The sequence below is a fragment of the Kitasatospora sp. NBC_00315 genome (assembly GCF_041435095.1).
Classification (GTDB): domain Bacteria; phylum Actinomycetota; class Actinomycetes; order Streptomycetales; family Streptomycetaceae; genus Kitasatospora.
Genome location: NZ_CP108025.1, coordinates 4,766,291 through 4,822,661 on the forward strand (window position 1 = coordinate 4,766,291; position 56,371 = coordinate 4,822,661).

54 protein-coding genes (2 of these 54 cut by a window edge) are annotated in these 56,371 nt (G+C 74.1%); 31 read left to right on the forward strand and 23 right to left on the reverse strand.

The genetic code is table 11. The annotated features are described in order from the left end of the window. From OG823_RS19590 to OG823_RS19625, 8 genes are all read right to left on the reverse strand, one after another. Positions 1-246, reverse strand: the start of a protein-coding gene (locus tag OG823_RS19590) for a type III pantothenate kinase (protein ID WP_371480893.1). It extends 546 nt beyond the left edge of the window; 246 of the gene's 792 nt are visible here — the first part of the coding sequence; the start codon lies at positions 244-246; the stop codon falls past the left edge of the window. 39 nt (positions 247-285) lie between these two features. Further along, on the reverse strand, positions 286-1,257 hold the full coding sequence (nadC, locus tag OG823_RS19595) for a carboxylating nicotinate-nucleotide diphosphorylase (RefSeq protein WP_371480894.1): 972 nt from the start codon (positions 1,255-1,257) through the stop codon (positions 286-288). Positions 1,258-1,260: 3 nt separating this feature from the next. Beyond that, the gene (locus OG823_RS19600; RefSeq protein ID WP_371480895.1) at positions 1,261-2,937 is read right to left on the reverse strand and encodes an L-aspartate oxidase; all 1,677 of its coding nucleotides are present in this window, start codon (positions 2,935-2,937) and stop codon (positions 1,261-1,263) included. 17 nt (positions 2,938-2,954) lie between these two features. Beyond that, positions 2,955-3,404, reverse strand: coding sequence for an aspartate 1-decarboxylase (gene panD / locus OG823_RS19605; RefSeq protein ID WP_371484542.1), 450 nt, complete (start codon positions 3,402-3,404; stop codon positions 2,955-2,957). A 125-nt stretch (positions 3,405-3,529) separates the two neighbouring features. Further along, positions 3,530-4,438, reverse strand: a complete 909-nt coding sequence (panC, locus tag OG823_RS19610; RefSeq protein ID WP_371480896.1) for a pantoate--beta-alanine ligase — start codon at positions 4,436-4,438, stop codon at positions 3,530-3,532. After that, positions 4,438-5,376, reverse strand: coding sequence for a Rossmann-like and DUF2520 domain-containing protein (locus OG823_RS19615; protein WP_371480897.1), 939 nt, complete (start codon positions 5,374-5,376; stop codon positions 4,438-4,440). The genes panC and OG823_RS19615 overlap by 1 nt, the downstream gene beginning before the upstream one ends. Positions 5,377-5,468: 92 nt before the next feature. Next, positions 5,469-6,158: a response regulator gene (locus OG823_RS19620; RefSeq protein WP_371480898.1), complete on the reverse strand. Its 690-nt coding sequence runs from the start codon at positions 6,156-6,158 to the stop codon at positions 5,469-5,471. Positions 6,159-6,224: 66 nt separating this feature from the next. Next, complete coding sequence (locus OG823_RS19625; protein WP_371480899.1) at positions 6,225-7,442, reverse strand: sensor histidine kinase; 1,218 nt, start codon at positions 7,440-7,442, stop codon at positions 6,225-6,227. Positions 7,443-7,558: 116 nt separating this feature from the next. Here OG823_RS19625 and OG823_RS19630 point away from each other — a divergent pair, with 116 nt between their 5' ends. Together OG823_RS19630 and OG823_RS19635 are read left to right on the forward strand one after the other, a co-directional pair. Continuing rightward, on the forward strand, positions 7,559-8,572 hold the full coding sequence (locus OG823_RS19630) for an SAM-dependent methyltransferase (RefSeq protein ID WP_371480900.1): 1,014 nt from the start codon (positions 7,559-7,561) through the stop codon (positions 8,570-8,572). Continuing rightward, entirely contained in the window at positions 8,569-9,732 is a 1,164-nt protein-coding gene (locus OG823_RS19635) for an NADH-quinone oxidoreductase subunit D (protein WP_371480901.1), read from the forward strand. The genes OG823_RS19630 and OG823_RS19635 overlap by 4 nt, the downstream gene beginning before the upstream one ends. 44 nt (positions 9,733-9,776) lie before the next feature. Here the strand turns inward: OG823_RS19635 and OG823_RS19640 are convergent, their stop codons facing one another. Beyond that, the gene (locus tag OG823_RS19640; protein WP_371484544.1) at positions 9,777-10,604 is read right to left on the reverse strand and encodes a hypothetical protein; all 828 of its coding nucleotides are present in this window, start codon (positions 10,602-10,604) and stop codon (positions 9,777-9,779) included. A gap of 332 nt (positions 10,605-10,936) precedes the next feature. On the opposite strand from OG823_RS19640, the gene OG823_RS19645 reads away from it, so the two are divergent. From OG823_RS19645 to OG823_RS19680, 8 genes are all read left to right on the forward strand, one after another. Then, positions 10,937-11,359: a WXG100 family type VII secretion target gene (locus tag OG823_RS19645; RefSeq protein ID WP_371480902.1), complete on the forward strand. Its 423-nt coding sequence runs from the start codon at positions 10,937-10,939 to the stop codon at positions 11,357-11,359. A gap of 60 nt (positions 11,360-11,419) precedes the next feature. Beyond that, a complete protein-coding gene (locus tag OG823_RS19650) occupies positions 11,420-14,467 on the forward strand; it encodes a toxin glutamine deamidase domain-containing protein (protein WP_371480903.1) in 3,048 nt (1,015 codons plus the stop codon). Continuing rightward, positions 14,464-15,786, forward strand: a complete 1,323-nt coding sequence (locus tag OG823_RS19655) for an SUKH-4 family immunity protein (RefSeq protein ID WP_371480904.1) — start codon at positions 14,464-14,466, stop codon at positions 15,784-15,786. Before OG823_RS19650 ends, OG823_RS19655 begins: the two co-directional genes overlap by 4 nt. A gap of 159 nt (positions 15,787-15,945) precedes the next feature. Beyond that, complete coding sequence (locus OG823_RS19660; RefSeq protein ID WP_371480905.1) at positions 15,946-16,908, forward strand: Ppx/GppA family phosphatase; 963 nt, start codon at positions 15,946-15,948, stop codon at positions 16,906-16,908. A gap of 623 nt (positions 16,909-17,531) precedes the next feature. Further along, positions 17,532-18,335: a sugar phosphate isomerase/epimerase family protein gene (locus OG823_RS19665; protein WP_371484546.1), complete on the forward strand. Its 804-nt coding sequence runs from the start codon at positions 17,532-17,534 to the stop codon at positions 18,333-18,335. A 19-nt stretch (positions 18,336-18,354) separates the two neighbouring features. Then, positions 18,355-19,119 carry a class I SAM-dependent methyltransferase gene (locus OG823_RS19670; RefSeq protein ID WP_371480906.1) on the forward strand — a complete coding sequence of 255 codons (765 nt, stop codon included), beginning with the start codon at positions 18,355-18,357 and terminating at the stop codon, positions 19,117-19,119. Positions 19,120-19,272: 153 nt separating this feature from the next. Then, complete coding sequence (gene ilvD, locus OG823_RS19675; protein WP_371480907.1) at positions 19,273-21,117, forward strand: dihydroxy-acid dehydratase; 1,845 nt, start codon at positions 19,273-19,275, stop codon at positions 21,115-21,117. An 81-nt stretch (positions 21,118-21,198) separates the two neighbouring features. Next, positions 21,199-21,729, forward strand: coding sequence for a hypothetical protein (locus OG823_RS19680; protein ID WP_371480908.1), 531 nt, complete (start codon positions 21,199-21,201; stop codon positions 21,727-21,729). A gap of 18 nt (positions 21,730-21,747) precedes the next feature. On the opposite strand, the gene OG823_RS19685 is transcribed toward OG823_RS19680, so the two are convergent. Together OG823_RS19685 and OG823_RS19690 are read right to left on the reverse strand one after the other, a co-directional pair. Continuing rightward, on the reverse strand, positions 21,748-23,070 hold the full coding sequence (locus OG823_RS19685) for a hypothetical protein (protein WP_371480909.1): 1,323 nt from the start codon (positions 23,068-23,070) through the stop codon (positions 21,748-21,750). A gap of 81 nt (positions 23,071-23,151) precedes the next feature. Further along, the gene (locus tag OG823_RS19690) at positions 23,152-23,601 is read right to left on the reverse strand and encodes a hypothetical protein (protein WP_371480910.1); all 450 of its coding nucleotides are present in this window, start codon (positions 23,599-23,601) and stop codon (positions 23,152-23,154) included. A gap of 188 nt (positions 23,602-23,789) precedes the next feature. On the opposite strand from OG823_RS19690, the gene proC reads away from it, so the two are divergent. From proC to OG823_RS19730, 8 genes are all read left to right on the forward strand, one after another. After that, on the forward strand, positions 23,790-24,617 hold the full coding sequence (gene proC / locus OG823_RS19695; RefSeq protein ID WP_371480911.1) for a pyrroline-5-carboxylate reductase: 828 nt from the start codon (positions 23,790-23,792) through the stop codon (positions 24,615-24,617). 9 nt (positions 24,618-24,626) lie between these two features. Then, entirely contained in the window at positions 24,627-25,274 is a 648-nt protein-coding gene (locus OG823_RS19700; protein ID WP_371480912.1) for an HAD family hydrolase, read from the forward strand. Between the two features lie 199 nt (positions 25,275-25,473). Further along, on the forward strand, positions 25,474-26,670 hold the full coding sequence (locus OG823_RS19705; protein ID WP_371480913.1) for an MFS transporter: 1,197 nt from the start codon (positions 25,474-25,476) through the stop codon (positions 26,668-26,670). A gap of 57 nt (positions 26,671-26,727) precedes the next feature. Continuing rightward, positions 26,728-27,924, forward strand: coding sequence for an acetoin utilization protein AcuC (locus OG823_RS19710; protein WP_371480914.1), 1,197 nt, complete (start codon positions 26,728-26,730; stop codon positions 27,922-27,924). Positions 27,925-28,393: 469 nt separating this feature from the next. Further along, on the forward strand, positions 28,394-28,603 hold the full coding sequence (locus OG823_RS19715) for a helix-turn-helix domain-containing protein (protein WP_063351305.1): 210 nt from the start codon (positions 28,394-28,396) through the stop codon (positions 28,601-28,603). Positions 28,604-28,792: 189 nt separating this feature from the next. Continuing rightward, positions 28,793-28,891: a 30S ribosomal protein bS22 gene (locus OG823_RS19720; protein WP_003948845.1), complete on the forward strand. Its 99-nt coding sequence runs from the start codon at positions 28,793-28,795 to the stop codon at positions 28,889-28,891. A 265-nt stretch (positions 28,892-29,156) separates the two neighbouring features. Beyond that, complete coding sequence (locus tag OG823_RS19725) at positions 29,157-30,278, forward strand: NAD-dependent epimerase/dehydratase family protein (protein WP_371480915.1); 1,122 nt, start codon at positions 29,157-29,159, stop codon at positions 30,276-30,278. A gap of 7 nt (positions 30,279-30,285) precedes the next feature. Further along, positions 30,286-31,293, forward strand: a complete 1,008-nt coding sequence (locus OG823_RS19730) for a lysophospholipid acyltransferase family protein (RefSeq protein WP_371480916.1) — start codon at positions 30,286-30,288, stop codon at positions 31,291-31,293. A gap of 121 nt (positions 31,294-31,414) precedes the next feature. On the opposite strand, the gene OG823_RS19735 is transcribed toward OG823_RS19730, so the two are convergent. The 3 genes from OG823_RS19735 to OG823_RS19745 all read right to left on the reverse strand — a co-directional run bounded on the left by OG823_RS19735 (position 31,415) and on the right by OG823_RS19745 (position 35,325). After that, positions 31,415-32,638, reverse strand: a complete 1,224-nt coding sequence (locus tag OG823_RS19735) for a DUF5667 domain-containing protein (protein WP_371480917.1) — start codon at positions 32,636-32,638, stop codon at positions 31,415-31,417. 259 nt (positions 32,639-32,897) lie between these two features. Further along, positions 32,898-33,671 carry an ECF subfamily RNA polymerase sigma factor, BldN family gene (locus OG823_RS19740; protein WP_371484548.1) on the reverse strand — a complete coding sequence of 258 codons (774 nt, stop codon included), beginning with the start codon at positions 33,669-33,671 and terminating at the stop codon, positions 32,898-32,900. Positions 33,672-34,266: 595 nt separating this feature from the next. Next, the gene (locus tag OG823_RS19745; protein WP_371480918.1) at positions 34,267-35,325 is read right to left on the reverse strand and encodes an HAD family hydrolase; all 1,059 of its coding nucleotides are present in this window, start codon (positions 35,323-35,325) and stop codon (positions 34,267-34,269) included. A 203-nt stretch (positions 35,326-35,528) separates the two neighbouring features. Here OG823_RS19745 and OG823_RS19750 point away from each other — a divergent pair, with 203 nt between their 5' ends. The 7 genes from OG823_RS19750 to hemB all read left to right on the forward strand — a co-directional run bounded on the left by OG823_RS19750 (position 35,529) and on the right by hemB (position 43,018). After that, complete coding sequence (locus tag OG823_RS19750) at positions 35,529-35,807, forward strand: glutaredoxin family protein (protein ID WP_371480919.1); 279 nt, start codon at positions 35,529-35,531, stop codon at positions 35,805-35,807. 216 nt (positions 35,808-36,023) lie between these two features. Then, positions 36,024-36,761 carry an exonuclease domain-containing protein gene (locus OG823_RS19755; protein WP_371480920.1) on the forward strand — a complete coding sequence of 246 codons (738 nt, stop codon included), beginning with the start codon at positions 36,024-36,026 and terminating at the stop codon, positions 36,759-36,761. A gap of 101 nt (positions 36,762-36,862) precedes the next feature. Continuing rightward, positions 36,863-37,771, forward strand: a complete 909-nt coding sequence (locus OG823_RS19760) for a redox-sensing transcriptional repressor Rex (protein ID WP_371480921.1) — start codon at positions 36,863-36,865, stop codon at positions 37,769-37,771. 31 nt (positions 37,772-37,802) lie between these two features. After that, positions 37,803-39,227: a glutamyl-tRNA reductase gene (locus OG823_RS19765; RefSeq protein ID WP_371480922.1), complete on the forward strand. Its 1,425-nt coding sequence runs from the start codon at positions 37,803-37,805 to the stop codon at positions 39,225-39,227. A 41-nt stretch (positions 39,228-39,268) separates the two neighbouring features. After that, the gene (gene hemC / locus OG823_RS19770) at positions 39,269-40,279 is read left to right on the forward strand and encodes a hydroxymethylbilane synthase (protein ID WP_371480923.1); all 1,011 of its coding nucleotides are present in this window, start codon (positions 39,269-39,271) and stop codon (positions 40,277-40,279) included. Then, positions 40,276-41,970, forward strand: coding sequence for a uroporphyrinogen-III synthase (locus OG823_RS19775; RefSeq protein WP_371480924.1), 1,695 nt, complete (start codon positions 40,276-40,278; stop codon positions 41,968-41,970). The genes hemC and OG823_RS19775 overlap by 4 nt, the downstream gene beginning before the upstream one ends. A 67-nt stretch (positions 41,971-42,037) precedes the next feature. After that, the gene (gene hemB / locus OG823_RS19780) at positions 42,038-43,018 is read left to right on the forward strand and encodes a porphobilinogen synthase (protein ID WP_371480925.1); all 981 of its coding nucleotides are present in this window, start codon (positions 42,038-42,040) and stop codon (positions 43,016-43,018) included. A gap of 138 nt (positions 43,019-43,156) precedes the next feature. On the opposite strand, the gene OG823_RS19785 is transcribed toward hemB, so the two are convergent. The 3 genes from OG823_RS19785 to OG823_RS19795 all read right to left on the reverse strand — a co-directional run bounded on the left by OG823_RS19785 (position 43,157) and on the right by OG823_RS19795 (position 44,503). Beyond that, positions 43,157-43,414 (reverse strand): hypothetical protein, encoded by a 258-nt coding sequence (locus OG823_RS19785; protein WP_371480926.1) that lies wholly within the window; start codon positions 43,412-43,414, stop codon positions 43,157-43,159. 265 nt (positions 43,415-43,679) lie between these two features. After that, positions 43,680-44,027, reverse strand: a complete 348-nt coding sequence (locus OG823_RS19790; protein WP_371480927.1) for a rodlet layer protein — start codon at positions 44,025-44,027, stop codon at positions 43,680-43,682. A gap of 128 nt (positions 44,028-44,155) precedes the next feature. After that, on the reverse strand, positions 44,156-44,503 hold the full coding sequence (locus OG823_RS19795; RefSeq protein WP_371480928.1) for a rodlet layer protein: 348 nt from the start codon (positions 44,501-44,503) through the stop codon (positions 44,156-44,158). A gap of 348 nt (positions 44,504-44,851) precedes the next feature. Here OG823_RS19795 and OG823_RS19800 point away from each other — a divergent pair, with 348 nt between their 5' ends. Next, positions 44,852-45,514, forward strand: coding sequence for a hypothetical protein (locus tag OG823_RS19800; RefSeq protein ID WP_371480929.1), 663 nt, complete (start codon positions 44,852-44,854; stop codon positions 45,512-45,514). Between the two features lie 162 nt (positions 45,515-45,676). Here OG823_RS19800 and OG823_RS19805 read toward each other — a convergent pair whose 3' ends face one another. The 4 genes from OG823_RS19805 to OG823_RS19820 form a co-directional block, all read right to left on the reverse strand. Further along, positions 45,677-46,030, reverse strand: a complete 354-nt coding sequence (locus tag OG823_RS19805) for a hypothetical protein (RefSeq protein ID WP_371480930.1) — start codon at positions 46,028-46,030, stop codon at positions 45,677-45,679. A gap of 161 nt (positions 46,031-46,191) precedes the next feature. Continuing rightward, entirely contained in the window at positions 46,192-46,494 is a 303-nt protein-coding gene (locus tag OG823_RS19810) for a chaplin (RefSeq protein ID WP_371480931.1), read from the reverse strand. A 111-nt stretch (positions 46,495-46,605) separates the two neighbouring features. After that, complete coding sequence (locus tag OG823_RS19815) at positions 46,606-46,848, reverse strand: chaplin (RefSeq protein WP_371480932.1); 243 nt, start codon at positions 46,846-46,848, stop codon at positions 46,606-46,608. 353 nt (positions 46,849-47,201) lie between these two features. Continuing rightward, positions 47,202-47,453 carry a chaplin gene (locus OG823_RS19820; RefSeq protein WP_371480933.1) on the reverse strand — a complete coding sequence of 84 codons (252 nt, stop codon included), beginning with the start codon at positions 47,451-47,453 and terminating at the stop codon, positions 47,202-47,204. A gap of 222 nt (positions 47,454-47,675) precedes the next feature. On the opposite strand from OG823_RS19820, the gene OG823_RS19825 reads away from it, so the two are divergent. The 3 genes from OG823_RS19825 (at position 47,676) to OG823_RS19835 (ending at position 51,379) form a co-directional block, all read left to right on the forward strand. Continuing rightward, positions 47,676-47,915, forward strand: coding sequence for a chaplin (locus tag OG823_RS19825; protein WP_371480934.1), 240 nt, complete (start codon positions 47,676-47,678; stop codon positions 47,913-47,915). A gap of 326 nt (positions 47,916-48,241) precedes the next feature. Further along, positions 48,242-49,924 carry an RICIN domain-containing protein gene (locus OG823_RS19830; RefSeq protein ID WP_371480935.1) on the forward strand — a complete coding sequence of 561 codons (1,683 nt, stop codon included), beginning with the start codon at positions 48,242-48,244 and terminating at the stop codon, positions 49,922-49,924. A 192-nt stretch (positions 49,925-50,116) separates the two neighbouring features. Continuing rightward, positions 50,117-51,379 (forward strand): hypothetical protein, encoded by a 1,263-nt coding sequence (locus tag OG823_RS19835; RefSeq protein ID WP_371480936.1) that lies wholly within the window; start codon positions 50,117-50,119, stop codon positions 51,377-51,379. A gap of 128 nt (positions 51,380-51,507) precedes the next feature. On the opposite strand, the gene OG823_RS19840 is transcribed toward OG823_RS19835, so the two are convergent. Beyond that, positions 51,508-53,748, reverse strand: a complete 2,241-nt coding sequence (locus OG823_RS19840) for a transglycosylase domain-containing protein (RefSeq protein WP_371480937.1) — start codon at positions 53,746-53,748, stop codon at positions 51,508-51,510. A gap of 170 nt (positions 53,749-53,918) precedes the next feature. Beyond that, positions 53,919-54,542 carry a hypothetical protein gene (locus OG823_RS19845; protein ID WP_371480938.1) on the reverse strand — a complete coding sequence of 208 codons (624 nt, stop codon included), beginning with the start codon at positions 54,540-54,542 and terminating at the stop codon, positions 53,919-53,921. A 326-nt stretch (positions 54,543-54,868) separates the two neighbouring features. Between OG823_RS19845 and hemL the strand changes: the two genes are divergently transcribed. Both hemL and OG823_RS19855 read left to right on the forward strand, forming a co-directional pair. Then, positions 54,869-56,191 (forward strand): glutamate-1-semialdehyde 2,1-aminomutase, encoded by a 1,323-nt coding sequence (gene hemL, locus OG823_RS19850; protein ID WP_371480939.1) that lies wholly within the window; start codon positions 54,869-54,871, stop codon positions 56,189-56,191. 85 nt (positions 56,192-56,276) lie between these two features. Continuing rightward, positions 56,277-56,371, forward strand: the start of a protein-coding gene (locus OG823_RS19855) for a histidine phosphatase family protein (RefSeq protein WP_371484549.1). It continues 553 nt past the right edge of the window; 95 of the gene's 648 nt are visible here — the first part of the coding sequence; its start codon is at positions 56,277-56,279; the stop codon falls past the right edge of the window.

Below are 56,371 nucleotides of genomic sequence, written 5' to 3' on the forward strand. Positions count from 1 at the left end.
GTAGTAGCGGCGGGTCACGTCACGGAGCTCGTGGAGCACGGCGGGGACGGAGGAGCAGATCGCCAGACCCTCCACCTTGGCCTCCGACACCGCGGTGTGCGACCCCATCAGCCCCTGCATCAGCACCGCCAGTTCGTCCGCCGTGCGGCGCGGATCGGTCGAGATCCGCCAGTGCTCGACGATGTCCTCGCCGTCGAACAGGCCGAGTGTGGTCTGGGTGTTGCCGACGTCGATGGTGAGGAGCATGAGGTCCCGTAACGGCTAGAAGGGGTCTGGGACGGGGGATTACGGACGCAGGTCCAGGCCGATGTCGAGGATCGGCGAGGAGTGCGTCAGGGCGCCCACGGCCAGGTAGTCGACACCAGTCTCCGCGACCTCGCGCGCGGTGGCCAGGGTGAGTCCGCCGGAGGCCTCCAGCCTGGCGCGGCCGGCTACCAGGGCGACGGCCTCCTTCAGCTGCGGGACGCTGAAGTTGTCCAGCAGGATCAGGTCGGCGCCGGCCTCCAGCACCGGCGGGATCTGCTCCAGGGTGTCCACCTCGACCTCGACCGGCAGCTCCGGGTACGCGGCCCGCACGGCCCGGAACGCCTCGGCCACGCCGCCGGCGGCGACCACGTGGTTGTCCTTCACCAGCGCCGCGTCCGACAGCGCCATCCGGTGGTTGGCGCCGCCGCCGCAGCGCACCGCGTACTTCTGCAGCGCGCGCAGGCCCGGGTGGGTCTTGCGGGTGTCCCGCACGACCGCGCCGGTGCCCTCCAGGGCGTCGGCCCAGGCGCGGGTGGCGGTGGCGATGCCGGAGAGGTGGCAGAGCAGGTTGAGGGCGCTGCGCTCGGCGGTGAGCAGGTCGCGGGTGCGGCTCCGGACCGAGAGCAGCAGCTGCCCGGCCTCGACCCGGTCGCCGTCCTGGACGTGCCGCTCGACCTCGAACTCCTCCTCGCAGACCAGCGAGACCACGGCCTCGGCGATCCGCAGGCCGCTGACCACGCCGGCCTCGCGGGCGGTGAAGTCGGCGGTGGCGACGGCGTCGGCGGGCACGGTCGCCACCGAGGTGACGTCCTCGCCGCCGGCCAGGTCCTCGGCCAGCGCCAGCGTCGCGACGTCCTCGACCTCGACCGGGTCCAGGCCGGCCTCCTCCAGCAGCTCGGCGAGCTGCGGGTCCAGGCCGGTCTCGTAGCCGTCGCCGTCCCCGCAGGCGCAGCCGTCTCCGCAGCCGCCGCTCGCGTCGGCCAGCGGGAGTTCCTCGTGGGTGTGGGACATGACTTACCGCTCCTCGGGAGTACTGACGGGGGTGCCGCTCGCGGTGGCGAGGGTGGTGACCAGGTGGCGCCGCCACCGCGCGTCGTCCCGCTCGGGGAAGTCCTCGCGCCAGTGGCAGCCGCGGGTCTCCTCGCGCTGGGCGGCCGCCGCGACCATGGCGGAGGCGACCAGGTGGAGGTTGGCGGCCTCCCAGGTCTCCACCCGGGGGTCGGCCGGCTTCTCGTCGGCCAGCTGCGCGTACGCCTGCTCGCCGAGCGAGGCGAGGCCGGCGGCGGTCGCCGCCATGCTGGCGGCCGAGCGCAGTACGCCCGCGCCGGACGACATCAGCCGCTGGATCTCGGCCCGCGCCTCCGGCGCCGGCAGCGGCACGGCGCGCGCCGTCCGGGCGGCCGCGACGTCCACCGAGCGCTCCGGCAGCTCGCCGGCGGCGTGCCGGGCGGTGAGGTCGGCGGCGATCCGCTCGGCGAAGACCAGGCCCTCCAGCAGCGAGTTGGAGGCGAGCCGGTTGGCGCCGTGCACGCCGGTGCAGGCCACCTCGCCGCAGGCGTACAGGCCCGGCACGGTGGTGCGGCCGAGCAGGTCGGTGCGGACGCCGCCGGAGGCGTGGTGCGCGGCCGGGGCGACCGGGATCAGCTCGGTCACCGGGTCGATGCCGTGCGAGCGACAGGACGCCAGGATGGTCGGGAAGCGCTCCTCCCACATCGAGGCGCCGAAGTGCCGCCCGTCCAGGTACATGTGCTCGGCGCCCTTGAGCTGCATCTGCCGGGTGATCGCCTTGGCGACGATGTCGCGCGGGGCGAGTTCGTTCAGCTCGTGCCGGCCGACCATGAAGCGGTGCTCGTCGGCGTCGACCAGGTACGCGCCCTCGCCGCGGACCGCCTCCGAGACCAGCGGCTGCTGGCCCTGGGCCTCCGGGCCCAGCCAGAGCACGGTCGGGTGGAACTGGACGAACTCCAGGTCGGTGGCCTCGGCACCGGCGCGCAGCGCCAGCGCGACGCCGTCGCCGGTGGAGACCGCCGGGTTGGTGGAGGCCGAGAAGACCTGGCCCATGCCGCCGGTGGCGAGCACCACGGCGCGGGCCCGGATGGCGCCCACGCCGTCGCGCTGGCCCTCGCCCATCACGTGCAGGGTCAGGCCGGCCGCGTGGCCGTCCGGGTCGGTCAGCAGGTCCAGCACCAGGGCGTGCTCGATCAGCTCCAGGCCGGGGTCGCTGCGCACGGCCGAGACCAGGGCGCGCGATATCTCGGCCCCGGTGGCGTCGCCGCCGGCGTGTGCGATCCGGCGCCGGTGGTGGCCGCCCTCGCGGGTGAGCAGGATCTCGCCGTCGGTGTCCAGGTCGAAGGCGGCGCCGGTGGCGATCAGGTGCCGGACGGCCTCGGGGCCCTCGGTCACCAGCGTGCGGACGGCCTCCTCGTCGCAGAGGCCGGCGCCGGCCACCAGGGTGTCGTCCAGGTGCTGCTCGGGGGTGTCCCCCTCGCCCAGGGCGGCGGCGATGCCGCCCTGGGCCCAGCGGGTGGAGCCGTCGTCCAGCATCGCCTTGGTGACCACCATGGCGCGCAGGCCGGCCTTGCGGACGTTGAGGGCGACGGTGAGTCCGGCAACGCCCGAGCCGACCACCACGACGTCGGTGGTGGTCGTCCAGCCGGGGGCGGGGGCGGTGAGGCGATGTGAGGGTGACATGGCGTTCAAGGGCTCCTTCAGCGACCGGCCGTGGGGGCGGCGGTGTCCGGGTTACCGTACGCCCGATCGCCGCGGAGCAGCCCGCTGCCCTCGGGGGCCTCGGCGGCGTCCGTGCCGTAACCGGTGACCCGGTTGTCGGCGTCGACGAAGACCACGCTGGGCACGTAGCCCTTGGCCTCGGCGCTGTCCATCTGCCCGTAGGCGATCAGGATCACCAGGTCGCCGGGGTGGACGAGCCGGGCGGCGGCGCCGTTGATGCCGATGACGCCCGAGCCGCGCGGGCCCGCGATGGTGTAGGTCTCCAGGCGGGCGCCGTTGTTGATGTCGACGATGTGGACCAGCTCCCCGGGGAGCAGGTCGGCCGCGTCCAGAAGGTCCTCGTCCACCGTCACCGAGCCGACGTAGTGCAGGTCGGCCTGGGTGACGGTGGCCCGGTGGATCTTGGACTTGAGCATGGTGCGGAGCATTCGGGTCACGCCTCCAGGGGGTGTCCCCGGCCGCCGGGCCGGGGGAGAGTGCATGCCATCACTACGGCTGTGGGTGGGGGTCGTCCCGGCCGGACGGCGCCGGTCCGGGTCGTTTCCGACCGTGTTTAGCGGACGATGATGCGGACGTTGTCGATCAGGCGGGTGGGGCCCACCTTCGCGGCCACCGCCAGCACCGCCTCGCCCTGGAAGTCGTCCGCCGCTTCGGTGAAGTCGTCGGGGTCGATCAGGGCGAGGTAGTCAAGGGTGACACCCTCGGCGCCGTCGAGAACGGCCGAGGCCGCCTCGCGGACCGCCTCGGGCCCCCGCGCCGCCGCGTCGCGGCCGGCGAACAGGGCCCGGGAGAGCACGAGCGCCTGCTCGCGCTCGGGCTCGGAGAGGAAGCGGTTGCGGGAGGAGCGGGCCATGCCGTCCTCCTCGCGGACGGTCGGCACGCCGATCACCTCGACGTCGAAGTCCAGGTCGGCCACCATCCGCTGGACGATCGCCAGCTGCTGCGCGTCCTTCTCCCCGAAGAACGCGAAGTCCGGGTCGGTGATGTGCAGCAGCTTCGCCACCACGGTCAGCATCCCGTCGAAGTGGCCCGGGCGGGTGGCACCCTCGAAGCGCTCGCCCATCGGGCCGGCCGACAGCCGCACCTGCGGCTCGCCGTTCGGGTAGACCTCCTCGACCAGCGGCGCGAACACGACGTCCGCGCCGTGCTCCTCGGCCAGGCGGACGTCGGCGGCGAGCGTGCGCGGGTAGCGCTCCAGATCCTCGCCGGCGCCGAACTGCAGCGGGTTCACGAAGACCGTCACGGCCACCCGGCCGTCCGCCCCGACCTGCTTGCGGGCGGCCCGGATCAGCGCGGCGTGGCCCTCGTGCAGGGCGCCCATGGTCATCACGACCGCGTTGTCCACCGGCTCCTCGTCCGGCCAGAAGGCGGGCTCGAAGTCGGCGACGGTGTGGGTGAGCGCGACCTTGCGCACCTTCGTCGCCCTGAGCGGCTGCCCGCCGCGCTGGTTCTTGCCCGCCATCAGTTGCTCTCCTCGTTGAGTACGTCCAGCAGCGCCGCCGCCGACTCTTCCTTGAGCGATCCGCCCCGGACCGCCCGCTGCGCCGTGGCCCGGGCCATCGCGCGGTACGCCTGATCGATGTCGGGGGACACCGTACGCAACTGCGCCAGGTGACGGCGCAGCGTACCGGCGTCGCCCCGGGCCACCGGGCCGGTCAGGGCCGCGTCGCCGGCCCGCAGACTGTTGTCCAGGGCGGCGCCGAGCAGCGGGCCGAGCAGCCGGCCCGGTTCGGCGACCCCGGCGGTCCGCAGCAGCTCGACGGCCTGCGCGACCAGGGTGACCAGGTGGTTCGCGCCGTGCGCGAGGGCCGTGTGGTAGAGCGGGCGGACGCCCTCGGGCACCCACTCGGGCTCGCCGCCCATCTCCACCACCAGGGCCTCGGCGACCGGGCGCAGCTCCTCCGGGGCGGTGACGCCGAAGGGGCAGCCGGCCAGCCGGGCCAGGTCGACCGGGGTGCCGGTGAAGGTCATCGCGGGGTGCAGTGCCAGCGGCAGCGCGCCGGCCCGGGTGGCGGGATCGAGGATCGCCACCCCGTGCGCCCCGGAGGTGTGCACCAGCAGCTGCCCCGGGCGGACGGCGCCGGTCGCGGCCAGGCCCGCGACGAGGTCGGCCAGTGCGTCGTCCGGGACGGTCAGCAGCACGAGGTCGGCGGCGGCCAGCACCTGCGGCGGGGTCACCAGGCGCACGCCGGGCAGCTGGGCCTCGGCGCGCCGGCGCGACACGGCGGAGACGCCGGAGGCGGCGACCACCGTGTGGCCGGCCAGTTGCAGGGCGGCGCCCAGCGCGGGCCCGACCCGGCCGGTGCCGACCACGCCGACGGCCAGGCGGGCGGGGCGCTGCCCGGGGTCGGCGGGGGAGCCGAAGGGGTCGGGGAATCGAGACGATGCGGACGTGCTCACGGCTCGGTGTTCGTCCTTACTCTCCGTTCCGGTCCCCTGCGGGTACCGGACGTGGGGGTCAGTCTACGGCGACCGGCGGCCCCCGGGGGAGGTCAGTCGCCGGCGCCGGCCCGGACCAGCCCGGCCTCGTACGCGAGGACGACGGCCTGGACGCGGTCGCGCAGGCCCAGCTTGGCGAGGATGCGGCCGACGTGGGTCTTCACGGTGGCCTCGGAGAGCACCAGGCGGGCGGCGATCTCACTGTTGGACAGGCCCTGGGCGACCAGCAGGAACACCTCGCGCTCGCGTTCGGTCAGCGGGGCGAGGGTCGCGGCGCCGGGGGCGGCGCCCGGGGTGGGCAGCACCTCGGCGAAGCGGTCGATCATGCGGCGGGTGGTGGTCGGGGCGACCACCGCGTCGCCGGCGTGCACGGCCCGGATGGCGGCGACCAGTTCGGTCGGCGGGACGTCCTTCAGCAGGAACCCGCTGGCCCCGGCCTTGAGGGCGGCGAAGGCGTACTCGTCCAGGTCGAAGGTGGTCAGGATGAGGACGTGCGGCGCGCCGGGCACCGGGACCCCGTCGGCGGACAGGCAGATCTGCCGGGTCGCCTGCACGCCGTCCAGCCGGGGCATCCGGACGTCCATCAGGATCACGTCGACCTCGGCGTGCCGCAGCACCTCCAGGGCCTGGGCGCCGTCCCCCGCCTCGGCGGCGATCTCGATGTCACCCTGCGACTGCAGGATCATCCGGAAGCCGGTGCGCAGCAGCTCCTGGTCGTCGACGAGCATCACGCGGATGGTCATGGGTCTCCCTGTTGCTGGACGCCGCCGCGCCGAGGGTCCGACGGTCGATCGGGCTGTGATGGAACGCTACTTGAGGGCCGTGAGGGGCAGGACCGCCCGGATCCGGAAGCCGCCGCCCGGCCGTGGCCCGACGTCGAGGCTGCCGCTGACCATGCCGACCCGCTCCCGCATGCCGATCAGACCGTGCCCGAGGCCGTCCGTCCCACCGGTGGTGAGCTGTTCCTCGGTGGTGCCGCGTCCGTCGTCCTCGATCAGGACGGCCAGCTCGCGGTCGCCGAAGTCGACCGCGACCCTGGCCCGGGCGTCGGGGCCGCCGTGCTTGCGGACGTTGGTCAGCGCCTCCTGGACGATCCGGTAGACCGTCAGCTCGACGCCCCGGGGCAGGTCGCGGGCGTCGCCGGAGGCCGAGAAGTCGACCGGCAGGCCCGCGGTGCGGACCTGCTCCAGCAGATCCGGCAACTCCTCCACGCCCGGCTGCGGCACGTACTCGTCGGCGGTGTCGGCGGTCCGCAGCACCCCGAGCAGGCGACGCATCTCCACCAGCGCCTGACGGCCGGTGGAGGCGATGGTGCCGAGCGCCTCCTTCGCCTGCTGGGGCGAGTTGTCCAGGACGTACGCGGCGCCGTCGGCCTGGACGATCATCACCGACACGTTGTGCGCCACCACGTCGTGCAGCTCGCGGGCGATCCGGGCCCGCTCGGCGGCCACCGCGACCTTCGCCTGCGCGTCCCGCTCGCGCTCCAGCCGCGCGGCGCGGTCCTCCAGCTCGACCAGGTACGCCCGGCGGACCCGGGTGAGCCGGCCCCACGCCCAGCAGAGCACGAACGGGGTGGACATCAGCACGGCCAGCAACAGGCCCTGCAGCACGCTGTGCTGCGGCCCGGCCGGTTGGCCCTGGTCGTCCGCGGTGCCGGTCGGGAAGCGCCAGAGGGTGAGCGGGCCGGCCGCCAGCCCGGCGGTGAGCGCCAGGCGCGACGCCCACGTGGAGCCGAAGGCGGCGCCGGTGTACGCGAACACCAGGTAGCCGATGCTGGACGCCGCCGGGTCGACGCTCAGCGCCACCTGGCCGAGGCCGAGGACGACGGCCAGCGCGAGGGTGAGGTCCGGATTGCGCCGGCGGAACACCATCAGCAGGGGGACGGCCACCGCCAGCAGGTAGTGGACGGCCACCCGCCAGCCGTCCTCGTTGTGGTCGGGCAGCAGGGAGAGGCCGAGCACCAGCAGCGCCCAGGCGGAGTCGGCCACCATGGGGTGTCGGCGAAGCCAGGCGTTGAGTCGATGCACCTCTCCAGCCTAGGCAGTCGCAGGACGCCCCCAGGTCCGCCGGGAGAGCGATCCCGTCTACTCCCTAGGTCGGAGACGCCCGGGCGCATCCCGGTCGCCGGGTAGCGTCGACCCCCATGACGTGGATGCGATGGCGGCCCGCCATGGAACAGGCGCTGTACGGCACGGACGGCTTCTACCGCAGGCCCGAGGGGCCGGCCGGGCACTTCCGGACGTCCGTGCACGCCTCCGCCCGGTACGCGGGGGCGGTCGCCCGGCTGCTCGGGGAGGTGGACGAGGCGCTGGGGCACCCGCGGGAGCTGGCCTTCGTCGACGTCGGCGCCGGCCGGGGCGAGCTGCTGGCCGGCGTGCTGGCGGCGGTGCCGGACGCGCTGGCCGCGCGACTGCGCCCGTACGGGGTGGAGCTGGCGGCGCGGCCGCCGGGGCTGCCGGCCGGTGTGGTGTGGACGCAGACCGCGCCGGCCGGGGTGTGCGGACTGCTGTTCGCCAACGAGTGGCTGGACAACGTGCCGCTCGACGTCGCGGAGGTGGACGAGGACGGCGTGCTGCGCCACGTCGAGGTCGACACCGCGAGCGGGCACGAACGGCTGGCGGAGGCGGTCGGCGGCGCCGATGAGCAGTGGGCCCGCCGGTGGTGGCCCGCGGTGGAGCCGGGCGCCCGGGTGGAGCTGGGCGCCCCGCGGGACGCCGCCTGGGCGGGCGCGGTGGGCACGCTGGATCGGGGCCTGGCGGTGGCGGTGGACTACGCGCACAGCGCCGGCAGCCGCCCGCTGTTCGGCACCCTCGCCGGGTTCGGCTCCGGCCGCGAGGTGCGCCCGGTGCCGGACGGCCGCTGCGACGTGACGGCGCACGTCGCGCTGGACGCGGCGGCGGCCCCCGGCGTCCACAGCCTGTGGACGACGCAGCGCGAGGCCCTGCGGGCGCTCGGGGTGAGCGGCGCCCGGCCGCCGCTGGCGCTCGCGTCGAGCGATCCGGTGGCCTACCTGCGGGCCCTGGGCGGCGCCGGCGAGGCGGCCGAACTGACCGATCCGGGCGGCCTCGGCGGCTTCGGCTGGCTGGCGCAGGCCGTCCGCATCGCGGTACCGAGGAGCCTGGAGGGGCTCGGGGGATGGCAGACTCTGGTGCCATGAGGGAGACCACGGTCGGCATCGGCGCGGGTGCGGAGAACTTTTCGGGCGAGCGGGGCACCACGGACATGGTGCTCAACATCGGTCCGCAGCACCCGTCCACGCACGGCGTGCTGCGCCTGAAACTGGTGCTGGACGGCGAGCGGATCGTGGCCGCCGAGCCGGTGATCGGCTACATGCACCGGGGCGCGGAGAAGCTCTTCGAGGCCCGCGACTACCGCCAGATCGTCATGCTGGCCAACCGGCACGACTGGCTCTCGGCCTTCTCCAACGAGCTCGGTGTGGTGCTCGCGGTCGAGCGGATGCTCGGCATGGAGGTGCCCGAGCGGGCGGTCTGGATCCGCACCATGCTGGCCGAGCTGAACCGGGTGCTCAACCACCTGATGTTCCTCGGCTCGTACCCGCTGGAGCTGGGCGGGATCACCCCGGTCTTCCACGCCTTCCAGGGCCGCGAGGAGCTCCAGCACGTGCTGGAGGAGGCCTCCGGCGGCCGGATGCACTACATGTTCAACCGGGTCGGCGGCCTCAAGGAGGACCTGCCGGCGGGGTGGCTGGGCCGGGTCCGGGCGGCGGTGGCGGTCGTCCGCTCCCAGCTGCCGGTCTTCGAGGACCTCGTGCTCGGCAACGAGATCTTCCGGGCCCGGACCGCGGGCGTCGGCGTCCTGTCCCGGGAGCACGTGCACGCCTACGGGGTCAGCGGCCCGATCGCCCGGGCCAGTGGCGTGGACCTCGACCTGCGGCGGGACGAGCCGTACCTCGCCTACGGCGAGCTGCTGGACGTGCTGACGGTGGTCACCCGCGAGGAGGGCGACTGCCTGGCCCGCTTCGAGTGCCTGCTGGAGCAGACCGCCAACTCGCTGGACCTCGCCGACGCCTGCCTGGACAGGCTGGCGACGCTGGCCCCCGGACCGGTCAACCTGCGGCTGCCCAAGGTGCTCAAGGCACCCGAGGGGACCACCTACGCCTGGACCGAGAACCCGCTCGGCATCAACGGCTACTACCTGGTCTCGCGCGGCGACAAGACGCCCTGGCGGCTCAAGCTCCGCTCGGCCTCCTTCAACAACATCCAGGCGCTCATCGAGCTGCTGCCCGGGACGCTGGTCGCGGACATGGTGGCGATCCTGGGCTCGATGTTCTTCGTGGTCGGCGACATCGACAAGTAGCCGGGGGGCCGGCCGCACCCCGGGGCACGGCCGGCCCGGGCGCGCTAGCCGTTCCCCGGCGCGCCCTTCGGCTTCTTCGGCGCCCGCGGCGGGTCGGCCGGGTGGGGTGCCACCCTGCGGTCGCCCTTGGTGGCGATCCGCTCCTCGCACAGACCGGACAGCACCGCGTACGCGTCCGCGCCCATCAGCTCGGTCAGCTCGGGACGGTAGCCGACGTAGACCGGGTCGGGCCCGTTGTGCGCCTCCGGGCTCCCGGTGCACCACCAGTGCAGGTCGTGCCCGCCCGGGCCCCAGCCGCGGCGGTCGTACTCGCCGATGGTGACCTGGAGGTAGCGGGTGTCGTCCGGGCGGTCGATCCACTCGTACGTGCGGCGCACCGGCAGCTGCCAGCAGACGTCCGGCTTGGTCTCCAGCGGCTCCTTGCCCTCCTTGAGGGCCAGGGTGTGCAGCGCGCAGCCCTCACCGCCGGGGAAGCCGGGGCGGTTGAGGAAGACGCAGGCGCCGTCGACCCGGCGGGTCTGGCGGTCGCCGTCCTCGTCGAACATGGTGATGCCGCCGTCGATCCTGATCCGGCCCTTGGCGTCGGTGCCGTGCTCGAACAGCTCCCAGGTCTCGGGGGTGAGCCGGGCGGCATGGCCCGCCACCCGCTTCTCGTCGTCCTCGTCCGAGTAGTGCGCGCCCAGCGTGCAGCAGCCGTCGGACTCGCCGCGCCCGGGGCGGATGCCGTGGCAGCCCTTGCCGAAGATGCAGCTCCAGCGGGACGTCAGCCAGGTGAGGTCGCAGCGGAAGACCTGCTCCTCGTCGGCGGGGTCGGTGAACTCGACCCAGGCCCGCGGGAAGTCGAGCGGGACCTCGGGGCGCAGGCCGGGCATCGCGAGGTCGGTCACCTTCCGGCCGGCCTTCGGTTTCCCGGACTTGGCGGGTGATTGGTGCGGAGTGTTCTTCGAGGTCTCTGCTGCTGCCACTCGGCAAGGGTAGAGCCTCGGGCGGGCGTGGATCGGCCGATGAAGGTGGCTTTTACCCCGATTTCACCCTAAATCCACCGGAGCGGGCGGTTGCCCGACGTGAAGGCGGGGTGAAAAGGCGGTCCGCACCCTGCGGCGCCCGCGGCCCGGCAGCCTAGGATGGCGGCCGCCGGGGTCGTCCCGCCCGCCGCGCAGCACAGGCGCCGCCACGGGGCGCCTCCGCTAGGGGAGGTACGGGGATGAGTGGCAGCAGTTACGACAACGGTGGCGGTGGCCACCGGAGTTCGGGCGCGGGAGAGCAGTTCTCGGTCAAGCCGTGGGAGATGCACGGCGAGGGGCGGGAGTTCGAGACCATCTCCAACGACTTCGCCCGGGCCGCGCTGGCCCTGGAGCAGTCGCTGGGCGGGCTCGGCACGCCCTGGGGCACCGACGAGCCCGGCAGCGGGTTCGCCTCCGAGTACCAGGAGGCCCACCGGACGGTGCTCGGCGGCCTGAACGGCATCGCCGACGCGCTCGGGCGGATCGGCACCGGCCTGCACACGATGGCCGACTCGGTGGCCGACACCGACGCCGGGATCACGGCGGACTTCGGCCGGACCGCAACCCCCGGCGGCCCCGGCGCCGTCCGCTCCGGTGGGGCGCCCGCCGGAATGGCGCTCTGAGAGCGCAGTTCCCGCCCGTACGCCCGTACGGCGTGATGTCACCTTCGAAGGGGGAACCGCGTGTCCCGGAAGCTGCCCGAGGAACTCGTCCCGGTACTGGCCCAGCTCCACCAGGCCTGGCCGCTGGCGGACGAGGACGGGCTGCGCCAGGCAGCCGCCAAGTGGCGGGAGTTCGGCGCCGAGAGCGAGCGGCTCGGGCGGCGCGGTGGCGCGTCGGCGGGCCGGGTCACCGGTGAGAACTCGGGCCGGTCGGTGGACGCCTTCGCCGACCACTGGCGGACCTTCAGCGGCAGCGGCCGGGGCCATCTCGACGACGCCCAGCACGCCGCCGACCTGATGGCCGCCGCCTTCGACACGGCGGCGCGGGCCACCGACACCTGCAAGGCGGAGCTGGTCTCGACGCTGACCGCGCTGGCCGAGGAGCTGAAGAAGGCCGACGACCAGGCGGCCGCGGTCAAGGACGCGGCGGCGAAGGCCTCGGCGGCGGCGAGCACGCAGCCCGCCAAGGGGGTGTTCGGCGCGGTGGCGCAGACCGTCGGCGCGGCGGCCGCCGGCGTGCGGGCCGCCGCCGCGGACACCGTCGCCGCCGGCGTGCGGACGGTCGCCCTGGAGGCGGCGAAACTGAAGGTGGCCGGCCTGCTGGAGGAACTCGGCCGCGCGATGAAGGCCGCGATGGGGACGGCGCTCAAGGAGCCCGCCCTGACCGCGATGGAGCGGATCGCCGCGGTGCCGGGCGCCGGCGGGAGCTCCCCGGGCGGCGACATCCGGACGCTGGCCGAAGTGGCGAACGGGACGGGCGGCCTGCCCGTCGGGCTCGCCGCCGCCGGTGTGGTCGGCGCCGACGGCAGTGGCCTGACGATGGTCGTCGACGCCGAGGGCCGGCCCGTCATCGGCGAGGACGGCAAGCCGGTGGTCGGCGTCGACGGTCTGACGGTCAAGCTGGACGCGGCCGGTCAGCCGGAACTCGGCGCGGACGGCAACCCGGTGATCGTGCGCGCCGACGGCACCGAGGTGAAGGACACGGACGGCCTGAAGCTGGTCGTCGGCAAGGACGGCAAGCCGGTGGTCGCGGTCGAGGGCGTCACGGTCGGCCTCGACGAGAACGGCAGGCCGCAGCTGGGCCCGGACGGCCACCCCGTGCTGAACGGACCGGACGGCAGGCCGCTGGCCACCGGCGGCCCGCTCGGCGGCGCCCCCGGCGGCAGGCCGCCGCTCGGCACCGTCCTCAACGGCCTGCCGACGGACGGCCTGCTCACGGACGGGCCGGCGACGGACGGTGTTCTCGGGCCCCTGGGCGGCCACGGCAGGGGCCCCGGACCGGGCTCGGGCGAGCCCGTCGGCCTGCCCGGCGGCGGCCCGGCGGCGACCGGGCCGATCCAGATCCAGACCGGCCCGGTCGGCGTGCAGCTGGGCAGTGGTGGCGGTGGCGGTGGCGGTGGCCAGCAGGGCGGCTGGACCGGCGACGCGCCGGTGTCCCGGCCCGCGCCGGCCGGCTCCGGTCGCTCCGGCGGCTACGGCCCGGTCTCCGCGCCCGCCGGCGGCGGCTACGACTACACCCCCGGACCGGTCGCGTCGGGCGGGGGCGGCGGGCCGGCCTCGCTGCGCACCGACTCGGTGCTCGCACCGCCCTCGGTGGATTCGGCCTCCGCCTACGGCGCGGGCGGCGGATCCGGCGCGGGCTACTCGGGAGGTTCGGGCGGGGGCTACTCCGGCTCAGGCTACGACGGCGGTTCGGGAGGTGCTCCGGTCGGTGCCGCGAGTGGCGGGATCGGCGCGGGCGGAGGCTTCGGGGGCGGCCAGACCGGCGGTTCGGCCGGCGCCCCGGGCGGCGGGTACGGCGGCGGCGCCGTCCCGGTGAGCGGCGGGGGCGGCTTCGCCTCGGGCGGCGCGGTCGGCGGCGCCCCGGGTGGCGCGGGAGCCGGCGGCGTCGGGCCGGTCGGCGGCCAGGCATACGGCGCGGCCCCCGGTGCGCCCGGCGCCGGGGGCGTGGGTGGCGTCGGGGGCGCGAGCGCCGTCCCGGCGGCCGGGTCCCCGGGGTCCGGCGCGGTCGGCGGCGTCCAGCCGGGGCAGGACACCCGGCCCGGTGCCGGGGTGGGCGCCGGCTCCCGGCCGGGGGCCGTAGGCGCCCAGCCCGGCCCGGTCGGCGTCGCGCCGGTGCTCACCCCCGGACCCGGCCGCTCCGGCGGCGAGGGAGCCGGTTTCGGCGGCAACCGCCGCTTCGCCGAGCCGGTGGCCGGCGAGGGCGTCGGATCCTGGGCCACCCCGGTCGCCACCGCCCAGGTGATGGCGATGCACATCGCGCTGGGCCGCCGGGGCCACCCCGGTGAGGAGCCGGGCGCCCCGGCGGGGAGCCGGGGCATCGCGGACAGCCGGCCCTCCGGGCTGCCCGGCGGGCTCGGGCCGGTCGACCCGGAGCACCAGGCCGAGGTGGAGCGACGGGTGCCCCGGGGGCCCGACGGCCTTCCGGTCCGTCACCCCGACCCGGCCGCCGGAGGCTGGGCCGAGGTGGTCAACGACGGCGGGTACCGCGGGCCGGGCCGGGCCAACAACGGTCTGGAGATCGCGCTCTCGGCGGTCGACACCTACAGCGGCCGGCCCACCTGCGCGGCGCCCCGGATCCCCACCGAGGGCGACGCGGGCGAGCGGGGCGGACGCGACCGCGCCGAGCGCGAACTCGGCGCGCCCTTCCGCGACCTGGGCGACGGCGCCGGGACGTTCGAGCGGCTGGCGGGCGAGCTGCTGCCGGCCGGGCACGGCGCGCAGGCGGTGCTGCTCACCCTGGACGCGTACGGGCGCTCGCACGCCTGGAACGCCGTCAACCACCAGGGCGCGATCGTCTACCTGGACCACCAGAGCGGTTGCCGCGGCCCGGCCCCGCTGCACAGCGCGGACCACGGCCTGTGGGCGATCGCCCTCGATCCGGACGGCCGCGCGCTGGACCTCGCCGAGCACCGGGCCCGGCCGGCGTCCCCGGCGGTGCCCCCCGCCGACCCGGCCGCCGTACCCGCCGCGCCACCCGCCGTGGCCGCCGACCCGGCCGCCGTACCCGCTGTGGCCGCCGACCCGGTCGCGACCAAGACCCCCAGCGCCAGGAGCACCGACTCGTGACCACCCGAGCCCAGGCGATCGACGCCGCCCACCGCTGGATCAACGGCGAGCTCCCGGGGGCCTCGGCCGAGGCCCCCACCGGCGCCCGCAAGGTGCACAGCCACGAGTTCGACCTCGGCTGGGTGCTCTGGGCCGAGCCCGCGCCCGTCCAGGTGGATCCGCTGACCGGCGAGCGCCGGGCGCCGGAGGAGATCGGCGCGGCCTGCGCCGTGGTCGACCGGGTCGACGGCGAGCTGAGCGTGTGGCCGTCCGTGCCGGTGCCCGAGGTGATCCGGCTCTACCGCGACCGGCTGGGCGCCGGCTCCTACGACCCCGCGCTGCCACCGGCGACCGGCCGGGGGACCAGGGCCGAGCTGACCTACCTCGACGAGCTGGGCGAGCCGCGGATCCTGGCGATGCGCTCCGTGCCGGGCCTGCCGCACCCCGCGCTGCGGGCCTGGCGCCGACTCCAGGAGCAGGGCGTACGGGCCGAGGACGTCCTCGCCGTCCGGACCGACCTGCGGATCGGCGCGCTGCCCGGCGGCTACTGGGCCCATGCGCTGGCCGCCGAACTCCCCGCCGTGAGGGTCGGCTTCGAGCTGCCGTACGGCCCGCACTTCGACCACCGCGCGGCCGCCGTCCGGGCGCTGTCCGAGCCCGCCGCCGAACCGGGGCGGCCCGCCCCCGCCCGGCGCAACCGGGTGCCGTTCCCGAGGGCGGCGCCGCCGGCCCCGGCGGAGCGGGACCAGGAGCTGGCGGCCCGCCTGGAGCAGCAGTTCGGCCCGCACGGGGTGCTGCGCTTCGACCCCGCCGACGTCACCCGGGCCGACCTGCCGGAGGTGACGGCGACGGCGCTGCTGCAGGTCGGCGTGCCGGTGTCGGTCGAGGGATTCTTCGCGCTGCACCACCCGCGGCCCGACGGCATCGCGGACGGCACCCGCACCGGACCGGTGCTGCCCGTGGTGGCCGAGCACCTGGCCGAGCTGGGACGCGGCACCCGCACCACCGCCAGGGCCGCCCAGGAGCTGGTCTCGCAGCTGATGGTCGGCACCGACGGGTGGTCGCTGATCACCGTCGACACCGCCCGGGGCCAGGTCCGCGCGATCGACCCGGACTACGCCACCGCCCGGCACTGCAACGCCGATCTGACGGCCTTCGTCCGCTGCCTGTCGCTGTTCGCGGCCTGGCTGCCCGCCCTGCGCGGCCTGCAGCCGGACGCCGCCGGGCCGGCCGTCGCCGAACTCCAGTGGGGCCTGGCCGTGATCGACCGGACGGTCTTCGACGACCCGGAGAACTGGTGGGCCGTCCTGGTCGAGCAGCTGTGGGACGGCCTGCTCTGACGGCGGGCGCCACCCGCTCCGGCGTTCGACGGTCCGTCAGCCCCGGTCGTCCGGACGCCGTCCCGGCCCGCCTCGGGGGCTTCCTCCGCTCCCGGGCGGGCCGGGCAACATTCGCAGGCCAGGGCCGCTCGTCGGCGTCATCGCGTAGCGTGGACCGTTATGCGACTCGGTGTTCTAGACGTAGGTTCCAACACCGTCCACTTCCTCGTGGTGGACGCCCATCCAGGTGCCGCCCCGCTGCCCGCGTACTCCCACAAGGTGGAGCTGCGGCTCGCGGAGCTGCTGGACGACCAGGGCGCCATCGGCGAGGCCGGGGTGGACAGGCTGGTCGGCATGGTCGCCTCGTCGCTGCGGGTCGCCGAGGACAAGGGCGTGGTCGACGTCCTGCCGTTCGCCACCTCCGCCGTGCGCGAGGCCAGCAACGGTGAGGCGGTGCTGCGCCGGGTCGCCGAGGAGACCGGCGTCGAACTGCGGGTGCTCTCCGGCCAGGACGAGGCGCGGCTGACCTTCCTGGCCGTGCGGCGCTGGTTCGGCTGGTCCTCCGGCCGGCTGCTCAACCTCGACATCGGCGGCGGCTCGCTGGAGATCGGCTGCGGTCTGGACGAGCAGCCCGACGCGGCCTGTTCCCTGCCGCTGGGCGCCGGCCGGCTGACGGCCGGCTGGCTGCCGGGGGACGTCGCGGATCCGGAGGACCTGCGCCGGCTGAGACGCCACATCCGCGCCGAGATCGCCGCGGTGGCGGGGGAGATCTCCCGGCTCGGGCCGCCCGGCCACGCGGTGGCCACCTCCAAGACCTTCAAGCAGCTCGCCCGGATGACCGGCGCCGCCCCCGCCGACGCGGGCCAGTACGTCACCCGCCGGCTCACCCGCGCGGGCCTGTCGGCCTGGCTGCCGCGGCTCTGCGCGATGTCCGTCGCCGAGCGGGCCCAGATCCCCGGCGTCTCGCCCGGCCGCGCCAAACAGCTGCTGGCAGGGGCGTTGGTCGCGGACGCCGCGATGGACATCTTCGGCCTGGACGAGCTGGACATCTGCCCCTGGGCGCTGCGCGAGGGCATCATCCTGCGCCGGCTCGACACCCTGGACAGCCCCGCCGACCGCCGCCGCGCGGCTCTCACCGGCTGAGGCCGCCCGGGCGTCCGGTCCGTGACGTTCGTCGCCGTACGTCCCGTTCCGGGCCGCGTCCGCATACGCTGTCTCCCGTGGCGCAACCAGCGGACGAGGACGGGACGCAGGAGGGCCGCGCTGCCGGTGCGGGGCAGCCGCGGCCGGCCTCACCGCGCCGGGCCAGGGCGGGAACGGCCGCCCGGCGTACGGTCGAGGCCGCCTCCAGGACCGCGCGGACGGTGAAGTCCGTCACCACCGCGAAGGCGGCCGCCCGTGGCGTGACGCGCGCCGGCGAGGCCGTGCCGGCCGAGGGCGCGCCGTCCGGGGCCGGCCGGGGGACCGCCGCCGGAGGCCGCAAGCCCGCGACGAAGGCGGCCAGGGCGGCGAAGCGCGCCAGGGGCTCCGACGCCGCGACCCCGCCACCCGGGTCCGCCGGGTCCGCCGGGTCGGCGGAGGCAGCGAAGCCCGCGAAGCCCGCGCGGACCGCCGGGCCGGCGAGGTCTCCGCGCAGGCCCGCCCAGGACGTCGTCAAGCGCGCGGTGCGGACGGTCGGTGCGGCGAAGGCCGCGAAGAAGGCCGCCGCCCGGCCCGCCTCCCTGCTGCGCACCACCGACCGCCTGGTGCTGCCCCCGCACCCCGGCCTGCACATCCCCGACACGAAGGTCGCCCTCTCCACCGCCTCGGTGTACCCCGAGTCCACCGCCGTCGCCTTCGAACTGGCCGAGAAGCTCGGCTACGACGGGGTGGAGGTGATGGTCTGGAACGACCCGGTCAGCCAGGACATCGAGGCGCTGCGCCGTCTCTCCGACGCCCACCGGATGCCGATCCTGGCCGTCCACGCGCCCTGCCTGCTGATCACCCAGCGGGTCTGGACCACCGATCCCTGGACGAAGCTGGTCCGCGCCCGGTCGGCGGCCGAGAAGCTCGGCGCGAGCGCCGTCGTCGTGCACCCGCCCTTCCGCTGGCAGCGCCAGTACGCCCGCGAGTTCGTCGAGGGCATCGGGCGGATGGCCGGTGAGAGCGACGTCCGCTTCGCCGTCGAGAACATGTACCCCTGGCGCTACCGCGACCGCGAGATGCTCGCCTACGCCCCCGGCTGGGACGTCACGGAGGAGGAGTACCGGCACTTCACCATCGACCTCTCGCACGCCTCCACCTCCCGGATCGACGCGCTGGAGATGGTCCGGCGGATGGGCGACCGGCTCGCCCACATCCACCTGGCCGACGGCTCCGGCTCCGGCAAGGACGAGCACCTGATCCCCGGCCGGGGCGGCCAGCCCTGCGCGGAACTGCTGGAGCACCTGGCCAGGACCGGTTTCGACGGCCACGTCGTGCTGGAGGTCAACACCCGCCGCTCGGCGTCCCCCGCCGAACGCGAGGCCGACCTCGCCGAGGCACTCGCCTTCACCCGGCTGCACCTGGCCACCCCCGCGCGCGTACGCTGAGCGCACGGGAGGGAGAGACATGACCGATCTTCAGCAGGAGGCCCACGCCGCCTCGTTCGGCGCGGTCGCCGCCGAGTACGACGCGGCCCGGCCCTCGTACCCGGACGCGCTCTTCGAGGAGCTGGAGCGGCTCGCCGGCCGCCCGCTGCGCGGGGCCGAGGTGCTCGACGTCGGCGCGGGGACGGGGATCGCCACCCGCCTGCTGGCCGCCCGCGGGGCCCGGGTGACGGCGGTCGAGCCCAGCCCCGGCATGGCGGCCCGGCTGCGCGCCGTCAGCCCGGAGCTGCCGCTCGTCAAGGGCGTCGGCGACGAACTGCCGTTCCACGACGCCACCGCCGACCTGATCACCTACGCCCAGGCCTTCCACTGGACGGACCCGGCGCGCTCGGTCCCCGAGGCGATCCGGGTGCTGCGCCCCGGCGGCGCGCTCGCCACCTGGTGGAACGTCAAGGACCACACGGTCGACTGGGTCGGCGCGATGGGCGCGCGGCTGGCCGAGCTGCTCCCGGGGAACCCCGGGTACGGCGCGGTCGACGACATCGACGCCCTGCTGGAGCCGTACGGCCTGCGGACCGGCACCGCGCTGCTGCGCTGGGAGCGCCGGATCACCGTCGACCACCTGATCACCGACCTCACCTCGCGCTCGTACCTGGCGGTGCTGCCCCCCGAGCGGCGCGCCGAGGTGCTGGCCGTCGAGCGCGAGGCCCTGCTCGCCGAGTTCCCGGACGGGCTGCTCACCGAGCCGTACGTGCTGCGCCTCACCGTGGCCGTCACTCCCGGCTGACCGGCGACCGACCACCCACCGACCCGGGCTGACCGCATCGCGGACGTGGTGTCCGCGCGCTGGACCGGAGGCGTACGCTCGATAGCTACCAGCGGCCCTGCACCCTCCCACCAGCGCAGTCGGCCGCAGCAGCCTCCGAAGGAGTGGAGCACAGTGCCCGAGCTGAAGTCCCGTACGGTCACCCACGGTCGCAACATGGCAGGCGCCCGCGCGCTCCTTCGGGCCGCCGGTGTGGCCCGCGAGGACTTCGGCAAGCCGATCATCGCGGTGGCCAACTCCTTCACCGAGTTCGTGCCGGGCCACACCCACCTGCAGCCGGTCGGCCGGATCGTCTCCCAGGCCATCCAGGACGCCGGCGGCATCCCCCGCGAGTTCAACACCATCGCGGTGGACGACGGCATCGCCATGGGCCACGCGGGCATGCTGTACTCGCTCCCCTCGCGCGACCTGATCGCCGACTCGGTCGAGTACATGGTCAACGCGCACTGCGCGGACGCGCTGATCTGCATCTCCAACTGCGACAAGATCACTCCCGGCATGCTGATGGCCGCGCTGCGCCTCAACATCCCGACGGTCTTCGTCTCCGGCGGCCCGATGGAGGCCGGCCAGGCCGTCCTGGTCGACGGCACCGTCCGCAAGCTCGACCTGGTCAACGCGATCTCCGACGCCGTCAACGAGAACGTCTCGGACGCGGACATCGCGATCATCGAGGAGAACGCCTGTCCGACCTGCGGGTCGTGCTCGGGCATGTTCACCGCCAACTCGATGAACTGCCTCACCGAGGCGATCGGCCTCTCGCTGCCCGCCAACGGCTCGGTGCTGGCCACCCACACCGCCCGCAGGGCGCTGTACGAGGACGCCGGCCGCACCGTCGTCGACATCACCAAGCGCCACTACCACCAGGACGACTACTCCGTCCTGCCGCGCAACATCGCCACCCGCGCCGCGTTCGAGAACGCCATGGCGCTCGACATCGCGATGGGCGGCTCCACCAACACGATCCTGCACCTGCTCGCCGCGGCCCAGGAGGCCGAGGTGGACTTCGACATGCGGGCCATCGACGCCATCTCGCGCCGGGTGCCGTGCCTGTCCAAGGTCGCGCCCAACGGCAAGTACTACATGGAGGACGTCCACCGGGCCGGCGGCGTCCCCGCCATCCTCGGCGAGCTCTACCGGGGCGGGCTGCTCAACGAGGACGTGCACACCGTGCACTCCGGCTCGCTCGACGAGTGGCTGAAGGGCTGGGACATCCGCGGCGGCTCGCCCTCCCCGGAGGCCGTGGAGCTGTTCCACGCCGCCCCCGGCTGCGTCCGCTCCGCCACCGCCTTCTCGCAGTCCGAGCGCTGGGACACGCTGGACACCGACGCCGCGGACGGCTGCATCCGCAGCGTCGAGAACGCGTACTCCGTCGAGGGCGGACTCGCCGTGCTGTACGGCAACCTCGCCGAGGACGGCTGCATCGTGAAGACGGCCGGCGTCGACGAGTCGATCTGGACCTTCAGCGGGCCGGCCGTGGTGCTGGAGTCCCAGGAGGACGCGGTCGACGCGATCCTGACCAAGCGGGTCAAGGAGGGCGACGTCGTCGTCATCCGCTACGAGGGCCCCAAGGGCGGCCCCGGCATGCAGGAGATGCTCTACCCGACCTCGTTCCTCAAGGGCCGGGGCCTGGGCAAGGCCTGCGCGCTGATCACCGACGGCCGGTTCTCCGGCGGCACCTCCGGTCTGTCGATCGGCCACGCCTCGCCCGAGGCGGCGTCCGGCGGCACCATCGCGCTGGTCGAGGACGGCGACGTCATCGCCATCGACATCCCCGGCCGCACGGTCGAGCTGAAGGTCTCCTTCGAGGAGCTGCACGAGCGCCGCCTGAAGCTGGAGGCCGAGGGCGGCTACCGGCCGAAGAACCGCGACCGCCAGGTCAGCCAGGCCCTCAAGGCGTACGCCGCGATGGCCACCTCGGCCGACAAGGGCGCCGTCCGGGACGTCAGCAGGCTCGGCTGAGCGACCCGCCGTCCGCAGGAGCCGTCCCGGTCCCGGGGCGGCTCCTGCGTCGCTCCACCGGAACGGGTGATAATCGGGTCCGTGAACGCGGACCCCAGCACCAGTCCAGGCCCCGACGACGCTCCCGAACCGGAGGCGATCCGCTGGTTCGGCACCGGCTGGGTCGAGCACGGCCCCGGCTACCGGCTGCGCCGGGTGCTGGTGCCGGCCGGCGCCCTGCTGGCCGCCGCAGCCGCCGCCCTGGTGCTGCGCTACGGCGTCGAGGGCGTGCGGATGTCCGATGCCGGGGGCTTCGTCGACGGGCTGCTCGGCGCCGCCGTCGCGGTCTGCACCTGCCTGGCGGCCCTGCGCAACTGGAAGCTGCTGAGCGAGGGCAGGGAGGCGCTCACCGGCTGGATGGCCGAGGACAGGTCGCTCGGCGCGGTCTGGATCATCGGCGGGGTCGGCGCCCTGCTCGCGTACTTCGTCCGCAGCCTCGTCGAGGCGCCGGGGGAGGCCGTGAAGCGGGCCCGCCACGAGCAGGCCGTCGACCGCCACGAGCGGCGCCGGGCGGGCCGCAGCCGCCGGCCCGGCGCCGGCACGGCCGGCCGGCGCGCGGGGCGGCGGGGCTGACGCCCGTCGGCTGCCCGGTCAGCTGCGGCTGACCGTGCCGCACGCCGGAGCGGCGCTCGGATCCGGCGCCGGCAGCGGAGTGATCCGGTCGTAGGGATCCGTCCCCGGCACGTCGGGCGTCTCCAGGCCGGGCAGGGTCTCCGGCGCGAACTGGTCGAACTGCGGGTGGAAGAAGCCGTCGTAGACGAAGCAGGCGCTGTTGCCGGTGTCGCTCTTGAACTCGGAGAAGTTGAGCTTCTTCGGGTTCGCCCGGTAGCGGGCCGGGTTGTAGAAGCGGTAGGTGTCGGCCCGCCGCACGATCGTGCGGGCGGTCTGGGTGCCTCCCGCCGCGTCACCGGCCCGGGTGAGCGTCCAGCTCACCGGGTTCGCGGACTTCGGGCTCTCCGGAGCGGCCGGCCGGCCGCTCGCGGAGGGCTTCGACCCGGGCTGTTGCCGGCCGGCGTCCGGGCCGGGGCGCAACGCGTACACGAAGGTGACGTCGGTGTGGATCAGCACCCCCTTCTCGCCGTCGCCCTCCACGCTCATCCGGCTCTGGATCCGGACGTCGCCGATCGGGATCGCGTCGCGCGGGTCGAAGCGGCTGAACAGGTAGGTGGCGTCGTTCGCCTGGTCCGGGTGGTCCAGGGCCTTGACCGCACCGTCCTGCTCCTCCCGGTCGAGCAGGTCCAGGGCGGCCTGCGGGCGCCCGCCCGCGACCACCGCCGGATCCAGGTTCGCCGCCACCAGGAAGTCCTTCACCAGCTTGAGCTGCGCCGCGACCTGGTCCGCGTCGAAGACTCCGACCGCCTGCGCCGGCGGCAGCACGATCGCGTCCGCCCCGGCCGGCCAGCCCTCGGCCGGCGAGCCCGCCCACGGGTGGTCCACCGTCGGGGTCTGCGGTGCGAGCGTCGGCGGGGCGCTGTCGGGCTGCGCGGTCTCGGGGCCGACCGAGGGCGCCGAGACGGGCGCGCCCCCGCCCCCGCCGTGGTACCAGTCGCGCAGGCCGTCGATGTTGAGCGCGGCGAGCAGGACCGCGACGGTCAGCAGCACGAACAGCGGGGCGCGCCAGTCCCGGCGCCGGCGCCGGGGGTTGCCCCACGGGTCCACCGCCCGGGGCCGCCGGCCCAGCCGCAGCCGCCGTCGCGGCGCCGGTGCGGGGTCGAGAACGGTGCGGCGGGCGCCCGGGTCCACCGGCGGCTGGTGCTTCCACCGGGCGGAGAGCATCCGGGTCCGCCCGGCGGCCTCCTTGACGGTGGCGCCCTTGATGAAGTCCTCGTCCAGGACGAGGTTGTCGAACGGGTCCTCCCCGATCGGTGCGGACCCCTCGGCCGGGCGCGGATCCGGATCTTCGGCTATCGGCATCGCGTCAGTATGCCGACGGCCGTCGAGGGTCCGTCACCCGGGGGCGCACCGTGTGGTGAATCCGTGTGCGCTTCGGGTGGATCACCCCTTTTTGCGGGCCTCCTTGACCGATCCGACCACGCCCGCGACGGCCAGCAGGAGCCCGGCCGGCAGCAGCGAGAGGAGGAAGGCGCCGATCAGGCCCGCGTCCCCGAGGAGGGTCTGCGCGAGCGTGTTCAGCACCAGCAGGGCCCCCGCCGCCGGCATCGCCGACCGCCAGGGGTGTTCGGCGGCCCAGCGCCGGATCCGCCGGTCACCGGTCTCCCGGCTCAGCCGGCCGCCCACCGTGCCGACCAGGAAGAAGAAGAACAGCGCCCAGCCGGCCGGGCCGGCCAGCATGCTCAGCGACCACTGGCCGGTGACGACCTCGACCCCGAGCGCGGCCGCGCCCACCACCGCGCCGACCCCCGCGGCGGCCTTCCACGGGCCCGTCGTCGCCGAGGCGACGGCGAGCTGCTGGTTCTCACGTCGGGACAGATCTCCGTGTGCCATGTCTCCACGGTGCTCCGACGCCGGCGCGGAAGCCATAGGGGACATCCCCGAGTTTGCCCCGAGACCCGGTCGGGGGCCGGTCGGCGGCCGGCCCCGTGACCCGCGGGCCTGCCCACGGGTTGGACGCGCGGGCCGCCCGCCCCGGGGCCGGTGCGAGGATGGCCGCAGCACCGTACGAAGGAGCGGCCATGAGCAGCAGCGCAGTACGCGGACAGAAGATCGCCTTCCTCGGCACCGGAAAGATCGGTGAGGCCCTGCTCTCCGGTCTGCTGCGTGCGGGCAAGGATCCGGCGGACGTCCTGGTGACGGCCCGTCGCCCGGAGCGCGCCGCCGAACTCGTCGCCCGGTACGGCGTCGGCGTGGTCACCAACGCCGAGGCGGCCGAACTCGCCGACACCCTGATCCTCGCGGTGAAGCCGCAGGACATGGGCACCCTGCTGGAGGAGCTCGGCCCGCACGTCGGCACCGACCGGCTGGTCATCTCGGCGGCGGCCGGAATCCCCACCCGCTGGTTCGAGGCCCGCCTCGCGGTGGGCACCCCGGTGGTCCGGGTGATGCCCAACACGCCCGTACTGGTGGACGAGGGCATGTCCGTGATCTCGGGCGGCTCGCACGCCACCGAGGCGCACCTGGAGCGGGCCGAGGAGATCTTCCGTTCGGTCGGCAAGGCGCTGCGGCTGCCCGAGGCCCAGCAGGACGCGGCCACCGCGCTCTCGGGTTCGGGCCCGGCGTACTTCTACTTCCTGGTCGAGGCGATGACGGACGCGGGCATCCTGCTCGGCCTGCCCCGGCACGTCGCCCACGACCTGATCGTGCAGTCCGCGATCGGTGCCTCGGTCATGCTGCGCGACTCCGGCGAGCACCCGGTCAAGCTCCGCGAGGCGGTCACCTCGCCGGCCGGCACCACCATCGCCGCGATCCGCGAGCTGGAGAACCACGGAGTGCGCGCGGCGCTGCTCGGCGCCCTGGAGGCGGCCCGCGACCGCTCCCGCGAGCTGGCCTCGGGCGGCAAGTAGCCTGACCGGGTGAGCTACGACCTGGTGATCTTCGACAATGACGGTGTGCTCGTGGACAGCGAGCCGATCGCGAACCGGCTGCTGGCCGAGTACCTGACCGAACTGGGCTTCCCGACCACGGTCGAGGACTCCTACCGGGACTTCATGGGCACGGCCGCCCACCGGGTGCACGACGTGATCGGCGAGCGGCACGGCGCGACCCTGCCCGAGGGTTTCGACGAGCTGTTCCACGCCCGGGTCTTCGGGGCCTTCGAGACCGAACTCACCGCCGTCCGGGGCGCGGAGCAGCTGCTGAAGGACCTCCGGCAGCGCTCCGTGCCGTACTGCCTGGCGTCCTCCGCCCACCACGAGTGGATCCGCACCGCCCTCGGCCTGACCGGGCTGCGCGGGTACTTCGACGAGGACCGGATCTTCAGCGCCCAGGACGTCGGGGTCGGCAAGCCGGCTCCCGACCTCTTCCTGCACGCGGCCCGCACCCTGGGGGTCGACCCGAGCCGCTGCCTGGTGGTCGAGGACAGCGTCAACGGCGTCCTGGCGGCCCGCGCCGCCGGTATGGACGTGTACGGGCACACCGCGCTCACCGACCCGGCGAAGCTCGCCGCGGCCGGGGCCACCGGGCTGATCTCCGGGCTGTCCCAGGTCGGCGCCCTGCTCTGAGGCTGCCGCGGCGGGCGGGCGGCGCACCGCCGTCGCCCGCCCGCCGCGCCGCGCCACCTGCGGGGACACCACGCCGCCCGCGAGGAGAACGGGACGCCCGCGGGCCGCCGTGATCGCGGGCCCGGACCCCTCCCCAAAACCCGCCGCACCGCCTACGCTCTCGCCAACATCGACATACCGGTCAGTAGCGAGGACCCGCATGAGCACCGACGTACCGGACCGGCTGCGCCGGGCCCGCGCGGCCCTGGCCGTGAGCTTCCTCCTCCAGGGCGCCACCTTCGCGCTGCTGGTCACCTGCATCCCCGAGATCCAGGACCGGTACGGGCTCAGCGACGGCCTGCTGCCGGTGTTCCTCGCCGCCGTGCCGATCCTGGCGGGGGTCGGCTCGATCGCCTCGGAGGGGCTGGCCGAGCGGACCAGCGCCCGCGCCGTCCTGCGGGTCGTCCAGCCGCTGCTCTGTCTCACCCTGGCCGCCGTCGGCCTGGGCGGCACGCTCTGGCAGCTCGCCCTCGCACTCGGCGCGTTCGGCCTGCTGGTCGGCGCGCTGGACGCCAGCATGAACATGCTCGGGGTCGGCCTGCAGCTCCGCTACGGGCGCTCGATCATGCTCGGCTTCCACGCCGCCTTCAGCCTGGGCGGCATCCTCGGCGCGGCGGTCGCGGGCATCGGCTCGCACTACGGTCTCGGCCTGCCCGCCCTCTTCGGCGGCGCCGCCGCCGTGCTGATCCCGCTGGCCCTGCTGGCCGGCACCCGGTTCGCAGGGCGGGCCGAACTCGGCGACGCCGTCCGGGAGGCCGGCGAGGCCGCCGCCCGCTCGATCCCGTGGCGCCCGCTGCTGCCGCTCTGCCTGGCGATGGCGGTCGCCTACATCGCGGACGCCTCGGTCTCCAACTACAGCGTCAAGTACCTCGCCGACGGGCTGGGCAGCCCGAACGACGTGGCCAAGCTCTCCTACCTCGGCTACATGGTCGCGATGCTGCTCGGCCGCACCCTGGGGGACCGCGTGGTGCAGCGCTGGGGCGCCGTCCCGGTGGTCCGCCTCGGGGCGGCGCTGGCGGCCCTCGGCTTCGCCCTGGCCGCCGCCGCGCCCGGCGCCTGGGCGGGCATCGCCGCCTTCACCGTCCTCGGGTTCGGGATCTGCGCGATCATCCCGCAGGTCTTCGCGGCGGGCGGCCGCCTCTTCCCGGACGACTCGGACGCGGCGGTGGCCCGGCTCAACCTCTTCAACTACGTCGGCTTCCTGATCGGCTCCCCGCTGGTCGGTGCGATCGCCGACGCCAGTTCCTACCGCTGGGCGCTGCTCGCGCCGATGGTGCTGGTGCTGGCGGTGATCCCGCTGGCCGGCCACTTCGCACCGGCGCCGGTGGCCGTCCGGCCGTCGGTCGAGGTGCCCTGAGCGGGCCGGCGGACCCGTCGCGGCGGCCGCCGGGCCCCACCCACTACCGTGGAGGCCATGCCCGACGTCGAGCGTGACACCCCCTGCGGCCTGCACCTCTTCTGGGACGAGGCCGTCACGAGCTACGACTTCGGCCCCGGCCACCCGATGGACCCGACCCGCCTCGCGCTCACCATGCGCCTCGCGGAGTCGCTCGGGCTGGCCACCGGCCCGGGCGTCACCGTCCGGGCCGCGCCGGCGGCCGGGGACTCCACGCTCGGGCTGGTGCACACCCGGGAGTACGTCGCGGCGGTGAAGCACGCGGCGGCCCACCCCGGGGAGTGCGACCCCCGGCACGGTCTGGGCACCGACGACAACTGGTCCTTCCCGGCCCTGCACACGGCCTCCGCGCTGATCGCCGGGCAGTCGGTGGCGGCGGCCGAGGCGGTCTGGCGCGCCGAGACCCCGCACGCGGTGAACTTCGCCGGCGGGCTGCACCACGCGATGCCCGGCCAGGCGTCCGGCTTCTGCGTCTACAACGACGCCGCGCTCGCCGTCGCCCGGCTGCTCGAACTCGGCGCCGAGCGGGTCGCGTACGTGGACGTGGACGTGCACCACGGGGACGGCGTCCAGCAGGCGTTCTGGGACGACCCCCGGGTGCTCACCGTCTCCGTGCACGAGCACCCCGCCACGCTCTTCCCGCAGACCGGCTGGTCCAGTGAGACCGGCGGTCCGGGCGCCCCCGGCAGCGCCGCCAACCTGCCGGTGCCGGCCGGCACCGGCGACGCCGGCTGGCTGCGCGCCTTCCACGCGCTGGTGCCCGACCTGCTGGCGGCGTTCCGCCCGCAGGTGCTGGTGACCCAGCACGGCGCGGACACCCACGTCGAGGACCCGCTCGCCCACCTCGCCGTCAGCCTGGACGCCCAGCGGCACGTCGCCGAGCAGCTGCACGAGCTGGCCCACCGGCACGCCGACGGCCGCTGGATCGCCCTCGGCGGCGGCGGGTACGCGGTGGTGGACGTCGTCCCCCGGGCCTGGACCCACCTGGTGGCCACCGCCGCCGGCCGCCCGGTCGACCCGGCCACCGAGACCCCGCCGCAGTGGCGCGAGGAGGTCTACCGCCGGACCCGCCGGCAGGGCCCGCTGCGGATGACCGACGGCGCCGCCGCCGGCTGGCGCGACTTCGACGACGGGTACGACCCGGCCGACCGCCTCGACCAGGCGATCCTGGCCGCCCGCAAGGCGGTGTTCCCGCACCACGGCCTGCTGCCGTGACCCGGCCCGGGCGTGCGCCCGGGCCTGCGCACGGGGCGGCGCCCCGCGGGCGCGCACGGGCCGTGCGCCGGGGCGACTGCGCCGGGCCGTCGTTCGTGCGCGGTGCGTGCTTCCGTGCGCCCCTCCGCCGCGACCGGGCCGGCGCGGCGGACTCCTCCTGATCCGGCGGGCCCCGGCCCCCGTGCTCCACGACGGCCCCCGAGCGCCCGGATCGGGCACCGGAGTCAGCGAATCCGCACGCGGCAAGGCCCCTCCGTGTACCACCGGACGGCACGTCCGCGCGGCCCGGCTGCGACAGACCGCCGAGTGACTACGTACTGCAACGGGCGGATCTCGCACCGTACGAGCGGAGGGCTCCCCCCTCTTCCCACTGGTACCACCCTTAACTACTCTGGGGATACACGTGTGCCGGTGGAGTCACCGGAGGGGAAGCCGGTGCCTTGCACACGGGTAAGGGTCGGGTGAGGTCATGAGTTCCGGCGAACGCCCCCTGCAGGAGGTCGTCTTCCTGACCGTGGCGGAGGTTGCCTCGGTCATGCGGGTGTCCAAGATGACGGTGTACCGGTTGGTGCACAGCGGAGAACTGCCGGCCATCCGGGTCGGCCGTTCCTTCCGGGTCCCCCAGCAGGCGGTCCACGAGTACCTCAAGGAGTCCTACGTGCGGCTCGAGAGCGCGTAGCGCGCAACGGTGGGGGCGGGCCCGTAGCCAGCGGGTCCCGCGCCCGTTCGCCGCAGATTTCCCGCGAGTTTCCCGGCACTCGGGAGCACGATTACGGCGCAGGGCGTACGGAAGGTAGGCTAGGGCCTCCGTCAGTCGTATGGACTCCGTCTCACACGGACGAGAGTCTCAGTGAGCGAGGGTTGTTCCGTGGGCTCTGTCATCAAGAAGCGTCGCAAGCGTATGGCCAAGAAGAAGCACCGCAAGCTTCTCAAGCGCACTCGCGTTCAGCGTCGCAACAAGAAGTAAGCCCTACGGCTGCGCTCTGCGTGCCTGGTGCTTTCCTGCCCGTCCCGGCCTCGGCCGGGGCGGGCAGTGCCGTTTCCGGGGCGCTCCGGTGCCCGGGCCGGTGCCGACGCGCGGCAGGCGTCACCGCCCCGCGGCGGACCCTGCTTCGAGGCGGCGGCGATTGCGCGTGTGCCGGGACACTCGTCCGCAACGCGGGCGCGGTACGGTGCACGCAGGTAGGGCGGTGTGAGGCCGGACGCATCCGGCCGAGGAGGGTGCAGTCAGCGTGGGCAAGGTCGTGCTCGTCACCGGCGTGGCACGGCATCTCGGTGCCCGCTTCGTCGCGGAGATCCGTCGGCGTCCCGACGTCGACCTGGTGGTCGGCGTCGACGTGCAGCCACCCCGTGACCCGGTGGTCGATCCGCCCGGACGGGCGGCCGACCACCGCTTCGAGCGACTGGACCTGCGGCGTCCGGCGGTCGCCCGGGTGATCGCCGAGTACCAGGTCGACACGGTGGTGCATCTCAACGTCAGCGCGACCGGTCCGGGGCGGGCCGGCCGCAGCGCCGTCAAGGAGTCGAACGTCATCGGCACCATGCAGCTGCTGGGTGCCTGCCAGAAGGCGCCCGGGCTGCGCCGCCTGGTGGTGAAGTCGACCACCGGCGTGTACGGCTCCGCGCCCCGCGACCCCGCCGTCTTCGGCGAGCGGATGCAGCCCAAGAACCTGCCGAGCGGCGGCTTCGCCAAGGACGCGGCCGAGGTCGAGGGGTACGTCCGGGGGTTCGCCCGGCGCCGCCCGGACGTCGCGGTGAGCGTGCTGCGGTTCGCCAACATCGTCGGCCCGGTGGGTGACACCCCGCTCTGCGAGTACTTCGCGCTGCCGGTGCTGCCCACCGTGCTGGGCCACGACCCGCGGCTGCAGTTCGTCCACGAGGACGACGCGATCGAGGTGCTTTGCCGGGCCGCCGTGGAGCCGGTCAGGGGCACCAACAACGTCGGGACGTTCAACGTGGCGGGGGAGGGCGTCCTGCTGCTCTCGCAGTGCGCCCGCCGGCTCGGCCGGCCCACCGTGCCGATGCTCCAGCCGGTGATCGGCTGGGTCGCCGGGCTCGTGCGGCAGACCAGGCTCGCGGACTTCTCGCCGGAGCAGCTGCGGCTGCTGACGCACGGCCGGGTGGTCGACACCACCCAGTTGCGCGAAACCTTCGGGTACCAGCCGCGGTTCACCACGGCGGAGGCGTTCGGCGACTTCGCCGCCGCCCAGCGGACCGGTCTGCTGCCGCCCGAGCGCCTCACCGCCGTGACCGACCGGCTCGCCGGTCTGCTCGGGTCGCAGGACACGGCCGTGCCGTACCCGGCCCGATCCGGCCGGCCGACCCACCCGACACACCCGACCCACAGGAGCTGAACCCGCGATGAGTGCCGCGAGGGAGTACGTGACGGGCGAGGCCAAGGTCATCCCGATCGAGTCCGCGCCGAGCTGGAGCGAGGACACCGGGCCGGCGCTCGCCGACCGCCTCGCCGACGCCGTCGGCGGCGCGCTGGCGGGCCGGCTGGGCCCGGCCGCCACCCGGCTGTTCGGCAAGGGCTGGGAGGACCGGGCGGCGGGCGGCCTGTCCTTCCTGCGCCGCCGGATCACCGGTGACTACGAGGTCGACGAGTTCGGCTTCGACCGGGAGCTGACCGAGGCGGTGTTCCTCTCCCTGCTGCGGCCGCTCGCGGACAAGTACTTCCGGGTGGAGGTGCGCGGGATCGAGAACATCCCGGCCGAGGGCGGGGTGCTGATCGTCGCCAACCACTCGGGGACGATCCCGCTGGACGCGCTGATGACCCAGGTCGCGATCCACGACCACCACCCGCAGCGGCGCCACCTGCGGATGCTCGCCGCCGACCTGGTCTTCGTACTGCCCGGCGTCAACGAGGTGGCCCGCAAGGCCGGGCACACCCTGGCCTGCAACGAGGACGCCCAGGCGCTGCTGGAGCGCGGCGAGGTGGTGGGCGTCTGGCCGGAGGGCTTCAAGGGCATCGGCAAGCCGTTCGCCGACCGCTACAAGCTCCAGCGGTTCGGACGCGGCGGGTTCGTGGCGTCCGCGCTCCGGGCCCGGGTGCCGATCGTGCCCTGCTCGATCGTCGGGGCCGAGGAGACCTACCCGATGATCGGCAACGCCAAGACGCTGGCCCGGCTGCTGGGCCTGCCGTACGTACCGATCACGCCGACCTTTCCCTGGCTCGGGCCGCTGGGGGCGATCCCGCTGCCGACCAAGTGGACGATCCAGTTCGGCGAGCCGATCGCGACCGACAGCCACCCGCCGGAGGCGGCCGACGACCCGATGCTGGTCTTCGACCTGACCGACGAGGTCCGCGAGACCATCCAGCACACGCTCTACCAGCTGCTGGTGCAGCGCCGCTCGGTCTTCTTCTGAGCCCGGCTGCTCCCGGGACGGCTTCTCCCGGGACCGGCTTCTTGCGGGACCGGCTTCTCCCGGGACCGGAAACGGCCGTGGGCCCGGGCGATGCCCGGGCCCACGGCCGTGACGACGGGCGTCAGCCCAGCTTCAGGCCGGGCAGCAGGCCGGGGATCAGCGGCGGGATGTCGAGGCCCGGCTGGCTGCCGGCCCCCGCGCTCGGTGCCCCGGACGGCGCGGTCGTCGCCCCGCCCGCGGTGGCGTCCGCGCTCGGCGAGGGCTGGGCCCCGGCGATGCCGTTGGCCAGCCCGTCGACCAGGCCGCCGACCGCGGCCGGCGGGTTGCCCGGCGTGGCGCTCGGAGTGGTGCCGCCGCTCGCGCCGCCGCCGGCCGAGGGGGACCGGCCCGGAGCACCGGCCGGGCCGCCGCCGCTCGTGGCCGGGCCGGAGCCGGGGTCGCTCTCGGCGGCCGTGCTCTGCGTCCGGTCGCCGCTCGTCCCCGAGCCGGATCCGCCGCCCTGGCCGGGCTGCTGGGTCAGGCGCAGGGGCGCGACGTCCTCGCTTATGTCGTCGAACAGCCGGTCGACCCGGCCCGCCTCCTGGGTGAGCTGGACGGGCAGCCGGCCCTGGAGCTCCGTCCAGCGGCCGTCCTCGCCCGCGGCGAACCCGGCCAGCCTGCGCATCGGATCCAGCGAGCCGTTGCTGCGGTAGACCGAGCGCAGCAGGTCACGGCCCTTGATGGCCTCGGCGTGCATGTCGTCCAGCGCCCGGCGGACCTGCTCGACCGTGTCCGGGCTGAGCGCGGTCGGCGAACCGCCCCGCCCCATCAGGCCCTGGGCCTCGCCGAGCCGGTTGGAGGCCTGGTCCAGCAGCAGGGCGCCACGCTCGCTGTCGGAGCCCGCCAGATCCAGCTGAAGGCCCTCCAGGCCGCGCTTCATCCCGTACAGGCTGTCCCCGGGGAGGGCGCCCGCGCTCGCGGCGGCGACACCGGCGAAGCTGCCGACGGCGATGCCCGCGACCAGGCCGCCGATCGCGAACCGGCGGCTCCAGCGCCCGCGCGGTACGGCCCGGTGGGCCCGACCGCCGCGTTGCCTGGGAACCGTGAGGCCGGCCCCTCTGCCGCTGAAAGCCTGCTCGAACGCCGCCATCAGCTGAGCGCGTTGGACCGATCGGACCTCGTGGTCCAGCTCGGGACCCGGCATCGCGCCGAGCGAGTCGGCCATGCCGAGCAGACCGGCCATCGCGTCCCCGCGGCCGGCGGGTCCGTCGGTGGGCCGCGTACCGCCCCGGTGTTCTGCCTGGTGGGCCTCCAGCGCCTCGGCGAAGGCCTTCGCCCGCCGGTGCTCGAGCACGTTTGCCGTCACGGGCCGCACCTCCCTTCGTCGTTGTCGACACCCCGGCCGGCCGGACGGTTGCCTCGGCGGGCCAAAGCCACTCCATCGGGTGATAGGTCGCGATCCGGCTTGACCGTATGCCTGGTGGAGGCTTGCACCCTGGCCAACGAGTGGTGCGGGCCGTCGGTTACGCACGACTGATCATCGGACCGACCGTTCACCCGCACGTGTCGGCGGGGCAGCGTCGATGACGGCCCGTCGGATATCCGGCGGGGCGTCGTTCTGCCGCTCACCGAGCGTCGGGGGGCAGCAGTCGGGCCAGGGTCCGCACCGCGCGGTACTGCAGCGTCTTGATGGCGCCCTCGTTCTTTCCCATGATCCGGGCCGTCTCGGCGACCGAGAGCCCCTGCAGGAAGCGCAGCGTCACGCACTCCTGCTGCTGCGGGTTGAGCCGGCCGACCGCCTCCAGCAGCGCGGCGTTGGAGAGCCGCTCCAGCACCGAGTCCTCGGGGCTGCGCTCGCACTCGTTGGAGTCGAGCATCTCGCCGGTGGTGACCTCCAGCCGGAACCGGCTGGACTTGAAGTGGTCGGCCACCAGGTTGCGGGCGATGGTCACCAGCCAGGCGCCGAAGTCGCGCCCCTGCCAGGTGAAGGTGCCGATCCGGCGCAGGGCGCGCAGGAAGGTCTCGCTGGTGAGGTCCTCGGCGGTGGCCTTGCTGCCGACCCGGTAGTAGATGTAGCGGTACACGGTGTCCGCGTAGTGGTCGTACAGGCGCCCGAAGGCCTCGCTCTCGCCGGCCTGGGCCCGTTCGACCAGCTCCATGATCGGGTTGTGCTCGGTCTCGAAGCCGGGGCTCGGGGCCGTCCGCGCCCGGCCCCGCCCGCCGGCCGGGCGGGCCCGGGGGCCGGCCTCGGTGCCGCTCGCGCTCCCGGCCGGGCCGGCGCCCGCCGCGCCGCCGCTCGTGGTGCCGCTGGCGGCGGTGGAGCGCAGGGCGGCCCCGGGAGGGTGCGGGTGGCCGACGGCGAACGCGCCCCCGGCGGGCACCAGCCGCGGAGCCGGCAGGAGCTGGCTGTGCAGCAGCGTGCGCAGCAGTTCCAGGCCGGTGGAGATCTGCCGGTCGGAGGCCTGTCGGACCCGGGCGCTGCGGGAGCGCAGGGGCGCGGGCGACGGGCGGGTGGGAGCAGGCGCGTCGTTCCGGACGGGTGGGTACACGGGACTCCCAGAGGCAGAACTGTGGACGGATCACCTCCGCCTGCGCGGAGAGCACGACCCCGGCCCCGGTCACGAGGGGCGGACGGGGTGGCGTGCATCCAGGAGAGAATAACGCTTTGTGCAATGACAGCTACACCCTGTTGCCGAAGTGGTCGTTTGGGATCCGCTACCTATGCCAATCGGCCGGAAACTGATCGGACGTGTCGCCATTCGCTCGGCTCAACGTGATCGAACGGGAGCGCTCGGTGACCGGTTCGGCGGTGCGGCGCGCGGATTCCCCGCCTTCTGTCCCGGCAATCCCAGACTTTGCCGGTCTGTCGAACGATCGGATCCGGTCATCAGGTGGCAGGCCCGGACGGCGGGGCGGGAAAGCCGCCGCGCCACCGCCGGATTCGCTCGTACGAGGGCGCCGCGCGGGCGCCCGGATTGACGCCGTGGCCGCTGGTCAGGCGGTGTGCCGCCGGTGGATCGCGACGCCGGCCGCGGTCGCTCCGGCGGCCACCCCGAGCGCCGCCGCGGCCGGGATGCCCACCCGGGCGGCCTTGCGGCCGGTGCGGAAGTCGCGCACCCGCCACCCCATCGCCCGGGCGTGGCGGCGCAGCGCGCCGTCCGGGTTCACCACGTACGGGTGGCCGACCAGCGAGAGCATCGGGATGTCGTTGGACGAGTCGCTGTACGCGGCGCAGCGGTCGAGGTCGAGCCGCTCGCGGCGGGCCAGCGAGCGGACGGCGGCCGCCTTGGCGGGGCCGTGCAGCAGCTCGCCGACCAGGCGTCCGGTGTAGAGGCCGTCCCGCGCCTCGGCGACCGTCCCGAGCGCGCCGGTCATGCCGAGCCGGCGGGCGATGATCCGGGCCACCTCCTGCGGGGCCGCGGTGACCAGCCAGACCCGCTGGCCGGCGTCGAGGTGCATCTGGACCAGCGCGCGGGTGCCCGGCCAGATCTTCTCGGCGATGACGTCCTCGAAGATCTCCTCGCAGATCTCCTCCAGGTCGGCGGTGCGCTTGCCCGCCACCAGACCCAGCGCGGTGTGCTGGGCGTCGGCCATGTGCTCCGGGTCCTCGGTGCCGTGCAGCCGGAACCAGGCCTGCTGCCAGGCGAACCGGGCCACGTCCCGGTGGGTGAAGAAGTCGCGCCGGTAGAGGCCGATGCCCAGGTAGAAGACCGCGGCGCCGCGCAGGATGGTGTTGTCGCAGTCGAAGAAGGCGGCGGCGCGGGGGTCGTCCGGGTCGGGGGTGTGGTTGCCGGCCGGCGCCTTGGGGGCCTTGGCCCGCTTCCCGCCCGGCCCGCCCTCCGGCTCGTGCCCGGCGTCCTCGTCGTGCTCCGCCCGCCCGCCGTGCCCGGCCGCCGCGTCCGGGGCGCTCGTCCCGTCGGGCACGCTCGTCCCGTCCGGGGCGGGCTGCGCCCGCAACGCCGCCTCCGCCGCCGCGGCGGCGGCCTCGCCCGCCAGCGCGGTCCGCTCGGTCGGGGAACGCCTGGTGAGGGTGAGCCTTCGAAGCACGGCCATGGCACCGAGCATAGCCAGCGCCGGTGACCATGACCGTGACGTCGGCGTGCAGGAGCGGTTAACGGCCCGCGGCAACGCCGTGACCGTCCGCGCGGGGCGGGAGGCCGGGCCCGGAACGAAGGGGCCGGAAGGAAGGGGCCGACGGACGCGGAGCACGGGGTGACGGAGCCGGGGGAGCCGGAGCGCTGGAGCACAATGGCCGGGTGAGCCCACTGCTGCGACGTGACAAGACCCCGAACCCGGCGGACCGCACCGTGACCCTGGTCGGAAAGCCGGGGTGTCACCTCTGCGACGACGCCCGCGCGGTGATCGTCCGGGTGACCGCCGAGACCGGCGCCGCCTTCGAGGAGAAGGACATCACCCAGGACGAGGAGCTGTACCGCAAGTACTGGGAGCAGATCCCGGTGACCCTGATCGACGGCCGGCAGCACGACTTCTGGCGGGTCGACGAGCGGCGGCTCCGGACGGCCCTCGGCGCCTGACCGGGGGCGGGCCCGGGCCGGCCGATCACCCGCGGCGCCCGCGGGCCGGCACCCGGGGCGCCCCGGGAGCCCGCTCGCAGCCCGCTCGCGTCGCGCTCAGGTGTGTGAGTGTGGCGAAGAAAACTGCACAACGGCTGGGAATCCACCGCATGGTCGGCTTACGATCTAACCTCGTTTTCGCGCCACGGGGGCAGACCGCAGAGGAGTGCCGCCGCCATGCTTCCCGGCCGGATCCCAGGGCAGGCCGTCGCCGCCGAGGGGTTCGCCGTGGTCGACGTGGAGGCCACCGGGCGCAGCCCCTGGCGCCATCGCGTGGTCGAGGTCGCCGTCGTCCTGCTGGACCGGCAGCTGCGGACCGAGGCCGAGTTCGCGACCCTGCTCGACCCGGTCGGCCCGGTCGGCCCGACCCATGTGCACCGGATCGCCCAGACGGACGTGGCCGGCGCCCCGCGCTTTCGCGAGGTGGCCCCGTACCTGCTGGAGCTGTTGTCGGGGCGGGTGCTGGTCGGCCACCACGTGACCTGCGACCAGTCCTTCCTGGATCGCGAGTTCGCCCGGATCGGGGTGCCCTGGCCGGCGGTGCCGCTGCTCTGCACGATGCGCCTGGCCCGCGCCCACCTGCCGGGGGCCGGCGGCTTCGGCCTCGCCGCCTGCGCCGACGCGGCCGGGCTGGGCTGGTACCCGGCGCACACCGCGCTCGGCGACGCCCGCGCCACCGCCGACCTGCTGCGGCACTGCATACGCACCCGCTCCTGCCCGCCGGCCGCCTGGGCCGAGCCGTTGCGCGAGGCCGTCGGGGTGTCGTGGCCCCGGCTGCCCCGGGCCCGCTCGCAGCCGGACGGCGCCCCGCTCGGGCTGATCAGGCGGGAGGCTCCGGCCGGGCCCCGGCAGCCGGGCGGACGGCCCCCGGCCGTCGCGCCGACGGACTCCGGTGCTATGGGACACCCGGCGTGATGCGCATCACTGTGTACGGACAAATCGGACACCATCTTTGTGCACACGTTCACAAACGCATAGCCTGGCCACCTAAGCCCAGCTTCACCCACAGGAGCACCGTGGCAATCGGCCGATCACCACAGAGCAGTTCGCAGACGCCCGACCAGGGCGCCGCGCGCCGACCCTCGCGTGCCCGGGGCATCCCGGAGGCGACCGTCGCCCGACTCCCGCTGTATCTGCGGGCCCTCACCGCGCTCTCGGAGCGCTCCGTCCCCACCGTCTCCTCCGAGGAGCTGGCGGCCGCCGCGGGTGTGAACTCCGCGAAGCTGCGCAAGGACTTCTCCTACCTCGGCTCGTACGGCACCCGCGGGGTCGGTTACGACGTCGAGTACCTCGTCTACCAGATCTCCCGCGAGCTCGGCCTGACCCAGGACTGGCCGGTCGTGATCGTCGGGATCGGCAACCTCGGCCACGCGCTCGCCAACTACGGCGGCTTCGCCTCCCGCGGCTTCCGGGTCGCGGCCCTGCTGGACGCCGATCCGGCCGTGGTCGGCAGCAGCGCGGCCGGTCTGCCGGTGCGGCACATGGACGAGCTGGAGGAGATCGTGGAGACCCACGCGGTCTCCATCGGCGTCATCACCACGCCCCCCGGCGCCGCCCAGCTGGTCTGCGACCGGCTGGTCGAGGCGGGCGTCACCAGCATCCTGAACTTCGCGCCCACCGTGCTGACCGTCCCGGACGGCGTGGACGTGCGCAAGGTCGATCTGTCCATAGAGCTTCAGATCCTGGCCTTCCACGAGCAGCGCAAGGCGGGCGAGGAGCCGGACCGCGGCGAGTCCGTGCTCGACCGGGCCCCCGGTCCGGTCCGGGCCGCCGCCGCCAAGCTGCGCCGTGCGGCAGGCACCGCCAAGGCCCTGACGGACGCCAAGCCGGAGGCCGACCAGACCAAGGCCAAGGCCGTGAAGGCCGCCAAGCCGGCCAAGGGCACGGGCCCCGAGGGCGACCTCTCGGCGGTGATGCCGGCATGAGCGCGCGCGTTCACCGCGGTGGGAGGCCGGCATGAGCCTGCTCGTCGTAGGGCTGAGCCACCGCACCGCGCCCGTCGGGGTGCTGGAGCGCGCGGCGCTCACCGGTGACGTCCCCACCCGGCTGCTGCACGACGCCGCCGCGACGGCGACCGTCGCCGAGGCCGCGCTGGTCAACACCTGCAACCGGATCGAGCTCTACGCGGACGTGGACAAGTTCCACGCCGGCGTCGCCGAGCTCTCCCTCCTGCTCGCCCACCACACTGGCGTGGACCTGGAGGAGCTCACCTCCCATCTCTACGTCCACTACGAGGACCGCGCCGTCCACCACCTCTTCTCGGTGGCCTGCGGCCTGGACTCGATGGTGGTCGGCGAGGGCCAGATCCTCGGCCAGCTGCGCGACGCGCTCGCCCGCGCCCAGGAGGAGCACACCGCCGGGCGCGACCTCAACGAGCTCTTCCAGCAGGCCCTGCGGGTGGGCAAGCGGGCGCACAGCGAGACCGGCATCGACAAGGCCGGCCAGTCGCTGGTCACCTTCGGCCTGGAGCAGATCGCCGCCGGTGCCGGGGAGATCGCCGGCAAGCGGGCCCTGGTGGTCGGTGCGGGCTCGATGAGCTCGCTGGCCGCCGCCACGCTGGTGCGCGCGGGTGTGAGCGAACTGTTGATCGCCAATCGCACCCCCGAGCGGGCCGAGCGCCTGGTGGCCATCCTGGGCAGCGCGAACGCCCGGACGCTCGACCTGGCGAAGGTTCCCGAGGCACTGGCCGACGTCGACCTGGTGATCTCCTGCACCGGCGCGGCCGGCGTGGTGATCGGCGCCGACGACGTCGCGACCGCCGTCGCGGCCCGGGACGCCGCCTCGCCGCTCGCCTTCCTCGACCTGGCGATGCCGCGCGACGTCGACCACGCCGTGCACGCGCTGCCCGGCGCGCTGCTGGTCGACCTGGAGAGCCTCTCGCACGCCCACGCCGCCACCCCCGGCGCGGGCGACGTGGACGCCGTCGGCGGCATCGTCGCCGACGAGGTCGCCGCGTTCGGCGCCGCCCAGCGGGCCGCCCGGATCGCGCCCACCGTGGTCGCGCTGCGGGCGATGGCCTCCGAGGTGGTCCTCTCCGAGCTCGGGCGGCTGGACTCCCGGCTGCCCGACCTGGACGAGCGCTCCCGCGCCGAGATCACCCAGACCGTCCGCCGCGTGGTGGACAAGCTGCTGCACGCGCCCACCGTGCGGGTGAAGCAGCTCGCCGCCGAGCCCGGCGGCGCCTCGTACGCGGACGCCCTGCGCGAGCTGTTCGACCTCGACCCGGCGGCCGTCCACGCGGTCTCGGGCACGCCGGGCGCCCAGAAGTCGGCTGCCCAGCAGCCGGTCGTCACCAAGACGGGCCCGCAGAAGCCGGGCCCGCAGACCCCGGGCCCGGCCCGGCCCGCCAACGGCACCCTCGCGGGCGAGGTCGCCAGATGAACCGTCAGCCATCCCACGAGTACCACCGGGACGATCACCTCATGAATGGTCAACCGCTCCACGACCAGGCCCCGCCGTCCGCCGTGCCGCTGCGGCTCGGCACCCGCCGCAGCGCACTCGCCATGGCGCAGTCGGGCATGGTCGCCCGCGAGGTGGGCCGGCTCACCGGACGCGCCGTCGAACTGGTGGAGATCACCACCTACGGCGACACCTCCCGCGAGGCCCTGGCGCAGATCGGAGGCACCGGTGTCTTCGTCTCCGCCCTGCGCGACGCGCTGCTGGAGGGCCGGATCGACTTCGCCGTGCACTCCCTGAAGGACCTTCCCACCGCGGCCCCCGAGGGCCTGCTGCTGGCCGCCGTCCCCGAGCGCGAGGACGTCCGCGACGCCCTCGTCGCCCGCGAGGGCCTGGGCCTGCAGGAACTGCTGGAGAAGCTGGCCGGCGCCGGCCGCACCGCGCGGATAGGCACCGGGTCGCCGCGTCGGGCGGCCCAGCTCAACGCCTGGGCCGCCGCCCGGGGCACGACCGTGGAGACCACCCCGATCCGGGGCAACGTCGACACCCGGATCGGTTTCGTCGCCTCCGGTGAGCTCGACGCGGTGGTCCTCGCCGCGGCCGGCCTCAACCGGCTCGGGCGCGGGGCCGAGATCACCGAGCACCTCGATCCCGAGCTGATGCTCCCGGCTCCCGGACAGGGCGCCCTCGCGATCGAGTGCACCAGCGCGAACACCGCCCTGGCCGCGACTCTGGCCGCCCTGGACCACGCCCCCACCCGGGTCGCGGTGGTGGCCGAGCGCGCTCTGCTGGCCGCCCTCGAAGCCGGTTGCTCCGCCCCGGTCGGGGCGCTCGCGACCTGGGGCAGCCGCTCCGAACTGTTGCTGGAGGGCGTGGTCGGCACCGTCGACGGCGCCACCCTGCTGAAGATGTCCGCCAGTGGTCCGCTCGTCCTCGACGAGTCGGCCGAGCAGCACGCGCGGGCCCTCGGCCACGCCCTTGCCGCCCGGCTGCTCGACGCGGGTGCGTCCACTCTCATGGGGGAGCGAGCCCGATGAGCCCCACCGCTGCCACCGACACCCCGCTCCCGGGCGGCAACCCGTTCCAGGCCGGGCCCGCCCCCGCCGGGCGCTGCACCTTCCTGGGCGCGGGCCCCGGGGATCCGGGGCTGCTGACCCTGCGTGCGGTCGAGGTGCTGGCCTCGGCCGACATCCTGGTCGCCGATCCGCTGACCGCCGCCGCCGTCCGCAGCCACTGTCCGGCCGGTGTGCAGGTACACACCACCGCGGCCCTCGGCTCCGGCACCGCCACGGACGCCCCCGACGGCGGCTTCGACCTGGCCCGGCTGGTCGCCGAGGCCGTCCGGGCGGGCAAGCACGTGGTCCGCACCGTCGACGGCGACCCGGGCCTGGACGGCTGCGCGGCCGAGGAGATGCTCTCCTGCGCGAAGTCGGCGATCCCCTTCGAGGTGATCCCGGGCGTCGCCCAGTCGGTCGGCGTCCCCGCCTACGCGGGTGTGCCGCTGCGCGGCAGCAACGGGACGGACGTCCGGTTCGTGGACGGCGCGGCGCTGCTGGCCGGCGGGCCGGTCGACCTCGGCTCCCCGGAGACCACGCTGGTCGTGCGCACCACGCTCGGCCAGCTGCCCGCCACCGCCAACGCGCTGGTGGCGAACGGCCGCAAGCCGGACTCGGCGTTCTGCGCCACGCTCTCCGGCACCACCACCCGCCAGCGCTCCTTCACCGCGACGCTGGCGACCATCGCCGCCGATCTCAAGGCGGCCCGGGTGCTGCCCTCGCCGGTCTCCGCCCCGGTGGACACCGCGACCTCGGTCATAGCCGTGGTCGGCGAGCAGGTCGCGCACCGCATCTCGCACTCCTGGTTCGAGACCAAGCCGCTGTTCGGCTGGAACGTCCTGGTGCCGCGCACCAAGGAGCAGGCCACCGGCCTCTCCGACCAGCTGCGCTCGTACGGGGCGGTGCCGCAGGAGGTGCCCACCATCGCGGTGGAGCCGCCCCGCACCCCGCAGCAGATGGAACGGGCGATCAAGGGCCTGGTCACCGGCCGCTACGAGTGGATCGCCTTCACCTCGGTCAACGCGGTGCGCGCGGTGCGTGAGAAGTTCGAGGAGTACGGGCTGGACGCCCGGGCCTTCGCCGGCATCAAGGTCGCGGCGGTCGGCGAGACCACCGCGCAGTCGCTGGTGGACTTCGGCGTGAAGCCCGATCTGGTGCCCTCCGGCGAGCAGTCCGCGGCCGGTCTGCTGGAGGACTGGCCGCCGTACGACCCGGTGTTCGACCCGATCGACCGGGTGCTGCTGCCCCGCGCCGACATCGCCACCGAGACCCTGGTGGCCGGCCTGGTCGAGCTGGGCTGGGAGGTCGACGACGTGACGGCGTACCGGACGGTGCGCGCCTCGCCGCCGCCGGCCGAGACCCGTGAGGCGATCAAGGGCGGCGGTTTCGACGCGGTGCTCTTCACCTCGTCGTCCACCGTGCGCAACCTGGTCGGGATCGCCGGCAAGCCGCACAACGTGACCGTGATCGCCTGCATCGGCCCGGCCACCGCGAAGACCGCCGAGGAGCACGGCCTGCGGGTCGACGTGATGGCCCCGGCGCCGTCCGCCGCCGCGCTGGCCCAGGCCCTGGCAGACTTCGGGGCACGTCGTCGCGACACCGCCACGGCGGCCGGTGAGCCGGTCTACCGGCCGAGCGAGCGCCGCCCCGGCTCGCGCCGCAAGGCCCGCTGAGAACACACCCCGTCGGGGGAGGCCGGGCCGGCCTCCCCCGACGCCCCACCGTCCGGAGAGAGAAGCCGTGTCCGCTGAATTCCCGTACGTACGCCCGCGCCGGCTGCGCACGACCCCGGCGATGCGCCGGATGGTCGCGCAGACCCGGCTGCACCCGGCCGAGCTGATCCTGCCGCTGTTCGTCCGCGAGGGTATCGGCGAACCTGTGCCGATCTCGGCGATGCCCGGGGTCGTCCAGCACACCCGCGACACGCTGCGCAAGGCCGCCGTGCAGGCCGCCGAGGCGGGCCTCGGGGGTCTGATGCTGTTCGGCGTCCCGGCCGTGCAGGACGCGACCGGCAGCGAGGGCACCAATCCGGACGGCATCCTGCAGAAGGCGATCCGGGACGTGGTCTCCGAGGTCGGCGACTCGATCGTGGTGATGTCCGACCTCTGCCTGGACGAGTACACCGACCACGGCCACTGCGGTGTGCTGGCCGCCGACGGCAGCGTGGACAACGACGCGACGCTGGCCCGGTACGCGGAGATGGCCGTGGTTCAGGCCGACGCGGGCGTCCACCTGGTCGGCCCGTCCGGGATGATGGACGGCCAGATCGGTGTCGTCCGGCGGGCCCTGGACCAGGCCGGGCACCTGGACACCGGCATCCTCGCCTACACCGCGAAGTACGCCTCGGCGTTCTTCGGCCCGTTCCGCGAGGCGGTCGGCTCCTCCCTCCAGGGCGACCGCAAGAGCTACCAGCAGGACCCGGCGAACGCCCGGGAGGCGCTGCGCGAGCTGGCGCTGGACGTCGCCGAGGGCGCCGACCTGGTGATGGTCAAGCCCGCGATGGCGTACCTGGACATCCTGCGGCAGGTCGCCGACGCCTCGCCGGTGCCGGTCTCCGCCTACCAGGTCTCCGGTGAGTACTCGATGGTCGAGGCGGCCGCCGCGAACGGCTGGATCGACCGGGAGCGGACGATCCTGGAGACGCTCACCTCGATCCGCCGGGCCGGCGCCGAGCAGATCCTCACCTACTGGGCGGTCGAGGCCGCCGCGATGCTGCGGTAGGTCGTTCGGAGCGGACCGGCGGAGCCGGAGCAGCACGAAGGCCGGGCCCCGCGGACGGGGCCCGGCCTTCGCCGTGCGCCGGCGCGTCCTGGTGATGCGTCAGGAACGGGCGTCAGGAACGGGCGTCAGGGGCGGGCGTCAGCCGACGTGGGCGAAGCCGTCCTGGGCGCCGCCGAGGTCGGTGGACGTCGCCCAGCCCCAGCGCTGGTCGGCGGCGTGGATGTGGCTGGTGTGCGCCGCACCCCACTGCTCGCCGGCCACGAAGACCGGGTCGGCCGACGCCACGAACTGCCCGCCGCCCTCGACGCCCACGTGCGCGTACGCGGGGGCCGAGACGCCGGCGACGGCCAGCGCGCCGACCGCGGTCAGGAGGGCCTTGCCCAGCATGCTCTTCATCGAAATCTGTCCTCTCTCCTGCGATCCGTCTCCCGGGCCCGGCGGGCCGGGGAGCGAGCGGATCGGGTGGGGGGCCTGTGGTGTCACGTGACCACAGGACGTGCGGGCGCGCCGCTCGGAACGCGCCGCACCGACGGCCTGTCACCCGAAGGAGTCGGATGAGGACCGTCCGGTCGTGCGATCCACCGCGGTTCGTACAGAAGCCCGTGGGGCCCGGGGAACGATCCCCCGGGCCCCACGGACCGAATCCGGCGACGGTCCTTGATCAGCCGATCAGGTGCGAGACGCCCGCGTCGCCCGAGGACTGGGTCGGCTGGCCCACGTCGCAGATCTGCTTCGGGGTGCTGTTCAGGATCGGGACCTCGACCGGAACCGCGACACCGATGAGCGCGGCGACGGCGATGTTGTGAACCTCCGGCAGGCAGATGTTCGGGTTGTCGAGGGTGTGGAAGTTCGGGCTGTGGTTGCCCTGGGTGCCGGTGGCGTTGGTGCCGCCGTCGCCCTGGACCGAGACGGCCGAGCCGTCCGAGTCGGCGATCGCGGAGGCGGAGCCGGCCGACATGGCGATCGCGGCGACGGCGAGGCCGGCTGCGGTCAGAGTCTTCTTGATCATTTCTGGTGTTCCTCTCGGGGTGAATCGGGGGCGATTCGGGGGTGGTTCCGGTGGAGCGGGGTGGTACTCGCCGGGCGGGGAGGCCCGGGTGGGACGGAGTGGTTCAGTGGTCCCGACGCGGCCGTGGGTCAGCCGACGAGGTGGGAGACGCCGGCGTCGCCGTGCGACTGGCTGCCCTGGCCCTGGACGCAGTACTGCTTGCCACCGCTGTTGGCGATCGGGACCTCGATCGGGACGGCGATGCCACCGAGGGCGCCGACGGCGATGTTGTGGATCTCCGGCAGGCAGATGTTCGGGTTGTCCAGGAAGTGGAAGTTCGGGCTGTGGTCGCCCCAGGTGCCGGTGTTGTTGGTCCCGCCGTTGCCCTGCAGGGAGGCGGAGGCGCCGTCCGCGTCACCGATGGCCGAGGCGGGGGCGGAGGCCATGGCCAGGGCGGCCGTGACCAGGCCGGCGGCGGCGAAAGACTTCTTGAGCATGGGGGAGATCCCTCTCTGAAATGCTTTTTTCGGATTCCGTGCGTTCAACGATGAGACCCGGTCTGCGGTCACTGGCCCGATCGGGACGGACGCTGGAATGCTCTGCGGCATCCGGTCCTGCCCCTCGTCGTGGCTGCGACAACCAGATCAAAGAATGACGGGGCGGAAGGTTACGCGGATTCGGAAAAACCGTGTGCGGATCACCGTGGGGTGGTCCGTGCGGTCAGATTATTAGCCCGAATCGGCTAACGGCCGCAATCAGGGCCCCCGCTACCTCGTTGAAGCAGGGTGCTTTCGGCTGCGCGACGCAGCCGTCCCAGAAGGTCTCCAGCTAGAACGGTGAATACCATGAAGTTCTCCAAGCGGGCCGGCGCGATGCTGCTGGCGGTCGGTGCCGGTGTGCTCGCCTCGCAGGGTGCGGCGGCCGCCGCCGGGATCACCCCCGGTCAGATCGGCGCCCTGGAGGGGCAGCTGGCGACCGATCAGGTCCCCTTCGACATCCCGCTGGGATCCGCCACCGAGCGGCTCGGCCTGCTCCCCGAGGGCGGGCACGTGCACGGCGGCATCCCGACCTCGGTGCTCATGCCGGCCGTTCCGGAGGAGGGCGCCGGGGCTCAGCCCGTCCCCGACCGGATCATCCCCGCGCTGGGCGGCGGCAAGGTCGGCCCCGAGCTGCAGGCGGCGCTCCCGCTGCCCGCCGCGGACCGCTCCACCGAGCTCGGCGACCTGCTGCTGGAGGCCCCCGCGGCTCCGCTGAACGTGGCCGGCCCGGCCCTGACGCTCGGCCGTCCGGTGAGCTACGTCGAGGGCAACAGCGGACACCTGACCGACACGCTGAAGTTCGGAGAGCTGGACCCGCAGCTGATCACGGCGCCCGTCCAGGCCGTGCCCGGGGCCAAGGCCTCGCTGGGCGGCGGTGACAAGCGGATCTCGCTGACCGATTCGCTGGAGCAGCTCACGACCACGACCACGGCCACCGCCACCGGCGCCCTGGAGCAGGCCAGGGGCTGACCCCGCCCGTTCGGCCCGGTCCCGCCGCGGGCGGCCGGGCCGGGCCCCGGCGGCCGGGCCTCGGGCGGCGCGGCCGGACACATCACCGCGAACGGCCCCGGTGCGACAGGCACCGGGGCCGTCGTGGCTCCCCCGCCGGGCGGCGCCCGCCCGGCGACGGGTTCAGCCGGGCAGGGCGCCCAGCAGCGGGCCGACCGCGGGCAGGTCCCTGATCCCGCCACCGTCGCTCAGCGGCCCGGTCACGTAGTCGGTACCCACCGGCTTCAGCCCGGAGTTGTCGGGCTGGACGGCGACCCCGTTGTTCAGCACGTCGGCGGAGGACTGCGCGAACGGGTCCAGCCGCAGGTCCTTGACCGGCGCGACGCCGTAGCCGAGGGCGCCGGTGAGGCCGCCGACGGCGGGGGCCACCTCGGTCTGCTGGAGACGGGGGACGGTGTCCGCGTGTGCCGTGCCCGTGCCGAGCAGCATCGCGGCGCCCAGGACGGCGAGGCCGGCCCCGCTCTTCTTCAGGACCATGAGGACCTACCCTTCGGGTGATTCGGTGGTGCGGAGGTTCGGTGGTGCGGCGCTTCGGGTGCGGTGACCGGCGCGGCGGCGGCCGGGCCGCCGGGGACGCCGTACTGCCCCAGGGCCGGCGGGCCGAGGGGCAGTACGGTCGGGCTCGCGCCGATCGGCGATCAGCAGTCGTCCGAGTCCACGGGCTGCGGCTGGGGGGTCACCACGGGCTGCTCGTGGGGCATGTCCACGTTGGCGCAGGTGTTGCCGAACGCCGGGTTCAGGGCGCCGATCACGTTGACGGAGTTGCCGCACAGGTTCACGGGGACGTGCACCGGGATCTGGATCAGGTTGCCGGAGAGCACGCCGGGGGAGCCGGCGGCGACGCCCTCGGCACCGGAGCTGGCGGCAGCGGCACCGGCGCCGCCCAGCACCAGGCTCGCGGCGGCGGCGGTGAGGACGGCGGCCTTCTTCACGTTCTGCATGGGGTGTTTGATCTCCTAGATCACAAACGGATGAGCGTGCCGCACCCCGCGGGTGCGGGGTGCGGCACGGACTCGGTTGAGCGAGCTGTCGCCTGTTCAGCGACCGCGGCTTCAGCCGACGTTGGCGCAGTTGTTGCCGAACGCCGGGTTCAGCAGGCCGATCACGTTGACGGTGTTGCCGCAGACGTTGACCGGGACGTGCACCGGGATCTGGATCAGGTTGCCGGAGAGCACGCCGGGGGAGCCGGCGGCGACGCCCTCGGCACCGGAGCTGGCGGCAGCGCCACCGGCCGCACCGACCACGAGGCCGGCAGCGGCGATGGACAGAACGGCGGCCTTCTTGAGGTTACGCATGGGGGTTTTCCTCCATTGTCTTCCCGACCGGTTCGATTGTCGGGATTTCGGGCGAATCAGAATCATCGCCCGCTGGTTCAGGGGTGCGCCGTGATTGTCACTCTGGCGGCCCAAGTCGTGCGTGTCGCCCGTGGCTTGGACGGTGCTCGGCCGCTTCATTCCTGCGCCCCGCGAACAATTACCGCACGGCCGGGAAGTGTCCGCTCGGTGGCGCGACCAGGAGAGCCCCGCGAGGAACGGGGGTTCGACGCCGATTCGGCGTCTCCCGGGAGATCAGGTGGATTCGGCGGGCCGAATCGAATATCTGTCAGACGTACGCCGAGCGGGCGTCCGCCCGCCCGGTCCGTCGTCCGTCAGGCGTTGACGCAGGTGTTCCCGAACGCCGGGTTCAGCACGGTGACCAGGCCGATCGAGTTGCCGCAGAGGTTGACCGGGACGTGCACCGGCACCTGGATCAGGTTGCCGGAGAGCACCCCGGGGGAGGCGACCGCGGCGCCCTCGGCCGCCGCGCCGCGGATGTGGTGGGCGGAGGCGCTGGCGGCGCCGCCGAGCAGCAGGGCTGCGACGGCCGCGGTACCGAGCACACCCTGGGCGAGCTTGCGCATGGTGTCGTCCCGTTCGTGAGAGTCCGGATGAAGCGTGTTCCGCCAGGAAGAACGACCCGGCGGCCGACGGGAAACGGTCGGCTCCGTTCATCACCCGAATGCCTGGCGTAAGCCGTACGGGTGACAGCGGCCGAGTGGACGCAACCCGTCCCCCGGGGCCTCGTTAGGGATCACGCACGCTCCGTGCAGCTAACAACTCTTCGATCTTTCAGGAGGCTCACTATGAGCATCAAGAAGACTGCCGCCATTGGTGCCGCCGTGGTGGGTATCGTCGCGGCCGGTGCCGGTTCCGCGATGGCCAGCTCCGGCGCCGAGGGCGTCGCGGCGGGTTCCCCCGGCGTCATCTCGGGCAACAGCGTCCAGGTCCCGGTGCACGTTCCGGTCAACCTCTGCGGCAACTCGATCGACGTGATCGGCCTGCTGAACCCGGCGTTCGGCAACAACTGCGTCAACGCGGGCTGATCCCGACCGGATCTTCCGCACCGCACGTCACGAGCCGCCGTCCTCGCCTCCCTCCTGGGGCGTGGACGGCGGCTCGGTGCGTGCCGGGTGCCGTCCGCCCGGTGGCCGCTCCGGCCCGGGGCGGAGCTGAAGGCCCGGGGCGGCGCTGACGGCCCGATGGGTGAGGGGCCCTCACGACTCTTGTTGCCTTACTCGTCAGTACTTAGAATATGAGGACTGCTCACATTTCTCCCCGGTCCGTGGCCCGGTCCCGGGGAGTCGCACGCCGCACGCTCCGCGTCGCCCGGCCGCTGCCGGGCGGACCCCACCCTCGCAAGGAGTCACGCGTGATCAGGTCCCTCTCCCCGAGCGCGCGGCGATGTCGCCCGGCCGCGCGCCGGTCGCCCGCCGGCGCCCTGCTCGCCACCGCCGCCCTGCTCGCCACCCTCGCACTGGCCGGCGCCCCGACCGCCGCCGCCGTCACCCCCGCCGCCGTCACCCCCGCCGCCGCGAAGCCCGCGGCCGTCGTCGCCCTGGGCGACAGCGCCATCTCCGGGGAGGGTGCGGGCACCGACACCGGCGACGCGTACTTCCCCGACAGCGACAGCCCGACCGACTACTGCCATCGGCACCCGAAGTCGGAGATCTTCGTCACCGGCATCCCCGACGTCACGCCCGTCGACCTGGCCTGCTCCGGCGCGCAGACCGGTGACCTGGTCAGCGACCCCGTGCTCGCGAGGACGACCGGCCCGGGCAGCGGCGACTTCGGCGAGCCCAAGCAGGACGTCCAGCTCGCCCGGACGGCGGCCGCGTACGACGTCAGGATGGTCGTCGTCACGATCGGGGCCAACGACGACTTCGACTTCAGCGGCATCATGATGCACTGCCTCGGCCAGTACTTCCCGGTGCCGCAGAGCCAGGGCTGCCGGGACACCATCGGCAGCGCCGACATCGCCGCGCGGGCCGAGCGGGTCCGGCCCAAGGTGGTCGCCGCGCTGCAGGACATCCGGCAGACCATGCGCACGGCCGGCTACGCCGACTCCTCGTACCAGCTGGTCTTCCAGTCCTACTTCAACCCGATCACACCCGACATCCGGACCGACACCTACGTCGGCAAGGTGGCGGACGGCTGCCCCGCCTTCCCCGAGGACCTCGCCTGGGGGCACAACTGGGTGGTGCCGGTGCTCAGCGACACCCTGCGGGCCGCCGCCGAGGAGGTCCCCGGCGTCCGGTACCTCGACCAGCGCCGGGTCTCCTTCGGGCACGAGGTCTGCGCCGAGTGGACCAGCTCCCCGTACGAGTACACCAACGGGGACGTCATCAACCTCTCCGAATGGGTCCGCAACGGCTGTGACCAGCAGATCGGCATTCCCGGCCTGTGCATGAACATGGTCCGCCAGTCGTACCACCTGCGGGTCGCGGGCTACCGCGCCGAGGGCGGCTGCCTCGCCCAGTTCTACGCCCGGCCGACCCAGCAGCAGGCGTACTGCACGCTCAACCAGCAGAACACCACCTCCATCGAACCGCTCACCCCCGGACGGCCGTTCGACGACAAGCCCGAGGACGGCTCCTGGTACCAGCTCACCAACGTCGCCGACGGCAAGGTGCTCGACCTCGCGGGCGGCGGTACGTACGGCGACAGCACCAACGGGCGTCCCGCCATCGCCTACACCGCCACCGGGGGCCTGAACCAGTCCTTCGTCCTGGAGGCGAAGGCGGGCAACAGCTACGAGCTGGACTTCAGCGGGAACCGGGACATGTGCCTGGACGCCACCGGCGCCTCCACCGCCCCCGGCACCAGGCTGGAGCAGTGGCGCTGCAACGGCGGCGGCAACCAGCACTGGGTCTTCGTCCCGGCCGGGAACGGCCGGTACGAACTGGCCGACTCGCAGGACACCGGCAAGGTCGCGACCGTCGGCGGGGTCCCGGACGCCCAGGGCAATCCGCCGGTCGCCCTGGCGGCCGACACCGGCGCGCCCGAGCAGCTCTGGCAGCTCACCGAGCTGGGCATCGTCTACCTGCACGGCTGATCCCGGCCGCCCGCCGCCCGCCGCCTGCCGGTCTGCCGCTCACCCCGCCCGGCCCGTCGCCCGCCCCGCCCCGGGCGGCGGCGAGCCGGTGCCGGGGCACGGCGGCCGGGGTGCCGTAGGCTCACCCGGCATATCGGTACAGAGTCGCGCGGTCATCGGCGGCGGAGCCCGGGTCCCAGGAGTCACGGTGCCATGAGCAGTCCATCCAGCACGACGCCCGAGGCCGCCCGGGCGGCCCTGCCCGCCCCGCGGCCGGCCCGTGAGCCGGTGCGCCGCACCCTCCGCCGGAGCGTCCGGCGCTTCGGCCCCGCTCTGGCCGCGTACGCGGCGGTGAAGGCGGCCGGGTTCGCCGTCTTCCTCGGGCTCCTGGCCCTCTCGGGCGACTACGCGGACAAGAACCCGGGCCGCGGTGGCGGGGCCACACCCTGGGACGTGCTCGGCAGCTGGGACGGCGTCTGGTACCAGCGGATCGCCCGTAACGGCTACCACCCGCAGCTGATTGCGCTCGAAGGCTTCCCGCACGCGACCCTCTACGAGAACTCGGCCGCGTTCTTTCCGCTCTACCCCTGGTCGATCCGGATCGTCTCGGCCTGTACCGGTCTCGGTTCCCACGGCGCCGGGATGCTGGTCGCCGTCCTGTCCTCGTTCGTCGCGGCGGCCGGGATCTACGCCGTCGCCGCCCGGGTCGGCGGTGTCCGGACGGGCGTGATCGCCGCCGCCGTGTGGGGCCTGTTCCCCGGCTCGGGCGTCGAGTGGGCGGTCTACTCCGACTCGCTCTACGTGGCCCTCGCGGCCTGGGCCTGCTACTGCGTGATGACCAGGCGCTGGCTCAGCGCGGGTCTGCTCACCTTCACGGCCGGTCTCGGCCGGCCGACCGCCGCGGTGCTCGTCGTGGCCGTGTCCGTTGCGGCGCTCGTCGCACTCGTCCGGCGTACGGACGGCATCGCGCGCCCCCTGGCCGCCATCCTCCTGACCCCCTGGGGCCTGATCGGCTACATCCTCTGGGTCGGCCACCAGGTGGGCGACTACGCCGGCTACTTCACCCTCCAGCGGGGTGCCTGGAACCGCTACGTCGACTACGGCGCGGCCACCGCCACGACCCTGGTCGACGTGATCCTCGGTCACTGGGACGGCTGGCAGGTCAACCCCGTGCCCGATCTGATCGCGGTCGCCCTGCTGATCACCCTGCCGGGCCTGTTCGTCCTGCTGCTGCGGACCCGGCCCCCGCTCGTGCTGGTGCTCTACACCGTGCTGACCGTGGCCGCCGCCCTCGGCAGCAACCAGATCTTCGACAACGTCTCGCGCTACCTGCTGCCCGCCTTCCCGCTGTTCATCGGTCCGGCCCACGCGCTGCGGCGGCAGCGATGGACCACCCTGGCCGGCCTCTTCGCGCTGCCCGCCCTCGCCGCCGGCTGGTACGCGGGCTACGCGCTGTTCGAACTCGGCGTGCCCTAGCGGCGCTCCGTCCGACATCGCGTCAGGCGGCGTGTGTGGCGACCGGCGGCCTGACCGGCCGTCCGACCGGGCGCTCCGACCGGGCGACCTGACCGGCCGTCCGGCCGGGCACGCTACGGCCGGGCACGCTACGGCCGGGTGGTCGCCCTGCCGTCGCGCGGGCGCCCGGAGGTGCCGGGGGTGGAGGGGCGGCCCGAGGGCGACGGATCGGCCCCGTCGGTCGGGGTGGCCCCGGGATCCGTCCGGGGCGCCGGGTCGGGGATGTCGGCCATCTGCAGGCGCTGCTTGGGGGTGCCCCGCAGTGCCTGGTTCATGGCGTCCCGCCAGATCGGACCGGGGCCGCTCGCCCCGAACACCTCGCGGGTGAACTTGCCGTTGATGGTGATGTTCCGCATCTCGACGCCGCCGGCCGGGCCGCCGAGCCAGACCGCGGTGGCCAGCCGGGGCGTGTAGCCGTCGAACCAGGCGGCCTTCTTCTGGTCCGAGGTGCCGGTCTTGCCGGCGATCTGCCGCCCGTCGTCGAGCCCGAGGTCCGCGCCGGTACCGGTCTCCGTCACGCCGTTCAGGATGGTGTTGATGACGTCGGCGGTGCTCTCGGAGAAGGCCCGGTCGCAGTGCGGGGCCGGGACGGGGACGTCCTTGCCCTGCACGGTGGTGATCCGGCTGATCGCGAGCGGTGCGCAGTACATCCCCCGGGCGGCGAAGGTGGCGTAGACGTTCGCCATGGTCAGCGGGCTCATCTCCTCGACGCCCAGCGCCATCGCGGGGACCTCCTCCAGCGGCTTGCCGCTGGCCTTGGCGGTGATGCCGAGCTTGTTGGCCATCTGCTTGACCGGGCAGAGGCCGATCTCCTGCTCCATCTGCACGAAGTAGGTGTTGACCGAGCGGGCCATCGCCTCCTTGAGCTCGTAGGGCCCCTTCTCGTTCGCGGACTCGTTGGGGACGCTGCGCCCCTTGCCGGTCACGGTGTTGCGCCAGGTGCCGTCGCAGGTCTTCATCGTCGGGTAGTCGAGGCGGTTCGGTGCCGAGTACGACTGGGTCGGCGGGAGTCCCGCCTCCAGTGCGGCGGCCGCCACGATCGGCTTGAACGTCGAACCCGGCTGGAAGCCGTTGCCGCCGCCCATCGCGTAGTCCACGTTGAAGTTGACCACCGTCTGGTTCTTGGTCGTGTCCAGTCCGTACGGGCGGGTCTGCGCCATCGCCAGGATCCTGCCGGTGCCGGGCTCGATCATGGTGGTGGCGGCCGAGACGGTGTCCGTCACCCGGACGTTCGAGCTCACGGCGTCCTGCGCGGCGGCCTGCTTGTCCGGGTCCAGGGTGGTGTAGATGTTCAGGCCGCCCTGGTCCCAGAGCTTCTTGCGGTCGGCCGCGGTCTTGCCGAAGGCAGGGTCCTGCTTGACCACGTGCCGGACGTAGTCGCAGAAGAAGCCCATTCCGGCGCCGGCGGTGATGCAGCCGTTCTGCGGGCTCCGGTACGCGAGCCCGAGCGGGGCGGCCTTGGCGTCCCTGGCCTGGTCCGCCGTGATGTGCTTGTTCTCCAGCATCTTGTCGATGACCACGTTGCGGCGGGTGGTCGCGGCCTGCGGGTGCAGCTTGGGGTCGTACTGCGACGGGTTCTGCACCAGTCCGGCCAGGGTGGCGGCCTCGGGGACGGTGAGGTCCTTGTCGCTCTTGCTGAAGTAGCGCTGGGAGGCGGCCTCGACGCCGTAGGCGCCGTTCCCGTAATACGTGATGTTGAGGTAGTTGGTGAGGATCTGGTCCTTGGTCAGATCCTCCTCCAGCTTGATGGCGTACTTCAGCTCCTGGATCTTGCGGCCCAGGGTCTTGCGCTGCGCCTCCTGGACGGCGGCCACGTCGTCGCCGGCCTTCTCGACGTTGACGTTCTTCACGTACTGCTGGGTGAGCGTCGAGGCGCCCTGGGCGGTGGTGCCGCTCTCGGCGTTCTTGCTCGCCGCGCGGAGCACGCCCTTGAGGTCGACGGCGCCGTGCTCGTAGAAGCGCGCGTCCTCGATGTCGACCTGGGCCTGGCGCATGATCGGCGCCATCTGCTCCGCGGTCAGCACCGTCCGGTCGCGTTCGTACACCTTGGCTATCAGGCCGCCCTTGGCGTCGAAGATCTGGGTCGCCTGGGTGAGCGGCGGCGCCTTGAAGTCGTCCGGGATGTCGTCGAAGCTCTCTGCGGTGTTCTTGGCGGTCAGCCCGAGCGCGCCGACGGCGGGCAGTGCCATGCCCGCCAGCAGGACGCCGGCCAGCACGCTGGCACCGAGGAAGGTCCCGCCGTACCCGGCCAGCCGGCCCGGTGAACGGCGTCGGCGCCGGACTTCGGATGTGTCGGGGGACTCGGGGCCCGCGGGGCGCGTCGATGCCATGGCTGCACACTATGTCCCCGCAAGTCGACCATGGGGACAAGTGTTCGCACACAGCTGTCACAACCGTGCGACAACTTCATCACGTCAATCTTTCTGCCCCGGTCCGCCGGTGAGGATCCGTCAGCCCGCGACCGCCGCCGCGCGGAGCGCCCCGCGGCGGCGGACCGCCGTCAGGGCCAGACCAGGCAGTACAGCTGGTGCCCCGCGTCGTGCAGGCGGTTCGCGAAGTCCTGCCACTCGTGCAGCATGCTGTAGATCACGAAGGCGTCGCGCGGGCCCCGGCGGTCGGGGACGGTGGACCAGATGAAGGCGGCGGCGCCCAGTTCGGTCTCGTCCGCCTTCCGGAGGGGCTCGACGACGATCTGGGGCAGCTGGACGACGGCGTAGTCGGGATGCAGGACGACGAGCTCCAGTGGCGGCACCTGGTGCAGCGGGACGCCCTGGATGCCGGTGAGCACCATGGCGCTCATGGTCTCCGGCTTGATCTTGGTGGAGAGATGGCCGTTGGGTGAGCCGCTGGTCTCCATCAGGTCGCCGAGCCGGCCGAGCGCGCCGAGCTCGCCCGCGTCGAGGCCGAGGCCGCCGGGGCCGAGGGCGGTGGGGACTCTGGCGGCGGTGGCGCGATCGGGTGCGCCGAAGTACTTGTAGGTCACCCCCACGCGTCCCTCACCCCGTCTTCCACTGCCACCTGCACCCGTACCCGCTCCCGTACCCCCGCGCGCCGCCCTGGCGGACCGGCGGGAGCCGCGCGCGATCTCGTCGTGGCCGTCCTGCGCCTCGGACACTCGGACCATCCTCACCGGAATTCGCCGGAATCGACAGACCCCCGCACGTCCGGCGTCCCTCCCGGACGTGCCCCTTACCCGTCATGCGCCGTCGTACACGGTCGCTGGTGAAACCCGTCCAACCCGTTCAGAACCGCAGCATCCGACCGTGTGCACGGTCGGTTTCGCGCAGTCCCTGTGCACAGCATCTGCGCACAGTCTGACCGGTCCGGTCAAGGCAGCCGTCAGCGCCCTTGCCGTACGGACCACCGTACAGACAAGGCACACGGATCATCGTTCCAGATGATCGGGTCCGACATGCAGAGGTGAAGGACACGATTTGAGACCATGTCCGGGTGAGCTACCCCTACGAAGCACCTCAGTCCCAGTCGCTGTTCGACCGCGCCTCGGTCGTCACCCCGGGCGGCGTCAACTCTCCGGTGCGCGCATTCCGCGCGGTCGGTGGCACGCCGCGGTTCATGGTGTCCGGAAACGGCCCCTACCTCACCGACGCCGACGGCCGTGAGTACGTCGACCTGGTGTGCTCGTGGGGACCGATGATCCTGGGCCACGCCCACCCGGCGGTGATCGACGCCGTCCAGCAGGCGGTCACCCGCGGCACCTCCTTCGGCACGCCCGGGCAGGGCGAGGTCGAGCTGGCGGAGGAGATCGTGGCGCGGATCGCGCCGGTCGAGCAGGTCCGGCTGGTCTCCTCCGGCACCGAGGCGACCATGTCGGCGATCCGGCTGGCCCGTGGCTTCACCGGCCGCGCCAAGGTGGTCAAGTTCGCCGGCTGCTACCACGGCCACGTGGACGCGCTGCTGGCCGCCGCGGGTTCGGGCGTCGCGACCTTCGGCCTGCCGGACACCCCCGGCGTCACCGGGGCCCAGGCGGGCGACACCATCGTGCTGCCGTACAACGACCTGGCCGCCGTCGAGCAGGCGTTCAAGGCGCACCCCGGCGAGATCGCCTGTGTGATCACCGAGGCCTCGCCCGGCAACATGGGGGTCGTCCCCCCGCTGCCCGGCTTCAACGGCGGCCTGGCCCGGCTCTGCCGGGAGAACGGCGCGTTGTTCGTCTCGGACGAGGTGATGACCGGCTTCCGCGTCTCCAGGGCCGGCTGGTACGGCCTGGAGGCCGCGCACGAGGGCTGGGCGCCGGATCTGCTGACCTTCGGCAAGGTGATGGGCGGCGGCTTCCCCGCGGCGGCCTTCGGTGGCCGCGCCGACGTGATGGGCCACCTGGCGCCGGCCGGCCCGGTCTACCAGGCGGGCACGCTCTCGGGTAACCCGGTCGCCACCGCCGCCGGCCTGGCCCAGCTGCGCGGCTGCACCGACGAGGTGTACGCCACGGTGGACCGGGTCTCCGCCGAGGTCTCCGGCCTGGTCGAGCAGGCGCTGACCAAGGAGGGCGTGGCCCACCGGGTGCAGCGGGCCGGAAACATGTTCTCGGTGTTCTTCACCGAGGAGCAGGTGAACGACTACGACCAGGCGAAGCGGCAGCAGGCGTACCGTTTCACCGGCTTCTTCCACTCGATGCTCGCCCAGGGCGTCTACCTGCCGCCGTCCGCCTTCGAGTCCTGGTTCGTCTCGGCGTCCCACGACGAGCGGGCGGTCGAGCGGATCGCCGCCGCCCTGCCGGCCGCCGCCCGCGCGGCCGCCGAGGCCCGGCCCGCGTGAGCGCCGTGGCCCCGCACCCGTCCATCCCAGCAGCCCGCCAGGAGAACTTGAAGTGAGCGCCAAAGAGATCACCGTCGTGCACCTCATGCGCCACGGTGAGGTGCACAACCCGGAGGGCATCCTGTACGGGCGCCTGCCGGACTACCACCTGTCCGAGCTCGGCCGGCAGATGGCCGACCG

Coding starts and splice junctions, on each gene's coding strand:
- OG823_RS19745 (WP_371480918.1), bottom strand. CDS start 35,325: ATGGCCGTGCTTCGAAGGCTCACCCTCACCAGGCGTTCCCCGACCGAG.
- OG823_RS19845 (WP_371480938.1), bottom strand. CDS start 54,542: ATGGTCCGAGTGTCCGAGGCGCAGGACGGCCACGACGAGATCGCGCGC.
- OG823_RS19645 (WP_371480902.1), top strand. CDS start 10,937: ATGAGTGGCAGCAGTTACGACAACGGTGGCGGTGGCCACCGGAGTTCG.
- OG823_RS19730 (WP_371480916.1), top strand. CDS start 30,286: ATGAGTGCCGCGAGGGAGTACGTGACGGGCGAGGCCAAGGTCATCCCG.
- OG823_RS19835 (WP_371480936.1), top strand. CDS start 50,117: ATGAGCAGTCCATCCAGCACGACGCCCGAGGCCGCCCGGGCGGCCCTG.
- OG823_RS19785 (WP_371480926.1), bottom strand. CDS start 43,414: ATGAAGAGCATGCTGGGCAAGGCCCTCCTGACCGCGGTCGGCGCGCTG.
- OG823_RS19810 (WP_371480931.1), bottom strand. CDS start 46,494: ATGCAGAACGTGAAGAAGGCCGCCGTCCTCACCGCCGCCGCCGCGAGC.
- OG823_RS19705 (WP_371480913.1), top strand. CDS start 25,474: ATGAGCACCGACGTACCGGACCGGCTGCGCCGGGCCCGCGCGGCCCTG.
- OG823_RS19710 (WP_371480914.1), top strand. CDS start 26,728: ATGCCCGACGTCGAGCGTGACACCCCCTGCGGCCTGCACCTCTTCTGG.
- panC (WP_371480896.1), bottom strand. CDS start 4,438: ATGGCGGGCAAGAACCAGCGCGGCGGGCAGCCGCTCAGGGCGACGAAG.
- OG823_RS19640 (WP_371484544.1), bottom strand. CDS start 10,604: ATGCCCGGCCTGCGCCCCGAGGTCCCGCTCGACTTCCCGCGGGCCTGG.
- OG823_RS19815 (WP_371480932.1), bottom strand. CDS start 46,848: ATGCGTAACCTCAAGAAGGCCGCCGTTCTGTCCATCGCCGCTGCCGGC.
- OG823_RS19790 (WP_371480927.1), bottom strand. CDS start 44,027: ATGATCAAGAAGACTCTGACCGCAGCCGGCCTCGCCGTCGCCGCGATC.
- OG823_RS19775 (WP_371480924.1), top strand. CDS start 40,276: ATGAGCCCCACCGCTGCCACCGACACCCCGCTCCCGGGCGGCAACCCG.
- OG823_RS19825 (WP_371480934.1), top strand. CDS start 47,676: ATGAGCATCAAGAAGACTGCCGCCATTGGTGCCGCCGTGGTGGGTATC.
- OG823_RS19685 (WP_371480909.1), bottom strand. CDS start 23,070: ATGCCGATAGCCGAAGATCCGGATCCGCGCCCGGCCGAGGGGTCCGCA.
- OG823_RS19660 (WP_371480905.1), top strand. CDS start 15,946: ATGCGACTCGGTGTTCTAGACGTAGGTTCCAACACCGTCCACTTCCTC.
- OG823_RS19820 (WP_371480933.1), bottom strand. CDS start 47,453: ATGCGCAAGCTCGCCCAGGGTGTGCTCGGTACCGCGGCCGTCGCAGCC.
- OG823_RS19670 (WP_371480906.1), top strand. CDS start 18,355: ATGACCGATCTTCAGCAGGAGGCCCACGCCGCCTCGTTCGGCGCGGTC.
- nadC (WP_371480894.1), bottom strand. CDS start 1,257: ATGTCCCACACCCACGAGGAACTCCCGCTGGCCGACGCGAGCGGCGGC.
- OG823_RS19620 (WP_371480898.1), bottom strand. CDS start 6,158: ATGACCATCCGCGTGATGCTCGTCGACGACCAGGAGCTGCTGCGCACC.
- OG823_RS19805 (WP_371480930.1), bottom strand. CDS start 46,030: ATGGTCCTGAAGAAGAGCGGGGCCGGCCTCGCCGTCCTGGGCGCCGCG.
- OG823_RS19715 (WP_063351305.1), top strand. CDS start 28,394: ATGAGTTCCGGCGAACGCCCCCTGCAGGAGGTCGTCTTCCTGACCGTG.
- OG823_RS19840 (WP_371480937.1), bottom strand. CDS start 53,748: ATGGCATCGACGCGCCCCGCGGGCCCCGAGTCCCCCGACACATCCGAA.
- OG823_RS19755 (WP_371480920.1), top strand. CDS start 36,024: ATGCTTCCCGGCCGGATCCCAGGGCAGGCCGTCGCCGCCGAGGGGTTC.
- OG823_RS19630 (WP_371480900.1), top strand. CDS start 7,559: ATGACGTGGATGCGATGGCGGCCCGCCATGGAACAGGCGCTGTACGGC.
- proC (WP_371480911.1), top strand. CDS start 23,790: ATGAGCAGCAGCGCAGTACGCGGACAGAAGATCGCCTTCCTCGGCACC.
- OG823_RS19690 (WP_371480910.1), bottom strand. CDS start 23,601: ATGGCACACGGAGATCTGTCCCGACGTGAGAACCAGCAGCTCGCCGTC.
- panD (WP_371484542.1), bottom strand. CDS start 3,404: ATGCTCCGCACCATGCTCAAGTCCAAGATCCACCGGGCCACCGTCACC.
- OG823_RS19795 (WP_371480928.1), bottom strand. CDS start 44,503: ATGCTCAAGAAGTCTTTCGCCGCCGCCGGCCTGGTCACGGCCGCCCTG.
- OG823_RS19635 (WP_371480901.1), top strand. CDS start 8,569: ATGAGGGAGACCACGGTCGGCATCGGCGCGGGTGCGGAGAACTTTTCG.
- OG823_RS19600 (WP_371480895.1), bottom strand. CDS start 2,937: ATGTCACCCTCACATCGCCTCACCGCCCCCGCCCCCGGCTGGACGACC.
- hemC (WP_371480923.1), top strand. CDS start 39,269: ATGAATGGTCAACCGCTCCACGACCAGGCCCCGCCGTCCGCCGTGCCG.
- OG823_RS19800 (WP_371480929.1), top strand. CDS start 44,852: ATGAAGTTCTCCAAGCGGGCCGGCGCGATGCTGCTGGCGGTCGGTGCC.
- OG823_RS19765 (WP_371480922.1), top strand. CDS start 37,803: ATGAGCCTGCTCGTCGTAGGGCTGAGCCACCGCACCGCGCCCGTCGGG.